Genomic DNA, 52866 nt, shown 5'->3' on the forward strand with positions numbered 1-52866 from the left:
GCCCCGCCGCCTGCACGGGCGGTGCAGAGAGCATCGCCGCCGCTGCCGCAACGCTTGCATATCCCCTGTTCATCTTTTCGCGCTTCAGTAGTTGACGGTTACGGTGACCGTATCGGCATAGCCGCCCGCCGGCACATTCTGGCTTGGCGGGATGCGGCCATAGACGGTGAGCGTGCTGGGCAGCACCGGTGCGGTGGTGGCCGGCGGCGTGTCGGTGCCCGGCGTGTTGCCCCAATTGTTCGTGCGCGTCGTCTCCCGGAAGAGGCCATAGTTGAGGAGGTTGGCGCCGTTGACCATCTTCCGGCTGGTGACGGTGGCGCCGCTCGACGTGCCCGCGTTCAGGCCGACGGTGAAGGACGTGCCGACCGTGCACAGCACCGAAAGCGTGGTCGTGGCATCGAGCGGCGTGGCCGATGTGGGATCGTAGTTTCCGAAGCTGAGGGGGTTCGCCGTCACGGCGCAGGCGGTGAGGACGGTCGCCGTCACCGGGAATGTCGTCGTCGTCTGCGCCGCCTGCGCGGCGTCCGGCAAAGCCATTCCGAATATCAGCAGCCCGGCCAGATGGCCTTTGCCATACCGCTTCATGCGCATCTCCTGTAACGCATCCTGCGCCCTGTTCTGGCTATAGGCGCATCCATGAGCATCGCGGGCGACCGGCTGCAGCATGTCTGTCCCGATGCCGGTCGTCGCGAGGGAGGAAACGGCGGAAGGCGCGAAGTTGTTCCGATTATTCCGAGGCTTAGGTTAAAATGATACCTCGATATAGCGGGCGGCGGCAGGGGATGCGCCTTGCCCCGCGTGCGCCGGTTCCGCGCCATCGCCGGGAGCGGGTGAAGTCGTGGCCTTTCCGGCCATATATATCCGGGGGCGCTGGCCGGATATGCAATCCACCCGCAGGCCCTCCACGGTGCATGGGGCCACGACCACGGCGCCGACGGCCATGCGCTGCTTCGCTTCGGCGGCATGGACGCTTCCGGTTGAGCCAAGTGCAAGCATGGCCAGAGCCGTGGCAGATTTCATCGGGCTATGGATGGGCATGTCGTTCCTTCCTCCCTATAGACGACCGGGCAGATCGTCCATTAAGCCTGTATCGACATTCAGCCCTGACAGCCTGCAAATGACGCCCGTTCGCGCTTCCGGCGCTGCCCATGCCTTAAATACGCGTCGTTCAGGGGAGGCACGTCACTCATTGGAGGATCACGAAAAACCGGCATTTTCGGCTCGTCCTCTTCTGAATGTCGATGCGGGCCGCCGGCGATCTTCGGGGCCGCATGCGCAGCGGCCTTGCAAAGGGAAGGCAGGCGGGGCATTGCACGGCGTCACCGCGCAATGGACGCCATGCTGGTTTACGTCGCGATTGATCTTGAAATGCGACAGGAACGGCATGGATCGCAACGACGCCTCGCCAAAGCGGCCCCACCGCCAGCGGCCGCCCGGCCATGAGCCGCAGGGCAGGCCGGCCGGGATCATCGGACAAGGGCAATCCCCCGCCGCCCGCCGAGGCCGCCCGCCGATAGAAATGGTGGATGTCGCGGACATTCCCGGCGGCGGCCAGCTGCACCTGCTCAAATGCGGCAAGGAATATTCCATCCAGTTCGGTCGCGACGAGTTGATGGGCAGTCAGGACCATGTTTCGGAAATGGCGCTGGCCACGCTGACGAGCGAGCGTCTCGACAGGAAGGACGGTCATGTCCTGGTGGGGGGACTGGGCATGGGCTTCACGCTGGACGCCGTGCTGGGTTCCTGGACCTGCGACGCGCTGGTGACGGTCGCGGAACTGGTGCCGCAGATACTGGTGTGGGCCAAGGGGCCGCTGGCGCATCTGTTCAGGGACAATCTCGCGGACCCGCGCGTCAGCGTTCGGGTCGTCGACGTCTATGACATCATCATGGAGGGGCCGGATCGGTTCGACGCCATCCTGCTGGATGTCGACAACGGTCCGGACGGCTTCATCACGTCGCGCAACGACCGGCTCTATTCGCATGCCGGACTCTCCGCCGCCTATGACGCCTTGCGGCCGGGCGGGCTGTTGTCCGTCTGGTCCTCCTATTCCGACGATTGCTTCGCGGGGCGGCTGGAGGAATCGGGTTTCGACGTCGATGAGATCGTCCTGCCGGCCTATATCGGCAGCACGGAACGCTGGCACAATATCTGGTTTGCCGCCAAGCCGGGCCCGGCCATCCGGAAAGCAGCCGCTTCGCGCTGAAAGCGGCTCAGTCTTCCTATTTTCAGTCGGATTTAATCTACCGTCGTTCACCCAGCATATAATATTGGCGCATGCAGGGACAAATATTCGGCTGTATTCCGCTATCGATGGCGTGATGTCGCCTCTTCCTCTTCCCGGCGCAGAACGGAGATGATCTTGGCATAGGCCCTTGCCTGCTCTTCATGCCTCGTCCGCTCCACCGGGCAGATGGCCAGATCGGCATGATTCAATTCGGCCTTTCTGCGACGGTCGAGATAATCGAACTGGCTCATGACTATTTCCATCGTGCCGGCGGCGTCCATTGTCTGGCCATGTGCGACGCCGATCGCGTGACGCTGCCCTCGATCAGCCTGTCCTTCATCAGGACGCGGAAGGCGTCCGCGTCCCGCGGATCGAGCAGGACGACCCGCGCCCCGCCCGAAACCAGTTCCTCCAGCGCGGATATGCGGAAGGCGTGCTTCGTGCACATCGTCTTGATGCTGTCCGGCGTGGCGCGGACGTTGACGACCCTGCTCATGCCGCGCCGCCCTCCACATTGAAGGGAAAGGGGTTGAAGGGCGCCGAACCGTCCGCCCGCCTGGAACGATAGGGATGGGGGTGATGGCGGATCCGCGCCGCATATCCCTGCGCGAGCCGTTCGTGAACGCGGCCGGCCTCCGGACTGTGCGCCGTCCGGGCGCGCAGCAGTTCTTCCTGTTCGCGCTTGAGCAGATAGTTCAGGTCTTCCATGACGAGGCTCCTCGGCTGGCAAGCGGGAGCACGATGGTCTCTCTGTCACGGCGAATGCTTGCGGCAAATTTCGCGCAATAAAGGAGCTGTAGCACAAGGGTCCGCTCCCGTCTCGCGCGAAAGTCGTGCAAGTTCCAAAAACTTCTGTTCGGGTCATGCAGAGGATGCTACCAGCAGTCATCGGGTTTCCGCTTCGCACGATCCGACAGAGAGACTTGCGTGCTCCCGCGCAGAGGGAGCATGTCGTGCAGGAAGATTGTCTTTCCTTTCAGGTCGCGCCGGTCGTATCGGTCGTCGTGCCGATCCTTCCGGGACGGTGCATCTTCGGACGGAGCGGCTGATGCCGCGAATATGACGGCGCTGCGGCGCTCCCGTTGTTCCAGACTGTTATCCAAGGCCCCATGACGATCCAGCCCCCATCTCCCCCATCGCTCTCCCGAATCCAGCAGAACTGGCTTGCCGCGAACGAGCGGCGGTTGCTTGGCTGGCTGTGCGGCCGGATGCCCGCCTGGGTCACGCCGGACCGGTTGACGGCGACCGGAATGGTCGGCGCGCTGATGATATTCGCCGGCTATGCCGCCAGCAACGTCGCGTCGGCCTGGCTGCTGTTGGCGATTGCGGGCTATGCGGTGCAGTGGTTCGGTGACTCCATGGACGGCAGCCTGGCGCGGTATCGGCGGATCGAGCGACCGTCCTACGGTTATTTCATCGATCATAGCTGCGATGGGCTGGCGACGCTGCTCATCCTTGCCGGGATCGGCCTCAGCCCGTTCGTGACGATGGATGTCGCGCTGATCGCGCTGGCGGGTTATCTGCTGCTGTCGATCCATGCCTTTCTGTCCGCGCGGGTATTGGGGGAATTGAAGCTTTCCTATCTTTCCGCCGGGCCGACCGAACTCAGGCTGCTGCTGATCGGACTGACGGTCATGATGATGGTGCTGGGGTCCGGTCCGGGTCTGTTCGGGCGCTGGTCGGGCTTCGACCTCTTCGTCGGGACGGCCGGTTCGATCCTGATCCTTCTTTTCATCGGCCAGACCCTGGTCACGGGCAGAAGGCTCGCTCTGGCGGAAACGGCGCATCGCCATGCTTCCAAATGAGGCCCGGATCGATGCGGGGGCGCTCATCATCGGGAGACAATCATGACCGTGCGCCTCGCCCATTTCGCCATAGAGGCCGACGGCGAAAGCTATCGGTTGCGCCTGACGCTGGAGGACGGTTCGATCCTGGTGGTCGGGGCGTCCTTCGATCAACTCGACCGATTGGGCGAAGAGATAGACCGACGTCTGGACGCCGACCAGGACCTGTTGCCGCCCGACCTCTGAAGCAGCCGATCATCGGGATCTGCCCTAGGGCAGAAGCGATTTCAGCGCGCTGCGCAAGCGGTCGGGCCTGAACGGCTTCACCAGGCGCGGCACGTCCGCGAAGCGGGCGGGGATGGTCCATCCGTCATAGCCCGTGGCGAAGGCGAAGGGGATGCGCTGTTCCACCAGCGCGTCGGCGACGGGAAACGCCATGTCGCCGCACAGATTGACGTCGAGCACGGCCAGGTCGATCCGCGTTCCGGACCCGATCAGGGACAGCGCGTCCGCGACGCGCGGCACCGGCCCCAGGATCACGGCATTGTCCTGTTCCAGGGCCTCGGCAATATCGGCGGCGATGAGATATTCATCCTCTGCGATCAATATGCGGCAATCCTGCAGCGCAGCTTCGGTCATCTTCCACCGCCTTCACTATCCTCAGAGGGGACGCGCACGTCGATCGTGCAATGAACGCCGTCGGTTTCCGCGGCGTAGCTGGTTTGCGCATTGAGCTGATAGGGCAAGGCGCGTTCGATCAGTTCCCGGCCATAGCCGCCGCCCTTCGGCTCCGCACCGGGGGCGGGCAGTTCGGACACGCCGCGCTCGCGCCAGTCGACGAACAGCCGGCATTCGCCCGGCGCGGGCCTGCGGATGTCCCAGCGGACCTCCAGCCGGCCGGCGGGTTGCGACAGCGCGCCATATTTCACCGCGTTGGTCGCCAGTACGTGCAGGGCGAGCGCGAGCGTCTGAACCGTCGCCGATTTCAGCGATATGCCGGCCGGCCCGGTAAGCGTCACATGCTCGCCCCTGCCGTCTGCATCCAGCGGGACATGGGCGGACAATTCCTCCCGCAGCAGGGCGTCGAACGTGACCCGCAGCCCGCCCTTGCGGCGGGATAGCAGTCCCTGGACGCGGGCCAGAGCATCCAACCGGTCCCTGATGCACTGGGCGAAATGATCGAGCGAATGGCTGCCCTTCAGCGTGCGCGCCGTGACCGACTGGACCACCGCCATCAGGTTGCGCGTGCGGTGCTGAAGTTCCCCCACCAGCACTTCCTGATGCGCCTGCAACTGGACGATGTCGTCGACATCGGTCGACGTTCCCAGCCATTCGAGCAAGCTGCTCTCGCTGGAGCGCACGGGCACGCCGCGGGTACGGAAATGGCGGTAGCGCCGGTCCTGCGCGTTGAATATCCGCCCTTCGATCTCCAGGCTGCCGGTCTGTTGCGCCCGGGTCCATGCCGCCATGGCATGATCCCGGTCGTCGGGATGGAGCATCTCCAGCCAGCCGAGCGACCGGCTGGCCTTTTCGCTCTGGCCGGTGAAGGCGCTCCATTGCGGGCTGGACCAGGTCCACTGGCCGCTGTCCACGGCGCGCCAGACGAGCTGGGGCATGCCCTCGATCAGCGTGCGGAACCGCAACTCGCTGCGTTGAAGCGCCTCCATGGCGGTGCGCTGCTCATGCATGTCGGTGGCGGCGGCGAACCAGGCGAGGATCGTGCCGTTCGCGTCGCGCATCGGTTCGGCGCGGATCAGGAACCAGCGATAATCGCCCTGCGCGTCGCGAATGCGGTGCTGTTCCTGATAGACGGTGCCCGCCGCCATCGCCTGCGCCCAGGCCGCGAGGGAGGAGGCGCGGTCCAGCGGATGCAGCGCATTGGCCCAGCCTTCTTCCTTCAGTTCCTCCTCATCCCAGCCGGTATAGTCGCACCAGCGCTGGTTGAACCAGTTGGCATGGCCGGTGGCGTCGCTGCGCCAGAGGAGGTCGGGCACGAGGTCCGCGATCGTGCGCAGGGAGTTTTCGGTCGCGCGCAACGTGTCGTTGATCTCCTGGATCTGGCGAGTGCGTTCCTCGACGCGGCTGTCCAGTTCGTGATTGGCCTGTTGCAGGCTGCTGTTGGCGACTTCCAGTTCCTCCGTCAGAACCTGCAATTCCTCGAAGGCGACGCGCAGCTCCTCTTCGGCCTGCCCCTGTTCGACGGACGGCAGGGAAGGGGGCGCCGGCGGCGGCGCCGAGCGGGCGGCCTGAAGGTCCTTCGACAATTGGGTCACGCGGCGGCTCAGCCGGTCGCGATCCTCCATCAGGCGCGCATTCTCCTCCAGCGCGGATTCGAGGGACGTGCGCAACTGTTCGACTTCGTCGAGCAGCCTGGCGCTGATCTGCCCCGGAGCTTCAGCCTTCTTGCCCATGATTTTCCCTGTTGCGTCACCCCGATAACGCGCCCGCGGGGGAATTGGGTCTAAAATAAGTTGGTTCCGTCTGAACCTTTTTGTCGGCGCGCTTCGTTGCCCCCCTGGAGAAGCGCAGCATGCCCAGCAGGGACATTATCGTGATCGGGGCATCGGCGGGGGGAGTGGATGCCCTGCGCCGGCTCTGTGCCGCGCTGCCCGCCGATCTTCGCGCCTCGCTGTTCATCGCCCAGCATCTTTCGCCTTCGGCGCGCAGCGTGCTGCCGCAATTGCTCGACAGGGCCGGGCCCTTGCCTGCTCTGTCCCCGGTGGACGGACAGGCGATCGAGCCGGGGCGCATCTATGTGTGCGCGCCCGACATGCATCTGCTGCTGCGTCCCGGCAGGATATTGATGCGGCGCGGTCCCTATGAGAACCGCACGCGGCCGGCGGTGAACGCCCTGTTCCGATCGGCGGCGATCCATTATGGCGGGCGCGTGACCGGCATCGTGCTGACCGGCCTGCTGGACGACGGGACCGATGGGCTGATCGCGGTCAAGGCGGCCGGCGGGCTTTCGGTCGTGCAGGACCCCGCCGACGCGGAATGGCCGTCCATGCCGCGCAATGCGCTGAAGCGCGATCATGTCGACCATGCGCTTGCCCTGGACCATATGCCCGACCTGCTCGCGCGGCTGGTGCGGGAGGAAGCGGGGCCGACCATACCCCTGCCCGAGGAATATCTGATCGAGGACCGCATTGCCGCACAGGAGTTTGCCGTGGCCGAACCGCAGATCGTCACGCCGGGTGAGCCCAGCCACCTGTCCTGCCCCGATTGCGGGGGCGTGCTGAACCATATCGAGACTGAGGATGAAGTCCGCTTCCGCTGCCAGGTCGGCCATGCCTTCACGCCGCTGGGACTGGCGGCGGCGCAGAATGACGAGCTGGAGCGGGCGCTGGCGATTGCGGTGCGGACGCATCGGGATCGCATCCGGCTGTTCGAACAGATGCAGGACAGCGCGGAGAAACGGGGCCTGGCGCATGCGGTCCGGCGCTGGACGGAGGCTTCGCGGGAAAGCGGGCATATGATCGAGGTGCTGGAAGAGGCGATGACGAGCCTGCGCAAGGCGTCGAACGAAGCGGAGGGTTGAGCCCGTCCGGCGGCCGGCCGTAATGGAGCAGCAGCGCGCTCATCTCTGCAAGGGGGCAGACATGGTCCACCGGCGCGCAGGCGATGGCCCGTTGCGGCATGGAAGGAGCGACCGCCTCCGCCGGGTCCTGCACGATCGCGATGCCGCCGCCCTGCTTGATCGCCAGCAGACCCGCCGAACCGTCCTGCAGCTTCCCGGTCAGCACGATGCCGACGACGCGTGGGCCGTAGGCGGCGGCGGAGGATCGGAACAGCGGGTCGATGGCGGGCCTGCTGAAATTCTCCTTGTCGCCATGGGCCAGCCTGACGCGGCCGCCCTCCACCGTCATGTGCAGGTCGGGCGGGGCGACGTAGATATGTCCGGCCAGTATCTCCTCGCCATCGGCGGGCTGGCCGGCGGGCAGCTTGCCAGCGCGGTTCAATATGTCCGCGAGCCGGCTGACGCCGGTGCCGACATGCAGTACGATGAGCATGGCCGCGTCCATCCCGGCGGGAAGCTGCGCCACCAGCCGGACGAGCGCATCGACGCCGCCAGTGGAGGCGCCGACGACGATGATGTCATGGCCGGCCATATGCCGCCTTTCTATTCGAGCGCGGCGGACAGTTCGCGCTCGCTCCTGTCATATACCATGGCGACGAGGATGGGCGGCGTTTCTTCGGAAAAATATTGCAGGCGCAGGTCGACGGGCAGACTGCCGCCTTCCCCGAACCGCATCGCCGTCTGGAGCGGCAGCTCCGGCAGTTCGCCGCCCAGCAGCGGGGCGAGGATGGCGTGCAGGTCGTCGGCGGATATGTCCGGCAGCAGGTCGGGCAGGGCCATGCGCGAAAGCTGGTGGGCGTTGAAGCCCAGCTTCTTCTGCGCGCTGTCGTTCACCAGCAGGAAGCGCAGATTATCGGGGTCCAGAAAGTAGATCTGATTGGCCGCGCCGCCCAGCACGCGGCCAAGATACCGGGTGTAATCCTCGCTGTTGCGTTCGTCGGTAATGTCCTGGAAGACGAGCACCAGCCCGTGATTCGCGCCGGTTTCGTCCATCAGGCCGGTAATGCGTATCCGGCAGATGATGCGGCGTCCGCGTCGGTCCAGCCCCTCGAGCTGGCGCTCGGTCTGCTCCTCCGACCCCGACTGGACCGCGATCATGCTGTCGCGCAACTGTTGGACGGGCAGGCCGATGTCCAGCCTGTCGAAACTGGTGCCGAGCACCTCCTCCGCGCGCAGGCCCCAGCTGTTTTCGCTCCAGCGGTTCCAGCTCTGGATGAAATGGCGCGGGTCGAGCACGACGATGCCCGCATTCATCGAGCGCAGCACCGATTCCAGATGGAGGCGGTACCCCGCGGCCTGTTCGGCCTGTATGCGCAGTTCCTCGTTGACCGACTCCATCTCCTCATTGGAGGAGCGGGCTTCCTCGTTCAGCGTTTCCAGTTCCTCATTGGTGGACTGGAGTTCCTCATTGGTGGTCTCCAGCTCCTCATTGGTGGACTGAAGCTCCTCATTGGTGGTTTCCAGTTCTTCATTGGCGGACTGGAGTTCCTCGATCGACTGTTCGAGATTTTCCTGCGCCGCCTCCAGTTCCCGCCGCAAGCCGTGAATGCCGGTATGGTCGTGGAAAGCGAGCAGGATGGCATGCACGCTGCCGTCCGCGCGCTGGAGCGGGCGGACGTCGATGGTGAGCCGCATCACCTCCGTCTGGTTGAGCCGATATTCCTGGTCCTCCAGCCGCAGGCCCCTGCGGCCGCGGAACGCCTCGTCAATCGGGCCGCGCAATTCTATGGGACGGTAGGAAATGGGCAGGTCCTGGAACGGCCGGCCAAGATCGGCCTCGCCCACGCCCAGCAGGTTGCGGGCCGGAAGATTGGCGAGCGCCACCGCGCCGCTGTCGTCGATCACCAGCAGGGCGGTGCCGACCTCGTCGATCACGGCTTCCAGCAGGTGGACGTCGGGCAGGGGCATGTCGAGCCGGGTCGGGCGGTTGGCGGTGAAGCTGCCGTTCAGGGGGCGGCGCCATTCCTGGGGCACCTTGGCGAAAATGCGGTGCTTCATGTCGACGGGCCGGAACAGCGAGGATCGCGCAAGCTGCGTTTCCGCCTTGCCCAGGAACAGGAAACCGTCGGGGTTCAGCGCATAATGCAGGCGCGGCAGCACGATCGACTGGGTTTCGGCCTCCAGATAGATCAGCAGGTTGCGGCAGGTGAGCAGGTCGATGCGCGAGATGGGCGCGTCATGCACGACATTGTGGCGGCCGAAGATCACGCATTTGCGCAATTCACGCTCGAACACATAATGATTGCTGGTACGCTCGAAATATTTTTCGAGCAGATGGCCGGGCACGCTTTCGACCTCCCGGGGCGAATAGGTGGCGACCCGCGCCACCTTCAGCGCTTCCTCGTCCAGATCTGTCGCATATATCTTCACGCGCCGGCAGAAGTCGCCCATGCCCATCGCCTCGGCCAGCAGCATGGCGATGGAATAGGGTTCCTCGCCGCTGGCGCAGCCCACGCTCCAGACCCGGATCGCGCGGTCGTCCTCCGCATTTTTGAGGATTTCCGGGATCACCTCGTCGCGGATCACGTTCCACGCATCCTCGTCGCGGAAGAAGGAGGTGACGTTGATCAGCACGGTGTTGAGCAATTCCTCATATTCGCTGGGCTGCGCCTCCAGGCAGGTACGGTAGGCTGCGAAATCCTCCGCGCCGACCGCCTCCATCCGCAGGGCGATGCGCCGCCGCAGGCTGGTGCGCTTGTAGCCGCGGAAGTCCAGTCCCCGACTCTCCTGAATGTGGCGCAGCAGGGCTTCGAACTCGGGATCGGGGACGGCTCTTTCGACCATTGAACTCTTTCGGCTCCGCAACAGGATTGCCCTTGCTATGCCCGAATGGCGCCGCCGTCCATGCCGCTTGCCTGCGAAGCCGAAATATCAAGGGGTTGCCGGGCCGCAACAGGGTCAATCGTCCGTTTCCGCGACGCCGTTGCGATTGTCGTCTTCCCCCACCTTGCGGCCGCCCAGATGGCCGGTGCCGTGATAGCCGATCTCCGTCTGCCCGCCATGGCCCATGCGGCTGCCGAAGTCGTTCTTCGACTTCCTGCGCCCGTGCGGATAGGGGGCGCCGGCGCTTTCCCCGCCGGGACTCGTCGCGGACATGTCGAGATCGCTGACCCCGTCCGGATGGGAGCGCCTGCCGCCTTCCTGCCGCGGCTGCATGCGCCTGTCTTCGCTATCGCCATCGTCGTGGGCGGACGCCATGTCCGCGCCGCCCGCCTCGACGAAGGCGGTGCCGGATATGTCCTCCACCTCCGCTTTCACGCCCCCGATCCGGCGCCGCCTTGGACCTTTTCCAGCCGGTTCGTCGGCGGCGCGTTCGCCGCGCCAGCCCTGTTCGGGCGGCGCTGCGTCGTCCCTGATGGGCGATCCTTGCCCTTGCAGAAATGCATTGCGGTCGTTCATCGCGCGTCTTCCTGAAAATATCCGCTTTCAAAAGCAACGCATCGGGTGGAGGGGCGATCCGCGCAGGACGATAAACTGGATCAGCTTCGGACGGTCTTTTCCATGGCGCGGCGTTCGCCACCGGAAGCGCAGCCGGAACCCGGTTGCCGGTCCTTCATCGGAAATCCTGCCGGGTGGGGACGGAAGTTTCCAGGCTTCTGCTTCCGCTACTTTCATGATACGGGCCGCCATGATTGTCGATCCGGAATGGTTCTGGATCGCAGTCGAAGTTTTCCGGCGGAAATATCGTAGATCGGTTCGCTGTAAACTGCATTAGCGTTCCATCGCGGATCGCGGAACGCTTGCTCCCGGTGAGGCTTAACTGTCCTTGTTCGATGTGGGAGCAATCATGAGCAGGGTAAATAGAAGCGCCAGGGCAACGGCAAGATTGCTCGTCGGTGCGGCCATAGAGGCGGCGGGGATCGCGGCCCTGTGCATCCTGCTCCATGTCTGGCTGACCGGCGCGCCGCTTCGGCGGGAGGCGGTCATGGCGGCGGTGCTGGGCGCCGGGGCCATGGTTCTGATCGCCGGGGGTGTGCTGGCCTGCGTCCGCCATATCCTGCACGGCGAATTCAAACCCGGCGGAGCCAGCGCCCGCACCCATCATCCCGACATATTTTCATCCGGCAGCGGAGTCTGAGGAGACCATTCCATGTTCATGCATAATAAGCGGCTTCAATATACGGTCAGGGTTTCGGAAACCAATCCGGCGCTCGCTTCGCTTCTTCTGGAACAATTTGGCGGACCGGACGGAGAACTGGCGGCGGCCATGCGCTATTTCACCCAAGGTCTTGCCGAGGACGATCCCGGCCGGAAGGACATGCTGCTGGACATTGCGACCGAGGAACTCAGTCACCTGGAAGTGATCGGATCGATCGTCGCCATGCTGAACAAGGGCGCGAAGTCGGCCTTGACCGAAGCGTCGATGGAGGAGGCGGAACTCTACATGTCGCTGAATGCGGGCGGCAACAGCCATACCCAGTCGATCCTCTATGGCGGCGGGCCTTCGCTCACCAACAGTTCGGGCGTTCCATGGACGGCCGCCTATGTCGACAGCCGCGGCGACCCGACCTGCGACCTGCGGTCCAACATCGCGGCGGAAAGCAGGGCCAAGATCATCTACGAACGGCTGATCAACATCACCGACGATCCGGGCGTCAAGGATGCGCTGGGTTTCCTGATGACGCGGGAGGTTTCGCACCAGAAGAGCTTCGAGAAGGCGCTCTATTCGATCAAGGACAATTTCCCCGCCGGCAAGCTGCCCGGCCTTGCTCCCTATGCCAACCTCTATGTCAACGCCTCCCAGGGGGAGGGCGATGCGGTCGGCCCCTGGAATACGGGCGAGCAATGGGAACGGCTGGACGATGTCGAGGGCAAGCTGCCGGTCGATGGCGGCGACGGCCAGGCCTCGGTCACGCTCCGCGAGCAGGAGATGCAGGATTTCGCGGCCATGACCGGCCGGCTGCAGTCCGATCCCAACGCCAATCCGGTGACAGGCGCGGACCTGGGCGGCGGGCCAGGCGCGGGCAAGTTGAGCGACGAGGATCTGGGCGGGGCGAGCGACATGGCCGACGCCCGGTCGCAGGCCGCCGCCAAGAGCCCCCTCCAGTCCGACGGGGAGTGAGATGGACCAGGACACCGTCCGGCACATGTTCATCGTCGGTCTGCGCGACGCCCATGCCGTCGAGCATCAGGCGCTGGGCATCATGGACCGGCAGATCGAGCATCTCGCCCAATATACCGAGGTCGAGGCGCGGCTTCGCAGCCACAGGGGCGAAACCGAACGCCAGATAGAACGGCTGGAGGGCATATTGGACGCGCTGGGCGACAGTCCGTCGGCCATCAAGGACGCGGCGCTGAAGTTCGGGGGCAGCGTTGCTGCGCTGTCCCACGCGCTGGCGCCGGACGAGGTCATCAAGAACAGCCTCGCCAACTATGCGTTCGAAAATTATGAGGCGGCGGCCTACAAGGCCCTGATCGCCATGGCCAGGGCGGGCGGGTTCGAAGCGGCCATTCCCGTGCTGGAGGAAAGCCTGCGCGAAGAACTGGCGATGGCCACGTTCCTGGACGAGATGCTGCCCAGGGTGATCGACAGGTTCCTCGCGCTGCGCAGCCGGGGAGAGCAGGCCAGCCATTGAGCATCGACCTGTCGCCGGTTCTGGCCGGCACGATTGCAAGCCTGCTGGCAGGCGCGGCGACCGGCTTGGGCGGATTGCCCATATTGGGCATCGGCCGGTCGGCGGCGCGCTGTCAGGGCGTGATGCTGGGATTTGCGGCGGGCGTGATGCTCGCCGCTTCCTTCTTCTCTCTGATCGTGCCCGCCATCGGCATATTGGACCGGCAGGGCATCGGCTCCTGGCCGGCGGCGGCCATGATTGCCGCGGCGGTTCTGGTCGGCGGGGCGCTGCTGCTGGCCCTCGGCCGCTTTTCCGTCGAGCGTTTCACCAGTGAGGAGGGGCTGGACCGGACGGGCCATCGCATCTGGCTGCTGGTCGCGGCGATCACGCTGCATAACGCGCCGGAGGGGCTGGCGGTCGGCGTCAGCTTCGCGCGGGATGCGGGGGGAGAGGGCTACGCCACGGCCCTGGGCATCGGAATCCAGAACATACCCGAAGGTTTCGCCGTGGGCAGCGCGTTGGCGTTGCGCTATCCGCCGTTCCTGGCCTTTGCCGGGGCGCTGGCCTCGGGGCTGGTGGAACCGGTATTCGGCGCGCTGGGCGCGACGCTGGTGCATCGCTTCGCCATGCTGTTGCCGATCGCCCTGTGCCTTGCGGCTGGGGCGATGATCAGCGTCGTGATGAGCCAGATCGCCCCTGAACTTGGCGAGGACGGGCATGCCGCCCAGGGAAGCCTGCTGATCGGGCTTGCGGTGATGACCTGCCTCGACGTCGCGCTCGGTTGAGGGCGCTCAGCGGCCCGGCGACCGCAGCGTGAGCGCTGCGGGATAGAGAAGCGCCATGCCGCAAACGGCCAGCAGGACGATGAGCATCAGCATGGCCATGAACGCCCCGACCCGGCGACGACGCAGCGCGACGAGGATGCCGGTCAATCCCGCCAGCGCGACCGCCGCGACGATGGCTATGGTGATCATGCCGCCTGCCTGCCCGACTTGATCATGCCGGGAATCGGGTGTTTCGCGACCAGCCTGCGCCGTCGTTCATCCTTGTTGATCATGCTGCGCCTTGTCATGCTGCTTTGTCGCAAATCTTCCGATGAAGGAAGAAGTCCCCAACACAGATGAATCCGTGAATCCGGAGGCGATTTCTTCCCCATTCATGGATCGCGCTAACCGCGCAGTTCGCCTTCTTCCGAGAGGGCGGCGATGACGCGGGCGGCCTTGGCCACGCCCTCCGCCCTGCACTGTTCGCGCGCTTCCGACGCGATGCTCTGCGCGTCCTGGGTGGTGATCAGGCCCTTTTCCACCAACCTGCCGACCAGCGCGGCCACCCATTGGACGCCGGCGGTGGCGATGTCTCCGTCGGTCAGGGCTTCATCCTCGATCGTCATGGTGTCTCTCTCCTCTTCAGCTCATGTGCGTCGTCGTCAGAACCGACGGATAGACCAGGATGACGGAGGCGGCCGCCAATATGAGGATCGCCGCCGCGAGGGCGCCGCCCCGGCTCAACCGGCCCCTGTGCAGACCGTAGAGCACGACGCCCAGAAGCCCGGCCGCCACGAGGACGATGATCGCCGTCAAACCTGTCACCGACATGGGCCGTATCCGATCGCGATGTGTCGCGCCCCATCCTCAGGATGGCGGCGCACGGGATGGGGGAAAGCCTTTATACGCGGCCCGTGGGCAGGGGGTTCCCGGGCCGGCGGACGGCCGCGCCGCAAAAGGGGAAAAGCGCGCCCGCGCTAACATAGGGTTATCGCACGGACGCTGCCCTTCGGCCTGCCGGGCGTTGTCGCCGCAGCAGCCCCGCAGAAGGAGAACCTCATGCTTTGTCCCAGCATGCCCCGCCCCATATCGACCGCCCTGATCCTGATGGCGTCCTCCGCCTTGCTTTGCGCCTGCAGCCCCGCCGCGCAGAATGAGAATGGCAGGGTGCCCGGCGGAACGAACCAGCAGGAGGCGATCAATGCCGCTGGCGACATGGGTGGCGCGAACGCCATGCCGGGCATCGGCGCTCCGGGCGCGGCCGGCAATGGAACGCAGCCATGACCGGCGGCCGTTCGTTCCGGCCGGGACTGCCCGCCTGCCTCGCCATGCTGGCCCTTTCCGCCTGCAACCAGACCGATGGCGCGTCCGAACGGGGACCGGCCAATGGCAGCGCCACGGTGGCCAAGCATTATGAAGGGCCGAAGCCCGAGGGCGTCTCCCGCCCTGACGAGGCGGTGACCACCACCTTCTACATTCCGCAGGCCGCGATCGGCGACATGTATGAGATAGAGGCGGGCAAGATCGCCATGGTGCGTGCCCGCGCGCCCGAGGTGAAGGCCTTTGCGCGGAAGATGGTCTCCGACCACCAGAAGAGCAGCGAGCGGCTCAGGCGCTTCGTTGCGGACAATCCGGTCAACATCGCCATCCCGCAGAATATCGATGCGCGCCGCCGGGCGATGCTGGGCGCCCTCAACGGTTCGGGCGACCGGGAATTCGACAGCGTCTATGTCGGCCAGCAGGCGGCGGCGCATCTGGAGGCCTTCAACCTGCAGAGCAGCTATGCCCGGCGGGGCGATTATCCCGCGCTGAAGAAGATGGCCGGGGAGATGGTCCCGGTGATCGCGGCGCATCGCAGGGAGGCGGAGGCGCTGGACGCCAGCTTCGGTCCGGCCGCCAGGCCGGTTCCGGCCGGGCAATGACCTGCGGAAATGCCCGGATGGCACAGCCGGAATGCCCAGGGCCGTCGCCTGTTTCTACCGGCGCGAACTGGATGCCGACCGGCGCCGCTGTACGCCCGACGCCGGAAACGCAAAAGCATCATTTGCAGGCCGCCAGACCTGAATGCCGATCGCCCTAGCGGTCGTCCTTTACGCTGGCCGCTTTCCCGTCTTCCTTCTTCTTGCCGGGACTGGCGCTGCCGCTGCCGCGTGCGTTATTGCCGCCGCCGCGGCCCGTGCCGGTGCTTCCATGAGCGCCATCGCCGCCCTTCTTCGTGACCGCGCCCGGATTTCCGCCTGCACCTTTTTGCGCCATTCCTGCCTCCTGATAGGATCGAAGGATCAACGGAGCGGCGCTTGCGGCGTTCCGGACGCCGGCCCCTTTCATGCGCTGGCGCTAACCCAGATGAACGACTTCGGGAAAGGACCGTCTGGGGTCTTTTCGCGCCCGCCTAGCCGGCCGTCCGCCGGAGGGGCATGGTCATGCAATGGATGCCGCCTCCACAGGCGGCGAATTGCGACACGTCCAGCGCGATGCCTTGAAATCCCGCCGCGCTGATCCGGGCGGCGACGTCGTCATGCCCTGCGCCCATCAGGATCGTCCGGCCGTCGATGGAGAGGATATTGCAGCCCAGGCCACGCGCCTCCTTGTAGGAAACGGGCAGCAGCGTGATGCCGCGCGCCTCCACGGCTGCGAGGAAGCCATCGTCGAGAACGTCGACGCAGGCCAGTGCATGATGGGCGTCGAGCATGCAGAATTGCGTGTCGAGATGGAGGAAATGCGGATCGAAGGGGTAGCGGAGAATGTCCCAGCCATTGGCGGCAAAGGGCTCCGCAAAGGCATGGGCGCCCGCCTCGTCCGTCCGCTCGCCGGATATGCCCAGGATCAGCAGCCCGCGCCGCGCCAGGCAGATGTCGCCGCCCTCTATCCTGCCCTCGCGGATGCGCCGGACGGGGCGGGCACCGAGGCGAGACAAGGCCTGCGCCACATGGTCCGCTTCCCGCGCGCGATGCGGCATGGCGGGATTCAACGCGACAAGGCCCCAAGGCGTCGCCACGCCCGTATCGCGGGTGAAGCAGAGGTCCGGCAGATCGGCATGCGCCGCCAAAAGATGGCACCGCACCTGATGATCGGCCAATGCCCCGCGCAGGGCGCGATGTTGCCGTTCGGCCTTGTCGACCGAAACCGCCAGTCCCTTGCGCAGGCTTTCGCGCGTTACCGAACAGCAGGGAACCGGCTCCAGATGGGAAGGCGCGCAAAGCAGCACGTCGGTCAGCCTGTCGCTTTCCCCTTCCACGAAAAAATCGCGGATGATGGTGGCGCCCGCTCCGCCGTCTTCGCCGTGCCAGTCCAGTTTCATGCCTGCGCTCCGTGCCGCCTTGCTTCCTTCGCGTTCAACGCATCCGCCTTGCGACTGTATCCCGGCAATCTTCCCGCGACGGTCGAAGCATTGCGCCGCTCCTCGCCCGGAAAATCGACGGCCCGCCGGCACTATCATAAGTTAATGTCGGCGGTTCGGTTCGCACCTATCCTTTCCGATGGGGGCCATATTGTCGCAGGCGCAAAATAATGGATCGAATTTTCACCAACATCGCCACCAGCAGTGCACGCCTCATGGGACAGCCCCAGGCCTTCATCATATCCACCTTGCTGATCCTCCTCTGGGCTGTGTCGGGGCCATTTCTCCATTTCTCCGATACCTGGCAGTTGATCGTGAACACCGCCACGACGGTGCTGACCTTCCTCGCCGTCTTCCTGATCCAGAACAGCCAGAACCGCGACGGCGCGGCCATGCAGGCGAAACTGGACGAGATCATCCGGGCCCTGGACAAGGCGCGCGTGGAATTTGTCGGCATCGAACATCTGACGGATGCGCAGATCGCCGCCATCCGCGACGCGCTGGAACGCGACATCAAGGACAAGTCGGGCCGCGAAGGGTCGGCCGCCCCCACGGTCGAACGCTTGCTCAAGCGGTATTGAGCGCCGCTATTGGCTGAGACGGCTCAGCCTGAACCGGATCTCTATCGTCAGGCCGGCATCCTTCCACAACCGGACGAGGGTGCCGCCCGTTCCCCTGAGCGACGCCTGCTCCAGCGCCGTTCCGAAGCCTTCGCGATCCGGCACCCGGTCCAGGGCGGGGCCGCCGCATTCCACCCACTGGATGAGCGCATCGTCATCCTGGATGCTGACGGTGACGTCCAACCGGCCGTCCGGCGTCGAGAGCGCGCCATATTTGGCGGCATTGGTCGCCAGTTCGTGCAACAGCAGCGCAACCGACGTCAACGCGCCGCCGCCGATGGTCAGGTCCGTGCCCTTCACGAATATGCGCTTGCGCTCATCCGCCAGTTCATGGGGCGCGACGATGGCCTCCAGCAGCGAGAACAGGGTCGTGGCGGTTCCCGCCGTCCCCTCATTGTCCACATCGGGCAAGGTAAGCTGGTGCGCGGCGGCGAGCGCCATCAGCCGCGCCGTCAGATCGCGCGTCAGTTCCCCGACATCCTTCGCTCCGCGCGCACTCAGCGCCACCAGCCCGGTGGCCAGCGCGAAGAGGTTCTTGACGCGGTGGCGCATCTCCTTGAGCAGCAGGGTCTGTTGCGCGGCTGCGCGTTTCTGCGCCGTGATGTCGCGCGCGATCTTGGATGCCCCCAATATCTGCTCCGCCGCATTGCGGACGGGGGAAACCGTCAGCGATATTGCGATGAGCGTGCCGTCCTTGCGCCGGCGAACCGTCTCGAAATGATCGATCCGCTCTCCCGCCCTCAGGCGCGCGAGGATATGATCTTCCTCATGCAGGCGGTCTTCGGGAATGACGATCGTCACCGGCCTGCCGATCGCTTCCTCGGCGGAATAGCCGAACAGGCGGCTGGCGCCCCCGTTCCATGTCGTGATGATGCCGTCCAGCGTCTTGCTCAGAATGGCGTCGTCGGAATTTTCAACGATGGCGGCCAGCCAGGCGCCGGCATCGATCTCTGATTTTCCGTCCGAACCGCCTGCCGCCCTGGCTGTAGCTGGTATATCCGACAATCCTGCTTCCTTGCGTGCCCCCATTCGGGGGCGATGGCGTTGACTGGCCGCTTATAATGGCGCGAGGCCTCCATGCACTAAAGCAGGTTAAGCCCTGCTGCCCTGGAGGGCCTGTGATGCGGGTGAGGCGGGTGGCCTTCAGCCTGTGAAATGGCCGTGCGGCTTTGCGTGGCCATGGGTTCGGAGGTAGCGATCGTCCAGTTCCGCGATCAGCGCATCCGCCTTCTCCCCGCCTTGCAGTTTCAGCAGCGCGTCGATCTTGGCCTCCATCCGATCATCATTCTCCTTCGACGCGGGGGAGCCGACATATAGGAAATAGGCAAGGCCGACGACCTGCCAGATCAGTTGCAGGAATTCCGATTGCCAGTTCTCGAAAGTGTCGCGGCCCATTTCCACGGCATATTGTGTGAATTCGGCGGCCTGCCCATGTTGTCGCGCGTCGTCCACATAGGCGAGCCATCCGAACGCCCAGTGACCGACGATGGAAACCAGGAAGAATATCGCCGTGATCCATCCATAGGCATATCGTTTCATGAAGGCCGCTTCCCTGCATCATCTTCCACGTGGAAGATGAAACGCCCGGCAAGGGATTGGGATCACTAACATAAGTTGGCCTTTGCGCCTTTTGTCTCATGCGGTCGGGCCGGAAGGAATCCAGGGGGCGGGAGAGATGCTAACCCAGGTCATCGCCATGCGCGTTTCGGGGCGGCATTCCGGAACAGCCCGCCACGCCGAAGCGATATGGTCGTCTTCCCGAGCCGGAGAGCGCCGTCATGCCCCACCCCGCCGATCCGCCCGCCGCGCCGCCGGTCACGTCCACCCCCCGCTTCACCGGGCGATCCGCCCTGATCACCGGGGCGGGACGCGGCATCGGGCGGGCCTTCGCCGTGGCGCTGGCGCGGGAAGGGTGCAGGCTGGTGATCTGCGACATTTGCGAGGGCTTGCCCGAAGGCACGCCCTATCCCCGGACATCCCGCGCCGACCTGACGGAGACCCAGCGCATCTGCGAAACGCTGGGTGCGGAGGTGGTCTGGAAGGTCGGCGATGCAGGCGATCCGGCCTTGGCGCGCGAACTGGTGGCGCTGGCCGAGCGGCATTTCGGCGGGCTGGATTTCCTGATCGCCAATGCCGCCCTGACGATCGAGGGCGAGATCGTCGACCTTTCCCCCGAGATATTCGAGACGGTGGTCCGCAACAATCTGTTAGGGGTGTTCAACATCCTCTCGCCCGCGCTGCGCAGCATGCGCCACGCCGGGCGCGGGCGCGTGATCGTCGTCGCTTCGGGCGATGCGCGCCATGCCGAACCCAACGCCGCGCCCTATGTGGCGTCCAAATGGGGGCTGATCGGCCTTGCCAAGGTCGCCGCGCTGGAGGTGGCGAAGGCCGGCATCACCGTGAACGCGATCCTGCCGGGGCCTGTCGACACGCCGATGATGTCCAGCGAGCAACGCTTCCGTCAGGTGGTCCCCGACAAGGAAAATCCGACGCGCGACGATTATCTGGAGGCGCGCAGCGACGCGACGCCGATGGGCTATGCCTGGGTCAAGCCGGAGGACATTGCGGCCGGCGCGCTTTTCCTGCTGAGCGACGAGGCGCGCTTCGTCAGCGGCGGAACATTGAGCATCGACGCGGCCGACAGCGCCAACTGGACCTGATGCGCAGCGGCGAGCCCATCGTAGGATGGCCCGGCCCTGACGGCGTGCCGCCGCAGGTGGAGGCGGCGGCGGAAAGGCCCGCTTCGCCCTGGCGGCCGATTGGGATGATCCTGTGCGCGGTGTTCCTGTTTTCCATTTCGGACGTCTTTGCCAAGGGGCTGGGCAAGACGCTTCCCGGATTTCAGGTCGCCTGGCTGCGCTATCTGCTTTTCTTCATGCTTGCCGCCATGCTGGCCATGCGGGCGGGCAGCGTGCCGTGGCGCAGCCGCCAACCGGGGTTGCAATCGCTGCGCGCCTTGTGCCTGTTGCTTTCCGCCAGCCTCTTCCTGCTGGGCCTGGGGCGGTTGCCGGTCGCGGAGGCGACGGCCATATCCTTCGCAACGCCCGCCTTCGTGACGATGCTGTCCGTCCCCCTGCTGGGCGAGGTCGTGCGGCGAAGGCGCTGGACCGCCATGTTGCTGGGTCTGGCCGGCGTGCTGATCGTCGTCCGGCCGGGGGCGGGCGCCTTCGCGCCCTCCGCCCTCCTGCCATTGGGTTCCGCGCTATGCGGCGCGCTGGGCATCATCGTGACACGCCGGATCGGGGACCGTGATCCGCTGTCGATCACATTGTTCTGGTCGTCGGGTCTGGGACTGCTGGTCCTGACTTCGGGCAGCCCCTTGTGGTTCACGGCCATGGACCGGCGGGAGGTGGCGGCCGCGGCGCTGATGGGCCTGCTCTATGCCGCCGCGCAATTGCTGCTGATCCTGGCCTACCGGCGGTGCGAGGCGTCGTTCCTGGCGCCCTTCTCCTATGCGCAGGTGCTGTTCGCCACGCTGGTCGGCTATCTGGCCTTCGGCACCCTGCCGGACGGCGTTTCGCTGCTGGGCATTGCCCTGGTGACGGCGGGCGGAGCCTATACGCTGCGGCGGGAAGGATTTCTCGGCCGGTTGCGGCTGCGCGGCGGGTGCCTGCTGCGGCGGCCGGGCTATGCCGGCAGGATCTGAGCGCGATCCTTGCCCTGTTCCGCGATCAGCCGCATCGGCCTTCCTCGCACCCAGAGGCGATCGACGGCGATGGAGGACCAGCCCGATGGCAGCGTCACGGGGCGGTGGGGCCATGCCTCCGGACTGTCGCCGCTGATGCGGAGGCCGGGCAGTCCCAACAGCATCGTCATCAGCATGCCGCCGATATTGGCGAGGAAGGGGCCGGCGGGCACGGCCGAGTCCGGATGGTCGACGCGATATTCCAGGCATTGGTGGAACCGTCCCGCATCATAGGCGGCATAGCCCTCCTCGAACAGGTCGAGCGCCAGCTTCCGGTCGCCCGCCATGGCCGCCCAGGCGGGATAGAAGGCGGCCAGCATGGGCGATCCCACATAATCGCGCCAGCGGGACAGGAAGAAGTCCAGCGTCGCCTGCCGCTCCCTTTCCCCTGCGGGATAGTCCATCGGGAACAGGCCCGCCAGCGGACTGGGCGTGGCGCCCTTGTCCTCGTCGATCCGGAAGTCTTCATGCGCGGGGATGACCCCGTCGCTCCGGCGCGGCAGATAGAGCGCGTCCAACATGTCCTGCCAGGCCGCCGGGATGTCGGCGCCGATGCCGGCGCCGATCCGGATCGCGCGCTTCAGCAGGTCGGCGGCCGTCATCAGGGTGAAGCTGTCATTGTCCGGCGGATCCGGCACTTCGGCGGGGCCGGTGGCGCAGGGCAGCTCTGCGCCGCGCTGGGTGCGTCGCAGCCTCCCGGTCAGCCAGTCGGCAACGCCGGCGATGATCGGCCAACCCCGGTCCCGCAGGTAGCGCAGATCGCCCGTGCAATCGGCGTCCAAGGAAAAGGCGCGGGCGACGTGGAGGGACAGGTGGGCGGCGAAGGCTGCTGCCGGGCCATCGTCGGGAGCGGCCTCCTCCCCGCTCAGGGGCGCGGCCTGCCACGGGAAGCGCATGCCCGGCTTCCCATCCAGCCGGGCATGGCGCCGGGCAGCCTCGACATGGCGCGCCCGGAAGTCGATCAGGCTGTGGGCGGCGCCGGGTTGCAGGAGCAGAAGGGAAGGCACGCAAAAGGCGTCGATGTCCCACATCACATGGCCGTAATAATAATGATAGCCCGGCCAATGGGCGAGGCCGAACATGGATGTCGCGGCGGGTGAAGAGCGGTGGGCCGAGGCGTTGAGATAGTAGAAGCCGGCGTCGATCAGTTGCTGATGCCGGGGTTCCGCGCCTTGCGCAACGATGCGGCCCTTCCAGATTTCCGCCCAGCTGTCCCGGTTGAGGGCGCGCAGACGCGCCAGCCCGCGCCGCGCGCCCAGGCTGGCGCGTCTGACCGCCTCCTCCCTTGGCCGGTGATGCACGATGGAGGGGATGAGGGCGGTTATCTGATGCAGCTCCACCGGCTGGCCGGCCCTCAGGTCGACGCGATATTCGGCGACCAGAGGGCCGGAGCCGAATTTCGGCGCGATCATGCTGTCGTCCGTCAGCGAGCAGCGGCTGTGGAAGGCAATGCCGCAATGGCTGAGATCGCCCTCGGGCACCCAGAGCAGCGACCCTTCGCCCCCGCCGGCGGATGGTCCGCTGGTTCGCCTTTCGGCCATGCGTCCCTGCGCCGGGCGGGAATCGACCAGCGTGCGCAGCCGGATCGAGCAGGCCTGCCTGGCGGTGATGCGGCTTTCCTGCAGGACCAGCGAGCAGTCGCTGCGGCTGGCGAAAGTCGTGACCTCCACGGTCAGCGCCACGTCCCCGATGCGGAACAGAAACTGGCTGAACAGTTCCCCTGTGCCGAAGTCATAGCTCTGCAGAAGGTCTTCGGCGGCCCAGGGCTGGTCCGACAGCCATGCCTCCCCAATCGCGATGTCGGCGGCGAGCGGATAGGGGATGGGCACCGCCGCTTCGATCCCCTTGTCCGGATCGGGGCCGACGACGCCGTTCAGGATCGCGGAACCCGCCAGCAGCGGGATTTCCCGCACCCGAAGGCCGATCATGCCGTTGCCGACATAGGCCGGCAGGTCGCTGCCGCGGGCGCCGCGACAGGGCGGCGGATTGAGGGGGGCGGAGGTCATCTCCCCGCCCCGGTCATCGCACCTGTCGCGTGGGCACCGGCGGCGCATGGTGAAACGCCATGTCGTTCGGCTCTATGGTGGTGGGGGACCCTTGTTTGTCGGCAGGCGGATCGGGGGGTGTGCGCGGCTTGCCGGGAGACAGCGGCAACATCTTCCCGGTCTTTCGGTCCAGCGCGCGCGCCACGATGATGTCCGCCACCGTGGCGCCCATGACGAAGGCCATCGGCCCCCAGAGCGGGCGGCGCCGGCTGGCCAGGGCGAGCGCCGCAAGATCGAGGGCATCGCCCGCCACGCGGTTCCAGACCCGCGTGGAATGCGCCGGCGCCGCAAGGATGCCTGCGCCGGCGAGCAGCTCGCGCGCTCCGAACAGCCTTATCGTCGCACGGGCGGCGGCGTGGTCCTGCCCCAGCCGCCTCGCAATCGCGCGTGGTCGTGCGACTTCCGCCAGTCCCAGACCGATGGAGAAAAGGCCCAGTCCAAGGCTCCAGCTCTTCGGTGTCATGTGCAGACAGCCTCCTCGGCGGAAGAACGGCGGCTCTCGCGGGCAGGTTCCCCGATGCCGGGGCAAGCCATATAATGCATGTTAGGGCGGTCGCCTTATATTCCGGTGCAATCCTGTTCCCATCCGGAAGAGAAATATATCGGCATCGAAGATCAGGCCTTGACCTTGGCGGAGGATGCGACAGTCGGCATCCGCATCATCCAAGTGGAACACAGTCGCCACATGATTCGTTCTCGTGGCCTCAAGAAACGAATACAGGAGAGTATATGCGTGAGATCAGCTTTTCCATGCGTGCTTTCGCTGCTGCATCGGCCCTGTTCCTGGCAAGCACGCCCGCGATGGCGGGCGATGAAGAACGCGCGCTTGCGGCGATTGCGCAGGCCCAGGGGAAAATCGATGCGGCGGGCAAGTTGAAGGCCGGCGACTTCGATCCGGCGGTGCTGGCCAAGGCCCAGGCGTCCCTGCGTCTGGCGCAGGAGCATCTCAAGAGCGGCAAGGAACAGGCCGCCATCCGGACGGCGGTGGAAGCGCAGCAATTCGCGGACACCGCAATCGGTGAAAGCCGCCTGCGCGCCGATGCCGACGCCCAGGTGCAGGCATCGACGGCCGTGGCCGCGCAGCAGGATGCCGCGGCCGCCAATGCGCGCGCCGAAGCCGCCGAGCGCGCAGCGGCTTCCGCGGCAGCCGACGCCCGCGCCGCCCGCGCCGCCGCAGCGGTGCCCGCGCCCGCGACCACCACGGTGACCACGGAAACCGTGAAGACCACCCCCACTGCGACGCGCAAGGCCGCTCCGGTCAAGCGCAAGGTGGTGCAGCGCACGACGAGCCCGGCCCGCGCTTCCGTGGTGGAGAAGACGACCACGACCGTCACCCAGCGCTGACGGCCGACGCCGGACCCCGGACATGGCGGCTTCCTGAGCGGAGCCGCCATGTTTCATGCACGGGAATGGATCGCGTCGGAACAATCGCAGGCGGCGCGACTTATCCAGCCTGACTTAGCGACAGCGAGGCCGATCATGTTGTGGACCATCCTTATCATCCTCCTCATCCTCTGGGCATTGGGCGCATTCATCGTGCCGGTGGGCGGGGGACTGATCCACCTGCTGCTGGTATTGGCGTTGGTCGTCCTCGTCTATCAGCTTGTGGCGGGCCGACGGGTTCCCTGATCGTTTCACCAGGATGATTGTCGGCACCCGTCCGGCAGTCATCATGGCCGTTTCCTGCAGAGTTGATCCGGATCAGTAAGATTTTCAGGAACGCTCGCCTGCCCCGGGATTTTTAGCCATGATGAATGAGAGGTTTTATCGTGGCGACACAATGGGAATATCACGGGTCACAATTTCTGCAGCAGCCGTTTCAGGAGGAGCTTACCTACTGGAATCGTGAACGGCTTTCGCCAGCATTTCCTTCGGATATGACGGCGGAGAGATTCGACCGCGATCGGCGGATGCTTCGTCTGGAGCATGGCTTTATCGAGGAGCTGCGCGCGGAGGTTCGCGAGGAAGCGGCGCAGGCGCCGACCGACCCGGACGGGTTCATCGCCTGGTTCGAAGGGCTGAAGGAAAGCGGGCCCGGCCAGAAGGACGCGCTTTTCCCCTGGCTGGCGGAAGAGGCGAGCCGGGACGAGATTCGATGGTTCCTTTCGCAGGAAGCGGCGGGAGAGGCGGGTTTCGACGATCTGGTCGCCCTTACGCAGGTGAAGCTGCCGCCGCGCGCCAAGCTGGAACTGGCGCGCAACTATTGGGACGAGATGGGCCGCGGCAACGCCAAGGGCATGCACGGCCCGATGCTGGGCCAGCTGGTCGACATACTCCACCTCGACATCGGGGTCGAGAGCACGGTCTGGCAGAGCCTGGCCCTCGCCAATGCGATGACGGCGATGGCGACGTCGCGCTGTTATGCCTGGCACAGCGTCGGCGCGCTGGGCGTGATCGAACTGACCGCGCCCGGCCGTTCCGCCCATACCGCCCAGGGCCTGCGCCGCATCGGGCTCAGCGGCAGCGAAAGGCGCTATTTCGATCTGCATGCCGTGCTGGACGTCAAGCATAGCCGCGACTGGAACGACGAAGCCATAGTGCCGCTCGTCGCCGAAGACCCACGGCGGGCGACGGCGATGGCGGAAGGCGCGCTGATCCGCCTTCAATGCGGGGAGCGCTGTTTCGAGCGCTATCGCGCGCATTTCGGATTGGGATGAGGCGCCATGGCGGCAAATCCCAAAATCCTGCTGGTGGAGGACGATCCGGCGATAGCGGGCATCATCGCGGACCTGCTGGAAGACGCGGATTATGAGGTGGACGGTCCATATGCCAGCCTGGCGGACGGCATGGCGGCGGTCGCGGCGGACTTCCCGGCGGGCGCGGTGCTCGACGTGCGGGTGAGGGATGGGGATGTCGGTCTGCTCGCCGACGATCTGGACCGATATGACATCCCTTATCTGTTCTGTACCGGCGCCTTTGCGCATCCTGCCGTCAACGCTCATCCCGGCGCTCCGCTCGTGCCCAAATGGGCCTTGTCCCGCCAGTTGATCGATGCCCTGCGCCGGATCGTGCATTAGAATGAGGATGGCCCGCCATGAGCGCATCGGATGGGAAGGGCGATACGGCGGAAACCCTGTCGCCCATCATTCCCGAAGATATTGAGAACGCCGCCGCCGCGTTGCTGAAGGACTGTTGTTCCGCCGAACTGACGCTGGCGACGGCGGAAAGCTGCACGGGCGGGCTGCTGGCGTCGCTGCTGACCGATGTGGAGGGCGCAAGCCACGCCTTCGAGCGCGGCTTCGTCGTCTATAGCGAGGATGCCAAATGCGAATTGCTGGGCATCCGCAGCGAGCGGATCGCGGCCTGCGGCGCGGTCAGCCGGGAGGTCGCCATGGCGATGGCCGATGGCGCGATCGAACGGTCCCATGCGGACATCGCGCTTGCCATAATCGGCTATGCCGGTGCGGCCCCGCCCGGGGAAGAAGCGGGCCTGGTCCATTTCGCCTGCGCCGGACGAGGCGGGGCGACCGAGCATCGGGAAGAGCATTTCGGGGACATAGGGCGAGGACCCGTGCGGATCAGGTCCATCCGGGTCGCGCTCGAGATGATGAGGCATGCCCTTGAGCGAGGTTGAAAGCTTCGCGTCGATCCATAGCCACGGCCTTGTCCGGGTCGCCGCGGCGACGCCCAAGGGCAGCGTTGGCGATGTCGGAGCCAATGCACAGGCGATCCGGGCGCTTGCGCGGCAGGCGGCGGGCGGCGCGGCCGACCTCCTGCTGTTTCCCGAGCTATGCCTGTCATCCTATGCGATCGACGACCTGCACCTGCAGGAAGCGCTGCTCGACAGGGTGGAACGGGAGGCGGCGGCGCTGATCGAGGCGAGCGCCGGCTGGCCGGTGTTGCTGATCGGTGCGCCGCTTCGGCGCGGCGGGCGGCTCTACAATTGCGCGCTGGTCATTGCGGACGGGCGGCTGCTGGGCGTGGTGCCGAAAAGCTATTTGCCCAATTACCGCGAATATTATGAAAAGCGCTGGTTCGCGTCCGGGGCCGGTCTTTCCGGGCTGGAAGTCGACGTCGGCGGCCATGTCGCGCCGTTCGGCACGGACCTGCTGTTCGCGGCCGACACCTGTCCCGACTTCATCTTCCATGTCGAGATCTGCGAGGATTTCTGGGCGCCGCTGCCGCCCTCCACCATGGGGGCGATGGCGGGCGCGCTGATCCTGTGCAATCTTTCGGCTTCCAACATCACCATCGGCAAGGCGCGCGACCGGCATCTGCTATCCGCCTCCCAGTCGGCGCGCTGTCAGGCGGCCTATGCCTATTCGGCGGCGGGCACGGGCGAGAGCACCACGGACATGGCCTGGGATGGGCAGGCCATGGTGCATGAGCTGGGCGAACTGCTGGCGGAATCGGAGCGGTTCGGGGATGCGGCGGAACTGCTCTACGCCGATGTCGATGTGCAGAGGCTGCGGCTGGAGCGGATGCGCAACGGCACCTTCAACGACAATGCGGCCGCGGCCGGGCATCCGGAAACCCGCTTCCGTACCGTGCGTTTTCCCTTTCTGCGCGGCGGCAAGGATGTCGGCCTGCACCGGTCGCCCCGGCGCTTTCCCTTCGTCCCCGCCGATCCGGGGCAGCTTGCGGCGGATTGCTACGAGGCTTTCAATATCCAGGTCGAGGGGCTGGTCACGCGCTTTCGCGCGACCGCGGGCCGGCATTTCGTCATCGGCGTATCGGGCGGCCTCGATTCCACCCATGCCCTGATCGTTGCCGCCAAGGCCTGCGACCGGCTGGGCCTGCCGCGCTCGGCCATATTGGGCTACACCATGCCGGGCTTCGCCACGGGCGAGTTGACCAAGGGCCATGCCTTGGCGCTGATGAACGCATTGGGGGTGAAGGGGGAGGAGATCGACATCCGCCCCGCCGCCCGCCAGATGCTGGGCGACATGGGGCATCCCTTCGCGCGGGGGGAGCCGGTCTATGACGTGACCTTCGAAAATGTGCAGGCGGGGTTGCGCACCGACTATCTGTTCCGGCTGGCCAACAGGCATGGCGGCTTCGTCGTGGGGACGGGCGACCTCAGCGAACTGGCGCTGGGTTGGTGCACCTATGGCGTGGGCGACCAGATGAGCCATTATGCGGTCAACAGCGCCATTCCCAAGACATTGATCCAGTTCCTGATCCGTTGGTGCATCGCGACCGGCCAGTTCGATGCGGCGACTGCGCGGATATTGGACGCGATATTGCATACCGAAATCTCCCCCGAACTGGTGCCGGCGGGGGAGGACGGCGCCTTGCAGAGCACGGAGGATCGGGTCGGCCCCTATGCGCTCAACGATTTCTTCCTGCATCATATCGTGCGCCTGGGCCTGCCGCCGTCGAAAGTCGCCTTTCTGGCATGGCACGCCTGGCGCGACGCCGGAAGCGGCGCATGGCCGACGGATTATCCGGAGAGCGCCAAACGCGCCTATGATCTGCCGACCATCCGGCACTGGCTGGAAAATTTCCTCTACCGCTTCTTCACGATCAGCCAGTTCAAGCGGTCCGCGCTACCCAATGGCCCGAAAATCTCCTCCGGCGGCGCGCTTTCGCCCAGAGGCGACTGGCGGGCGCCGTCGGACGGGACCGCGACGGTGTGGCTCGACGAATTGGCGCGTGGCCTGGATGGCGACGACAACGGGGGTTGACCTCCGCCGAAGTCATCGCGGGGATCGCGCAGCCTGACGCCGGAACAATGTTTCGAACACGGATTTTATCACCCATGCCGATATTCCACATTCACCTGTTCAACGACGACAATGTGATCGACGAAGCCGGCCAGCAATTTGCTGACGTGGCGGAGGCGCGGGCCGAAGCGATCCGCAGCGGGCGCGAAATCATCGCGGAACATGTCATCCACGGCCGGCCTGTCAATCTCGATCATCATCTGGTCTTGCAGGACGATCAGGGCCGCAAGCTGGAAACGATCTATTTTCGCGATGTCGTGACGTTCGATGGCTGACCTGCGGAGATTCTGCAGGCCGCCCCCCTCGCGCATCATCGCCCTGCGGCGGTTGCGCCCTCTTGTAGGGAGCGTCGGCTGATGCCGCATCCAGCCCTGCAATATTTCCTGAACCGGCTTCTGATCCGCTCCCCGCTGACGGAGGAGGAACGGCAGGCGATCCTGTCCATGCGCTTCCATTTGGCGCAGGTGTCGCCCAATGTCGACATCGTCCCTCCCGGTCATCTGGTGACCTATTCCTGCCTGGTGGCGGAAGGCCTTGCGGGGCGGTTCGGGCAGTTGCCCAACGGCATGCGGCAGATCACGGCGATGTATATTCCCGGCGACATGTGCGACCTGCATTCCGCCATGCTGCCGCGCGTGGAATGGGCGGTTCAGGCCCTTTCCGCGCCGCTCACCTATCTGAAGATCCCGCATGAGGAACTGCTGCGGGTCTCGCGCGCCCATCCGCGCGTGGCGGAGGCCTTCTGGCGCGACTGCGTGGTCGACGCTTCCATCATCGCCCAATGGGTGGTCAGCCTTGGCAGGCGGGATGCGGCGGCGCGCACCGCGCATCTGCTGTGCGAAATGGCGTTGCGGCTGGAATGCGCGGGCCAGGGTTCGCGCACGGCCTTCGAATTCAAGGCGACGCAGGCGCATATTGCCGACGCGCTCGGCATCACGCCGGTGCACATGAACCGCGTCGTTCGCTGGCTGAGGCAGCAGGGTGTCCTGTCCTGGACCGGGCGGACCATCCGCGTGCTGGACTGGGACGGCCTCGTCCGCATCGCGAGCTTCGACAGCGGCTATCTGGAAATGCGTCGGGAATAGGCTCATAGCAGCCAGCTCGCCGCCAGCGACAGGGCGCAGAGGAAGGTGACGCCGGTCGTCGTCCAGCCCAGCAGGTTGGTCCAGCGGCCATTGGTGCGCGCGCCGACCACGGCCGGGCGGTTGGTGAGCAGCATCATGAGCAGCAGCAGCGGCGGCACGGAAAAGCCCTGGACGATGCCCGACCAGACCAGCGCCTTCATCGGGTTGAAGCCCAGGAAGTTCATCGCCACCGCCAGCGCCGTCACCGCCGCGATGATGGCATAGAACAGCCTGTTGTCCTGCGGCGCGTCATGCAGGCTGCCCGCGCGGCCCAGCCCCTGCACCACGTCATAGGCCGCGCCCGTGGTCATCACCGGCACCGCCAGGAAGCCCACCCCGACCACGCCGGCCGCGAACAGGAATTTCGCGGCCTGACCGGCGATGGGTTCCAGCGCGGCGGCGGCGTCGGCGGCGGTCTCGATCTCCGTCCGTCCGGCGGCGTGGAGGGTGATCCCGGTCGCGAGCAGGATGAAATAGAGGATGAGGTTGGAAAAGATCATGCCGGTCAGCACGTCGCGGCTCGTCCGCTTCATCTCCGACGCGGTCGCGCCCTTGCGCTGCCAGAGCCGGCGGCGGCCCAGGGCGATCTGCTCCTCCACCTCCTGATTGGATTGCCAGGTATAGATATAGGCGGAAAGCGAGGTGCCTATGCAGGCGACGATCAGCGACAGCGATTGCGCATCGATCCTGAGCGCGGGGATGAAGGTGGCTCGCAGCACCGCGATGGGATCGGGGCGGGCCATGACCGCCGCCGCCACATAGGCGAAGAGGATGAGCGCCAGCCAGCGGAACACGCGCCGGATGAGCATGTAGGAACCGAAATATTGCAGGGCGAAGATGATCGCAGCCGCGCCCACCACGATCAGCGGCACCGGGATCGGCACCAGCAGGTTGAGCGCCGCGCCGATGCCGCCCAGGTCCGCCGCCGCCTCTATGATGTTGCCGGCGAAGGCGAGCGTCACCAGCGGCAGCAGCAGCCAGCGCGGGAACTGATCGCGGATGCAGGCGAACAGGCCCTTGCCATAGACCTGCCCGATCTTCGCGGACAGATAGACGACGACATACATCATCGGCAGCAGGACCGGCGCGATCCACAGGAAGGCAAGGCCGTAGCGCGCGCCCGCGCTGGCATAGGTGCCGATCGCGGAAGGATCGTCGTCTGCGGCGCCGGTCACGATGCCGGCGGCGAGCATCTTCATGACGCCCCGGCGCGGCCTGTCCACCGGCCTGCGGGTTTTCAGCGGTTCACGGGATTGGGCAGTCAATTTCCACCTCGAACGGGCAAAGCCGTGGTTCAACACGGCAGGCACGGCGGGAGGTGCATGGCCGTTAACCCATGATAGCGGGCCGGTTTCCACGACGCGCCGACGCCGGAATTTCGATCACATAGGTTAGCGGATCGTCCGGGTCGCGCCGGCGGTCCGGAACGCGCTCCACCGGGCGGGAATTGGGGACGGCATGGCGGATCACATGGCAGATTGGGCGGCTGCGATGCGCGCGGGGGACCATGCCGCCGCCTGGGCGATTTCGGAACGGGAACTCCAGCGGCGCGATCCCGCCCGCCGGGACGATCCGACGCTGCCCTATCATCAGCGCTGGGTATGGGACGGGCGGCCTTATGAAGGCAGGCATTGTCTGGTGCGCTGCTATCATGGCCTGGGCGACAGCATCCAGTTCGCGCGCTTCCTGCCGATGCTGGCGGCGCGCACGGCCTCGCTGACGGTGGAGATGCAGCCGCGGCTGATCGACCTCATCGCCGGACCGGGCGGAGGCATCCGCTTCGTCCCCTTTATCGACGCCCATCCGCTGCCGCAATCGGAATGCGATCTGGAGATCACGGAACTGGACTTCGCGCTTCGGCTGACGCCCGCCGATGCGGCCATGCCCTATCTCGCGGCGGAAAGCGGCGTGCTGCCGCATGGTTGCGTCGGGCTTTGCCATGGCGCGGGACCGTGGGACCCCGCGCGGTCCATTCCGCCGCACCTGCTGGCGCCGATCTGCGCCATGGCGCCCTGCATCAGCCTGATGCCGGAGGCGACGATGCTGCCCGTGCTCAATCCGGACGGCTGCCCCTTCGACATGAAGGCGACGGCGGCCCTGGTCGGCGCGACGGATCTGGTCATCACCGTCGACACGATGATCGCCCATCTGGCCGGCGCCATGGGCAAGCCGACCTGGCTGTTGCTGAAGTCCGATCCCGACTGGCGCTGGCCGGTCGGCGCGCGCGGCACGCCCTGGTATCCGTCGATGCGGATCTATGCCCAGCCCAGCGCCGGCGACTGGGAAACGCCATTGGCCGAACTGGCGCGCGACCTTGCCGCCTGTCCGGCGCTCGCAGCGGAAAGGTAGCTGAACATGGGATATATGCCGACCCCTTCCGTACCGGTGTCCTGGGGGGAGCTGCTGGACAAGATGACGATCCTGCAGATCAAGCAGGAGCGGATCGCCACGCCCGCCGCGCGGGACAATGTGGGCAGGGAATATCGGTTGCTGAGCGCCATTGGCGAACAGGCCCTGCGCGACGGGGCCGTGGGCGGTTTGGTCGAAAGCCTGAAGCGGGTGAACGAGGCGCTGTGGGAAATCGAGGACGCGATCCGGGGGGAAGAGGCGGCAGCGCGGTTCGGCGCGTCCTTCATCGACCTTGCCCGGTCGGTCTACAGGATGAACGACCGGCGCGCCGCGATCAAGCGGGAGATCAACCGCCTGCTGGATTCCGAACTGGTGGAGGAAAAAAGCTATGCCGCCTGCGCAGCGGACTGAGATGCGGCGGCTGGGCGTCCTGACATTCCACCGTTGCATCAACTACGGTTCCTATTGGCAGGCGCGCTGTCTGGTCGAAGGGTTGCGGCGCATGGGCGTCGAGGCCGAATTGCTGGACCATGAGTCGCCGCGCGTCACCCGGGCGGAGCTTCGATGCGCGCTCAGTCCCACCCTGCCGCAGCGGACGCCGCGCAGCGATTTTCCGGCCTATGCCCGCAAGACCCGGAAATTTCGCGAGGCGTTCGAGCGGTTGCCCCTGTCGCGCCGCTTTCCCATCGACCGGCCGGAAGAGATGGGCGATTATGACGCCGTCATCGTCGGCAGCGACGAGGTGTGGAACCTGCGCCACCCCTGGTATGGCGGATGTTCGGCCTTTTACGGAAAGGGGGTTCGCGGGACGCTGATCTCCTATGCAGCCAGTTTCGGCAATCAGAACGCGTCGGAGGGACTGTCCGACCATTGGGCAAGCCAGATCGGCAACTTCGCCTCTATTTCCGTGCGCGACCAGAACAGCCGCCGGATGATCAGAACCGCGCTGGGTCATGACCCCGACATCGTGCTGGACCCTTGCCTGCAATTTCCCGGACCGGCGGCGCGCAGGGGCGCGTCGGGCGAAGGCTATGTGGCGCTTTACGGTCATAATTTCCCGGAGTGGTTCTGTCTTTCCGTCCGCAACTGGGCAAGGGCGCGCGGGCTCCCGATCCGCAGCATAGGCTATCGCAACGACTGGGCGGACGAGCAATGGCTGGAGGCCGGACCGCTGGAATTCGCCGAGCTGATGGCGGGCGCCGACGCCGTCGTCACCAATTTCTTCCATGGCTGCGTCTTCGCCCTGCTGAATGGGCGACCTTTCGTCACGGCGCCCTCCGCCTACCGCATGAACAAGGTGCGCGATCTCCTCTGGGAGCTGGGCGCGCAAGGGCATATGATCCAGCCGGAGGATGATGATCGGGTCGTCGCCCGGAGCCTCGACGAACCGCCGGCATCGGCCGTGCAGCAGCGCATCGATCGATTGCGGGCGCAGTCGGGGGATTTCCTGCGGCGGGCGCTGGCGATGCCGTCATGAGCGCGGCGGCGGTCAGCCCCCGCGACATGGTTTCGTCGGGCCTCTGCATCGGCTGCGGCGGCTGCGTCGCGCAGGCCCGGCCCGAGCAGGCCCGGCTGGAGTGGAACAGGGACGGCCAGCGCAACCCGGCCGGCGATCCGGATTGGTACCGGCGGCGGAGCGAGGGCTTTTCGGCATGCTGTCCTTTTTCCCCGCACGCCATGAATGAGGATGAGATCGCCGGACAGCGCTTTCCGGCAGCGGCGGCGCAGGACGATTATATCGGCCGGTTCGACGCCGCCTATGTCGGCCATGCCGCCGAAGCCGGCTATCGCGAAAGGGGCAGTTCGGGCGGCATGGTGAGCTGGGTCGCGGGCGAACTGCTGCGCCGGGGGATGGTGGATGGCGTGGCGCATGTGACGCGGGCCGATCCCGCGACCGAGGGGCGTCTGTTCCGCTATCGCATAGCGCGCGATCTTCCTGCTTTGTGGGCGGGCGCGCAGTCGCGCTATTATCCCGTCGACATGGCCGAGGTGCTGCGCGAGATCCGGGAGGTGCCGGGCCGCTATGCCGTCGTCGGCATTCCCTGCTTCATCAAGGCGGTGCATCTCGCCCGCGCCGCCGATCCGCTGCTGCGGGAACGTATTGTCTTCACGCTGGGCCTGGTGTGCGGGCATATGAAAAGCCGCCATATGGCGGCCAGCTTCGCCCGGCAGATGGGTTTCGATCCCGCCGCTGTCCGGCGGATCGACTATCGCGTCAAGAACCCGGAGCGGCCGGCCAACTGGTACAGGGCGCGGCTGACCGATCGCGCCGGCGAACAGCGGATGCGGGATTGGTGGCATCTGGTGGATGGTGACTGGGGGTCGGGATTCTTCCAGAACAGCGCCTGCGACTTTTGCGACGATGTGGTGGCGGAGACCGCCGACATCGCCTTTGGCGATGCCTGGGTGGAACCCTATTCCTCCGATGGGCGAGGCACCAATGTCGTGGTGGTGCGGTCGCCCGCGCTGCACGCGATGCTGCGCGAAGGCATCGATGCGGGAAGGCTGGCCTTGCAACCCGTCGACGCCGGTTTCGTGCGGGAAACGCAGGCGGCGGGCTTTCGCCAGCGGCGGGAAGGACTGGCCTATCGGCTTTGCTGGCGCAAGGCGGGCGTCCGGCCGCGCAAGCGCGTGCGGCCGGGCAGCGCGGGCCTGCCGTGGCGGCGCAGGATGATCTATCGGCTGCGCCACGCGATCAGCAGGGGCAGCGGCAGGGTGTTCCGGCTGGCCGAGGCTCTGGGCAGGCCCGGCCTGTTCCTGGTCTGGGCGCGGGCCATGCTGAAGCTCTACCATGGCCTCGCTTATTCGCGCGGCTGGCTGGGGAAGCTGTTCGACCGTTTTGCGTGACCCTTGGCCGCAATGATCAGCGGGCGCCTGCTGCGGGCTTACCCCTTGTCGCGTTCCACGAATTTGCTGAACCGGCTTTCCTTCCCGTCCTTCGTCTTGTCCTGATAGAGGAAGGCGAGATTGTTCTCATCGAAGATGCGGAAGAATTCGTCCCACTCGATTTCGTCGAGCGCCTCATCCTTCTCGCGAAAGTCGATGCGCAGCAGGCCGCCGCCCTTGCCATTGTCTTCCGTCGCCTTGACGACTGCGGGGCGGCCGCCGCGATCCTCCACCCATTTGCGGATGGTGTCATGGTCGGTGGTCGTGTCCGATGTGCTCATGATGAAGTCCTTTCCTTATCCTGTCGCCGCGGCGTAGATGCCGTCCATGATGTCGGCCACATGCGCCAGTTCTTCGCATCCCGGATCGAAGCGAGGGGAGCGCGCCAGCTTTTCGGCCCATTCCGCCGCCATTCGGCCGCCCCATGGATCGCCGGGCTCCGACAGCGTTTCCCGCGCCGTGCCGCGGAACAGCTCTGCCCGGAAGTCGTAGAAGGAGCCGCCGATGTTGCGGAATGCGGCTCCCGCCCTGTCGCCGTAGAAATCGGCGGCGATCACCGCATCCTGCCCGGCGTGGAGGTTCCAGGAGCAGGCGATCCGGACCATGCGCCCGTCCGCCAGATGCAGCGTCGCCATGCCCAGATCCTCCACCTGCCGGCCGCGATCCTCCAGCGGGCGTCCTTTCGCGAAGAGGGCGGCCTCGATCCGATCCACCTCGGGGAAGTCGAGCACCCAGAGCGCCAGGTCGATCAGATGCACGCCAAGGTCCATCATGCAGCCGCCGCCCGACAGTGCGGGATCGTGGAACCACGGCTTGTCCGGGCCGTAGGCATTGTGGAAGATGAGGTCGACGGCATGGACATGGCCCAGTTGGCCGGCGCGGACATGCTCCCGCAGGGCGCGCATTCCTGCGGTGCCGCGATAGGACAGGTCGACGCCGAGCAGCCGGTCGGCCGCGCGGGCGGCGTCGATTACGGCCCGGACCTCCGCCCCGGTGCGGCCCAGCGGCTTCTGGCAGAAGACCGGCACGCCCCGCTCCAGCGCGCGGATCGACTGTTCTGCGTGGAGTGCGCTGGGGGTGGCGATGACCATGCCGTCGAGCGGCTGTTCCAGCAGCGCATCGAGCGACTCCAGCCGCACCGCGTCGGGAGCGAGCAGGGCGGCCTCCGCGCCGTTGCCGGGCAGGGCGTCGGCAATGGCGGCCGCCTCGATCCCGCCGGTCGCCAGCATGGCCTCCATCCGGTTGCGGCCGATCCAGCCCACGCCCAGAAAGCCGATGCGCGGGCGGGTGAGGAGGGTGGGTGCAGGGGCGATAGCGGCATTCATGGGACGATGATCGCCTTTACGAAACCGTCCGGCTTGTCGCGCGTGGCGTCCAGCGCCTCGCCCAGCCGGTCGAGAGGATAGCGGTGGGTGATGAGCGGCGCGGGATCGATGCGGCCGGAGGCGACGGCGGCCACCGCTTCCCTCATTCCCTCTGCATAGGCCGCGGGATCGCGCTCATGGGCGTTGATGACGTCGATGCCGCGCCAGTTCCACAGCCACATGTTCACCTGGCGCGGCCCGTCCTGATGATAGCCCGCGACGATCAGCTTGCCGCGCTCGGCGGTGAGTTCGCCCGCCAGGTCGAGCGGCCATTGCTTGCCCACCGCCTCTATCGTCCGTTCGCAGAAGCGTGCTTGGGTGAGCGCGCCGACCCGGTCGATGATCGCCTGATGATCGTCCATCGCGATCGTCTCCGCCGCGCCATGATCGCGGGCGAGGGCGAGCGAGGAGGGGCGCCGCGAAATGGCGATGACGCGGGCTCCCGCCTCCGTCACGAGCCGGGTGAGCAGCGCCCCCAGAAAGCCGATGCCGATGATCGCGATGGTCTGGCCGGGCTGGATGTCGGCGCGGCGGAAGATGTTGAACGCGCACCCCAGGGGCTCGCCGGGGAAGGGCAGCCCGTCCAGTTCGGACGGCAGCCGCACGATGGCGCTTTCGTCCGCGAGGTCATGGTCGGCATAGCTGGCATAGGAAAGCGCCGCCACGCGGTCCCCCACCGTTACGGAGGTCACGTCCTTCCCGATGGCATCGACAATGCCCCAGCCCTCATGGCCGAGCGCGCCCGGCTCCAGCGGGAAGCTTTGCCATTCCGGTCCCGCCCAGGGGGTGAGGTTGGAGGCGCAGACGCCGCATCCCTCCAGCCTGATGCGGACCTGACCGGGGCCGGGCCGCGGCATCGGAACCCGGTCGATCCGCACCGCGCCGGGGCCGGTGACAACCGCCGCGCGCATGGTCGCCGCCTTTTCGGCCGGTTCGCGCTCCGCCATCAGCAATGCGCTCATTCCGCCGCCAGCGCGATCGCGCCCTCCCCACGGATAAAGGCCTCCAGCGCTTCATGCGCCCGGTCATCCGTCATCTGCATCGGCGGATGCTTGCAGAAATAGGCGGCCGCCGGATGGATGGGGCCGCCCAGACCGCGATCCAGCGCGATCTTGGCGCAACGGATCATGTCGATGGCGACGCCCGCCGAATTGGGGCTGTCCTCCACCGACAGGCGCAGTTCCAGGTTCATCGGCACGCCGCCGAAGAGTTGGCCTTCCATGCGCAGGAAACAGACCTTGTTGTCATTCTGCCAGGCGACATAATCGGATGGGCCGATATGGATATTCTCATCCTCCAGCCGGGTTTCCGCGACCGACTGCACGGCTTCGGTCTTCGAAATCTTCTTCGACTTCAGCCGCGAACGGTTCGACATATTGAGGAAATCGGTATTGCCGCCGGTGTTGAGCTGGTAGGTGCGGTCCAGCTTCACGCCCCGCTTGGCGAACAGGTCGGTGAGAACCCGATGGACGATGGTCGCGCCCAGTTGCGCCTTGATGTCGTCCCCGATGATCGGCACGCCAGCCCGCTCGAACCGGTCCGCCCATGCGGGGTCGCTGGCGATGAAGACCGGAATGTTGTTGACGAAGGCGACGCCCGCCTCCAGCGCGCATTGCGCGTAGAATTCTGTCGCCTGCTGCGATCCCACCGGCAGATAGTTGAGCAGCACGTCCACCTTCGCCTCGCGCAGCCGTTCGACCACCTGCGCGCGGTCAGGTTCGGCGGCGTCGGCAGGCAGGAAGGTGCGATCGTCGGGATGGTCCGCCATATGATCGGCGCAGCCGTCGAGCAGGCGGCCCATCTCCACCTTCACTCCGCTGGGGCGGACGTCGCCGCAGAAGGTCTGGGTGCAATTGGGCCGGGCGAAGATCGCTTCGGCAATGTCGCGGCCGACCTTCCGCCGGTCGATGTCCCAGGCGGCCGCCAGTCGGATGTCGCAGGGGCGATAGCCGCCCAGTTCCCAATGCATCAGGCCGCTATGGTCGTTGCTCTCGGCGCGATAGTGGGACAGGCCCTGCACCAGCGAACTGGCGCAATTGCCGACGCCGACGATGCCGATGTTGATAGGTTGCATGATGCGTCTCCGTCAGGCGGTGCGGGCGACCGGCAGGGCGGCCGATGCCGGCGCGTAGCGGTCGATCATCCAGGCGCAGAAATCCGCGAAGGCCTGCGGATCGTGGACCGCGCTGCTATGATGGGGGGCGATGCCCAGATGTTCGGGCGTGAAGCAGAAGGTGACGGTGACGTCGAAATCGCTGAGCGCCTCCATCTGCCGGTCGAACCAGTCGACCGCATTGGGGCGGAAGCTGTCGGCCCAGCTCAGGCCGGTGCGCAACTGCCGGACGCCCAGCCGCTTCATCCAGTCGACGGCATCGTTCAGGCGCGGGTCCTCGAAATGGAACCATTGCATCAGCCCCATCTCGCCAGCGACCCTGGCATAGTCGTCCAGTGCGGGCTTGGGCGTGCCGTCGGCGCGGATCAGCCCCATGTAGAAATGGCGGTAATAGCTCGATCCTTCCGCTTCCCGATGGCGCGTGGTCGCGCCCCATTCCTGCGGCAGGTCGTAAAGGCTGTACCAATAGATGCGCGGCACCCGCCCGATCAGCAGTTCGGCGGTGCGGTTGAGGCCGAAGACCTGCACTTCCTCCGCGCCGAAGGAGCCGACGCCGACTTCCGTCACCCAGACCGGCTTGTCGGGCGCCACCGCCTCGATCTCCGCGATCCGGGCGGGCCAGTCATTGAGCGGCCAGAGGTTCCAGTCGAGCGGGAAGCCGTGCACCGCCACGACATCCACCGCGTCCAGCGCGCCATGGTCGCGCATCCGGTTCACCCAATGCGGATCGATGGGCGACATGCCGCCCAGCACGCGGGTCACGGCGGGATTGGCGTCGGCGATGGCGGCGCCCGCGCGGATCACCATGTCGGCATAGAGCGACCAGTCGGGGTCGACCTCCGGGTCCCAATGCGACTTGTTATTGGGTTCGTTCCAGATCATCGCGGCTTCGATCATGCGTCGGTTCCCTCCTCTGGCCCTTGGGCTGGATAGACGGCCGGCCTGCCCATCAGCTCCCCGAAGGGGATCGGGGCGGCGCGGCAAAGATAGACTTCCTCCTCCGGCTCGGCCTCTATGGTGAAGCCGGCGGCGCGCAGCAGCGCCTGCGCGCCGGCCTTGTTCGGGGCCCACCAGTTGGTCCAGTCATGCGCGAATTTCCGTTCGATGAAGTGCAGGCGCGGATAGGCCGGATTGTCGAAGAAGCCGGGCGGGCGGCTGGTGCCGGGGACGTGGAAGGGATGATCCTCCGGCACCAGCAGCACGTCGGACGAACCCTGCTGCATCGTCTGGAACAGCATCATGTCGCCCGCCACATGCTCGCGGATCAGGTCGAGCGCGAGCAGGGGGTGCCGCAGATGGTAGAGCACGCCCATGAAGATCACGAGGTCGAAGCGGCGACCGAGTTTTCCGACGTCATAGACGGACAGGTTGCGGAACTCGATGCCGTCATGGCCCAGCGCTTCGGCGGCGAAACGGGCCTGGGCCAGATACCGGTCGTCGGAATCGATGCCCAGGACTTCGGCTGCGCCCCGGCGTTTCATCTCGAGCGAATAGAAACCGGCGTTGCAGCCGATGTCGAGTACGGATTTTCCGGAAAGGTCTTCGGGAACGGCATCCGCAAAGCGCGCGAATTTGAAAGCCGGATAATCGCCAAGGAAATGATCCGGCGCGGTTTCCATGCCGCCGATGCGAAGATTGTGGAACCATGGGCCCAATTCTTCGATCTGGCGGCGCAATGCGTCGGTCTTGCGGTCTGCGGCGAGATTCACTGTCTTCATGCGGGTACCTCGTTCAATCGGGTCACGCTACCGCCGCCTGGTCCCAGCAGGATCGTGCTGATCGAACCGGGATCGACTTCGAACCTCAGCAGATTGTCGAGGCTGAGGCCGAGATAATGCGCGATCGTCCCGCGGATGATGTCGCAATGGGTGACGCAGAGGATGGTCGCGCCCGTTTTTTCCCGCGCGACTGTTTCCAGATGCCGGACGGTTCGGGCGACCGCGCCGCCCATCGTCTCTCCGCCCGGCGTCGCGCTGGTGGAGCGGTTGCGGTTCCAATCGCGCCAGCGCGGATCTTCCTCCAGTTCCGGAAAGGACTGTCCGTTCCAGGAACCGAAATCGACCTCGTCCAGATCGGGGACGATGGCGACCTCCAGCCCCAGGGACCGGGCAATGATGGAGGCGGTTTCCACCGTGCGCTGGCGCGGGCTGGCATGGACGGCGTCTATGTCGTGCAGGCCGCGCCATGCCGCGACGCCGGCTGCCTGCATGCGGCCCCGCGCAGTGAGGGGCGACGCGCCCGCCCGTCCGCTCAGCAGGCGGCCATATTCGCCATGCATCCCATGACGGATCAGGTGAAAGCAGGTGCGGGGCGGTTCGCGGGAGGAGGACAGCATCAACATAGATGCTGCTTAACAGGACTAAGAGAAGGAAAGTTCCATAGCCGTAATTCTCAAACATGTAAATGGAAACATCATGAATAACCTGTATTTTTGTCGTATAACATGAGTTATTTTCATGAGTTTATATTGAGTAGAGATTCAACGGTTTTCTGAAATATTTCCGGAACCTGACGGTAGAAGAAGATGTTCATGATCCCGTTGCCACGGTTGCGGGGAATATCACATCCTCGCGACCAATCCTTGGCAAATCATCATCAATGAAGGGGAGCGGCCGTGGAAAAGATTCTTGTCACGGGTGGCGCCGGTTTTATTGGCCGGACGGTTTGCCGGGAGTTGCTGGAGCGCGGCCATGCCGTTCGCGTGCTGGACAGCATGATCGAGCAGGTTCATGGAGACATCGAGCGGCCGGCCGATCTCGATCCGGAGGTTGAGCTGATCCGCGCCGATGTGCGCAACGGCCATGCGGTGGATCGCGCCTTGCAAGGCGTCGACGCCGTCATCCACCTCGCCGCGGAAGTCGGCGTGGGCCAGTCCATGTATGAAGTGGAGCGCTATACCTCCGTCAACGACGTCGGCACCGCCGTCCTCTTCGAACGACTGATCGACCGTCCGGTGCGGCGTGTGGTGACGGCCTCCTCGATGAGCATCTATGGCGAGGGGCTGTACCGCGACGAGGACGGCCGGATCGTCGAGGACGCGGAGCGCGGGTCGATCCGCGACAATCAGAAGGTCTGGGACCCGGTCGACCGACAGGGCCGCCCGCTCACCCCCATCGCCACGCCGGAATGGAAGCAGCCCAATCTCGCCTCCATCTACGCGCTCAACAAATATGTGCAGGAACGCACGACCCATATCATGACCGCGCCCTATGGCATGGAGGGCGTCTGTCTGCGCCTGTTCAACGTCTATGGGCCGGGGCAGGCGCTGTCCAATCCCTATACCGGCGTGCTGGCGATCTTCGCGTCGCGCCTGCTGAACGGGCAGAAGCCGATGATCTTCGAGGATGGCGGGCAGCGGCGCGACTTCGTGCATGTCGGCGACGTGGCGCGCGCCTTTGCCGATGCGCTGGAACTGCCGCAGGCGGCGGGCGGCACCTTCAACATCGGCTCCGGGCAGGACCGCTCCGTCACGGAGGTGGCGCAATCGCTTGCGCTGGCGATGGGCCGGAACGAGGGGGAACCGGAAATCGTCGGCAAGGCGCGCACCGGCGACATCCGCCATTGCTTCTGCGACACCGGCAAGGCGGAAGAGGTGCTGGGCTTCAGGGCGCGGCAGGACTTCCAGCAGGGCCTCGCCGTGCTGGCCGAATGGGTGGCGCGGCAGACCGCCGACGACCGCGTCAATCAGGCGCGGGCGGAGCTGGAAGCGCGGGGGCTGGTCGCGTGAAGCGCGCCGACGGAAGGCCCGTGCTGGTCACGGGCGGCGCCGGTTTCATCGGCTGCAACATCGCCGACCGGCTGGCGGGGGAGGGCGAGCAGGTCGTCGTCTATGACTCGCTGGCCCGGCCCGGCGTCGAGCGCAACCTTGCCTGGCTGGAGCAGCGCCACGGCGCCGCGATCACGCCGGTCATCGCCGATGTGCGGGACGATGCGGCGGTGGACCGGGCGGTCGCCGGCGCAAAGGCGGTCTTCCACATGGCCGCGCAGGTCGCCGTCACCACCAGCTTCACCGATCCGCGCGCCGATTTCGAGGTGAACGCGCTCGGCACGCTCAACGTGCTGGAGGCTGCGCGCCGCCGCGCCACGCCGCCGCCGGTGATCTTCGCCTCCACCAACAAGGTCTATGGCGGGCTGGAGGACCTGGACTTCCCGTTGATCGACGGCGCCTATCAGCCGGCCTCGGAGCATCTGCGCGCCAACGGCATCGACGAAAGCCGCCCGCTCGATTTCCATACGCCCTATGGCTGCTCCAAGGGGGCGGCGGACCAATATGTGCTGGACTATGCCCGCAGCTTCGATCTGCCCGCCGCAGTGCTGCGCATGAGCTGCATCTACGGCCAGAGGCAGATGGGGACGGAGGATCAGGGCTGGGTCGCGCATTTCCTGATCAGCGCCCTGGAAGGGCAGCCGATCACCCTTTATGGCGACGGCCATCAGGTGCGCGACATATTGGACGTGCAGGATGCGGTGGACGCTTATCTGGCGGTCTGGCGGCAGATCGGACGGGTGGGCGGCCGCGCCTTCAACCTGGGCGGCGGGCCGGACAATGCCGTCAGCCTGCGGCAGATCCTGGCCTTCATCGGCGTCCATCTGGGCAAGTCCATCGTGCCCGACTTCGCGCCCTGGCGGGCGGGCGACCAGCGCTATTTCGTCGCGGACACCGGCGCGGCGCGCACGGCGCTGAACCTGAAGGCGCGCAAGCCCTGGCGGCAGGGCGTCGCCGACCTGGCCCGCTGGCTGGCGGAGGAACGGGCGGAGCGCGCCGGGCCCAGGCTGATGACCGCGAGCGCGCTGTGAGGGGCGGCGAGCATCTGCTGCTGTCCGCCGACGCGGTGGGCGGCGTCTGGCAATATTCGACCGACCTCATCCGCGCGCTCCAGCCCCATGGCTATGAGGTGACGCTGGCCGTCATGGGGCCTGCGCTGAGCGAGGCGCAGCGGGCGGAGGCGGCGGCCATAGCCAATTGCCATCTGGTGGAAACCGGCCTCGAACTCGAATGGCTGGCGGCGGAAGCGGCGCCCATCGTGCAGGCCGAGGCGCGGCTGGCGGAAATGGCGGGCGACCTTCGCGCCGACGCAGTGCAACTGCATACGCCGGCGCTGGCCAGTGCCGGCCGTTATCCCTGCCCGGTGATCGCGCTGCTGCACAGTTGCGTCGCGACCTGGTGGGAAGCGGTGCGCGGCGGTCCCATGCCGGAGGATTTCAACTGGCGCACCGCGCTGGTCGCGGCCGGCCTTCGGCAGGCGAGCCGCATCGTCGCGCCCAGCATGGCCTTTGCGCGGGCGGCGCGCCGCCACTATGGCGTGCTCCCCATGGCGGTCCATAATGGCCGGTCCTTCCCGGTGAAGCCGCAGGCGATGCAGGACCATGTGTTCACCGCCGGCCGCCTCTGGGACGAGGGCAAGAATGTCCGGGTGCTGGATGAGGCGGCCGCCCGCATCGCTGTGCCGTTCAGGGCCGCCGGGCCGCTTGAGGGGCCGCAGGGCGGGGCGATCGGTCTGCATTCGCTGGTGCCGCTCGGCCCGCTCGACAGCATGGCGCTGGCCCGGCATCTGGCCAGCCGGCCGGTCTTCGTCTCGGCGGCGCTTTACGAACCCTTCGGCCTGGCGGTGCTGGAGGCGGCGCTGGCGGGTTGCGCGCTGGTGCTGTCCGACATTCCGACTTTCCGGGAGCTATGGGATGGCGCCGCCATCTTCGTCGATCCTCGCGACGCGCGGGGCTTCACCTTGGCGATAGAGGCATTGCTGGGCGACGGCGCCGCTCGCGGGGAAATGGGCCAGCGCGCCCAAGCACGGGCGGGCGCCTATACCCCCGCCGCCACGGCCGCGCACATGGCCGCCCATTATCGCGCCGTCCAGCGGAAGGTCGCCGCATGAAGATCCTCTATTTCACCCATTCGCTGCTGTCCTGTTGGAACCATGGCAATGCCCATTTCCTGCGCGGCGTGCTGCGCGAACTCGCGGCCATGGGCCACGACGTGCTGGCGCTGGAGCCCGAGGGCAATTGGAGCCTCGCCAACCTCCTGGCCGACCATGGGGAGGAGGGGCTCGCCGCCTATCGTCAGGCCTATCCCGAACTCCGTGCCCAGGGTTATGGCATGAAGGACGATCTGGTGGCCCTGCTCGACGGCGCGGACCTCGTCATCGTCCATGAATGGAACGAGCCTTCGCTGGTCGGGGCGCTCGGCCTGATCCGGGCGGGGCGGAGCGATTTCACCCTGCTGTTCCACGACACCCATCATCGCGCCGTGTCCGATCCCGACGCGATCCGGGCGTTCGACCTGTCGGGCTATGACGGCGTGTTGGCGTTCGGCGAGGCCCTGTCGGAGGTCTATCGAAGCTGGGGCTGGGGCGAGCGCGTCTGGACCTGGCATGAAGCCGCCGACACAAGGCATTTCCGTCCCCTGCCCGGTGAGAAAAGCGGCCTCGTCTGGATCGGCAACTGGGGCGATGGGGAGCGTACCGCCGAGCTGGAGGATTACCTCTTCTGCCCCGCGCGGCAGGCGAAGCTTCCGCTCGACATCTATGGCGTGCGCTATCCTCAGGAGGCGCTGGCGACGCTGGAACGCTATGGCGTCGCCTATCATGGCTGGGCGCCCAATGCCGCCGCGCCGGCTATCTTCGCCCGCCACCTTGCCACCGTCCATGTGCCGCGCCGCTATTATACGCAGCTTCTGCCCGGCATTCCGACGATCCGAGTGTTCGAGGCGCTGGCCTGCGGCATTCCGTTGCTGTCCGCCCCTTGGGACGACAGCGAAGGGTTGTTCCGGCCCGGCGAGGATTTCCTCTTCGCCCGGACCGGCGACGAAATGAAGGGCCATATGCGCGCCATCAGCGAGGATGCGGACCTTCGCGCCAGCCTCGTCCGCAACGGATTGGAGACGATCCGCAGCCGCCATAGCTGCGCCCATCGCGCGCAGCAGCTGATGGACATCACGGCGTCGCTCGACGCGCAGCCGATCAGGAGCGTTGCATGAAGATCGCCTTTTACGGCTCCAGCCTGCTTTCCTCCTACTGGAACGGCGCGGCCACCTATTATCGCGGGATATTGGAGCAGCTTGCGCGGCATGGCCATCGCATCGCATTCTATGAACCGGATGCCTTCGACCGGCAGCAGCACCGTGACATCGACCCGCCCGACTGGGCGCGCGTGGTGGTCTATCCGGCCACGCCGGACGCGCTGAAGGGCGTGATGGACGAGGCCGCCGATGCCGATGTCGTCGTGAAGGCCAGCGGCGTCGGCGTGTTCGACGACGAGCTGCTGGACGGCGTCATGCGCCGCGCCGGGCCCCATGCGCTGCGCATCTTCTGGGATGTGGACGCCGCCGCGACGCTGGACGAGATGCGCGCCGATCCGGATCATGCCGTGCGCCGCGCCTTGCCCGGACTCGACATGGTGCTGACCTATGGCGGCGGCGATCCGGTGGTGAACGCCTATCGCGGCTTCGGCGCGGTGGAGTGCGTTCCCGTCTACAATGCGCTCGATCCGCAGAGCCACCATCCCGTGCCGCCCGATCCGCGCTTCACCGCCGATCTCGCCTTCCTTGGCAACCGCCTGCCCGACCGGGAGGCGCGGGTGGAGGAATTCTTCCTGAAACCCGCCGCCCTGTCGCCCGGCCGCCAGTTCCTGATCGGCGGCAATGGCTGGGACAGCAAGGCGATGCCCGGCAATGTCCGCCATCGCGGTCATGTCTACACCGCCGAGCACAACGCCTTCAATTGCAGCCCGCTGGCCGTGCTGAACGTCGCCCGCGACAGCATGGCGCATATCGGCTTTTCCCCCGCGACCCGCGTGTTCGAAGCGGCGGGGGCAGGGGCCTGCCTGATCACCGATGCGTGGGAGGGGATAGAGATGTTCCTGACCCCGGACGAGGAGGTGCTGGTCGCCCGCGACGGGCAGGATGTGGCGGATCATCTGGCGGCGCTGACGCCGGATCGGGCGCGGGCGATCGGACAGGCGGCGCTTGCCCGTGTCCGGGCCGAACACAGCTATGAACTACGCGGGCGCCAGGTCGACGAAATCCTGCGCGACCGGTCGGGGCGGCGCGCCGCCAGGCACCATCAGATGGAGGGAGCATGAAACTCGTCGTCCTCGGACTCAGCCTGTCTTCATCCTGGGGCAATGGTCATGCCACGACCTTCCGCGCCCTGCTCTCCGCCTTCGCCGGGCGCGGGCATGAGATACTCTTCCTGGAGCGGGACGTGCCCTGGTATGCCAGCCAGCGCGACCTCATCGATCCCGCTTTCTGCCGGCTGGAATTCTACGACAGCGTGGAAGCGCTGGAAGATTGGCGGCAGGAGATCGAGACGGCGGACGCGGTCATGGTCGGCTCCTATGTGCCCGACGGCATCGCGGTCGGCCATTATGTGCAGCGCACGGCGCGCGGGGTCACCGCCTTCTACGACATCGATACGCCCGTCACGCTGGCGGCGCTGCGCGAAGGGCGGTGCGACTATCTGTCGGCGGAGCTGATCGCGGGCTATGACTGCTATTGCTCCTTCACCGGCGGCCCGACGCTCGACCTGCTGGAGCGGCATTATCGTTCCCCCATGGCGCGGGCGCTCTATTGCTCGGTGGATGCGTCGGCCTATCGGCCGATGGACGTGCCGAAGAAATGGGATCTCTCCTATCTCGGCACCTACAGCCCGGATCGCCAGCCCACCTTGGAGAAGCTGCTGATCGAACCGGCGCGGCTGCTGCCCGACAGGCGTTTCGTCGTCGCCGGGCCGCAATATCCGGACGACATGGATTGGCCCGCCAATGTCGAGCGGATCGAGCATCTCGCCCCGCGCGACCACGCCGCTTTCTATTCCGCCTCGCGCTACACGCTGAACGTCACGCGCGCCGACATGATCGAGGCGGGCTGGTCCCCTTCCGTCCGGCTGTTCGAGGCGGCGGCCTGCGGCACGCCCATCATCTCCGATGTCTGGCCGGGGCTCAATGAACTGCTGGAGCCCAATCGCGAAATCATCTTCGCCTGGAATCCGGAGCAGGTGATCGTCGCCCTCCATGAGGATCGCGCCGATGTGGGCGAGGCCGCACGCCGCCGCATCCTGGACCGGCATATATCGGGCCGCCGCGCCGCCGAGCTGGAAAACTGGCTGCAAGAGGCCGCCCGGATGCGCACGCGGGACATGGCGGCGGCCGAATGAAGAACGACAGGACAGAAAAGGACGGAGGGTCGATGAACGGAAAGCGTGAAACAGCCCTGGTGGCCGGAGGAGCCGGCTTCATCGGGTCGCATCTGTGCCGGGCGCTGCTGGATCGGGGGCATGAGGTGATCTGCCTCGACAACCTCCAGACCTCGCGGGAGGTCAACCTGCGGATGCTGGAGGGGCATCGCGCCTTCACCTTCGTGCGCGGCGACATCGTCGATCCCCTGCCCGATGCGGTCACGCGCCGGCGCGACATCAGCCGCATCTACAATCTCGCCTGCGCGGCTTCGCCGCCGCAATATCAGGCCGATCCCGAACATACGATGCTGACCAGCGTGGTCGGAACCGATCGCCTGCTGCGGCTGGCGGAGCAGGTCGGCGCGCGCTTCCTGCTCACCTCCACCAGCGAGGTCTATGGCGATCCGGAGGCGCATCCCCAGCGCGAGGATTATCGCGGCTGGGTGAACTGCACCGGCCCCCGCGCCTGCTATGACGAGGGGAAGCGCGCGGCGGAGGCCATGGCCTTCGACTTCGCCCGGCTGGGCCGCGCCGATGTGCGGGTGGCGCGGATCTTCAACACCTATGGCCCGAATATGCATCCCGACGATGGCCGGGTGATCTCCAACCTCGTCTGCCAGGCTTTGTCGGGCGATGCCATCACCATCTATGGCGACGGATCGCAGACGCGCAGCTTCTGCTTCGTGTCGGACATGGTGGACGGGCTGATCCGGTTGATGGAGGCGCCCTTGTCCGACATGGCGCCGGTCAACCTAGGGAATCCTGAGGAATATACCATCCTGCAACTGCTGGATCAGGTCGTGGCCGCCACCGGCACGCAGTCCCAGGTCGTGTTCCAGCCGCTGCCGGTCGACGATCCGCGCCGGCGCAGGCCGGACATCCGCAGGGCGCGCCAGTTGCTCGGCTGGGAACCGCACGTTCCCTTGAGCGAGGGGCTGGCGATCACCTGCGCCTTTTTCGAGAAGGAGCTTTACGATCGCATGCCGGGCTTTGCCTGCAGTCCTGCGTTGAGCGGCGCCTCCTTCGTGGGGGGCGCGGGCATCGCGGCCGAATGAGTGCGGGCGTCAGGCGCTGCCCTGGCGGCGCCTGGCGAGCGAGGCGACGATCTCCCTGGGGGCGACCGGCTTTTGCAGCCGCAATGTATCGCCGAGATCGGGCGGTATGATCTCCTCGTCATAGCCGGTCAGGAACAGGAACGGCACGCCCCGTTCCTTCAGCAACCGGGCAAGGTCGAAGGAGGGACCGTTTCCCAGGTTGATGTCCAGCACGGCGGCGGTGGGGCGTTCCTGGCGGATCGCCGCCATCGCCTTCTCCTCGGTCGGGAAAGGCCCCATGATCCCGGCTCCCGCGCCTCGCAGCGCTTCCGCCGTATCGAAGGCGAGATAATAGTCGTCCTCGACGATCAACACCGTCTGTGCCGCAAGGTCGGTCTGGCCCATCATGCCGGGACTCAGCCTCCGTTCGCTTCGGCCGGGCTGGCCATGTGCGATCCGTCGGCGCCCGTTTCGGCAGTGCTGAAGAAGCCGCCCGCCAGAAGGATGGCGAAGGCGATCACGACCAGTATCAGGCTGATGCCCAGAACATAGCGGGTGACGTGGGTGGAAGCGCCGCTTCGCGCCTCCTGCCGTGAGACATGGGTGACGATGCGGCCGTCTTCCTCTTCCTTGTGCATCGAAAACTCTCCTTTCGTTGAGGAGAGAACAGGCGCGCGAACGGGCTGGTTCCCGGAAAGGCGCGGCCCTGGTCGATCTTTTATCCGGGTGCAACAAGGGTCTGGCCGCCACGCCCGCCGTCAGCGGCTGTGGTGGAGGAACTCCGCTATGGCGCTGACATTATGGCCGACCTGCTCGACCGCCTGCTCCAGCCGGGCACGCGATGTGCTGAAACGCTGCTGCCAGTAGCGCGCATCGCTTTCCCGATCCAGCGAGACATGCTTCAGGTCCGGGGGAGCGGCAGGGGCGGCGAGGCTATGGACGTCCGTCATCGGCCTGCGTTCAGAAGGTCGAGATGATGTTTCACCACAGGCACGATCTTCGTCGCCGCGTCCTTGAGCGACCGGTCGGAACCGTGGGCGGCATAATCCTGATGCAGTTGCAGCGCCTGGCTGTGAGCCGCCTTCTGCTGCTGCCAGTAGAGGGTGTCGCGGGCAGCGCCCCTCGCCTGCTTCAGCGCCCTGACCTTAGCCTGCTGATCGGGCGTCAGACTGGGCGGCGGCGCCTTGACGCCCGATGCCGCAGCCGCGCTTTTCAGCATGGCGGTGCTCTTGCCGTGATCCCCCACCATCATGGTGGCGAAGCTCTTGACCCTGGCATCCCTGGTCGTTTCCAGCACGATCTTGCTGGATGTCTGTTCGTACAGGTCGCCCGCGCCCGCTTTCCCCAGATAGGCGGTGGGGGATTCCGCCGCGGCGGCGGGCATCGCCACGGCGATCAGCGGCATCAGCAAGAGCATTTTGGACATGGTCGTTCCTCCTGCAAAGCCAGCGGTTTTCGGGGTTAGGAGGTTCCACGGCCCCACGCCCGCGCGATAACCTGCATTAGGCTGTGTGGGGATTCAGCCCATGGCGGGCTGTAAATGGCGGCTTTCTGCGCTTCCAGTGCTCACGTACTTTGAGTACGCTGCGCGCTGGTTCTCGAAAGCCACCATTTTCGCTCCACCCTGAACTGAATCCCCGCACACCCTAGACAAACGGCAATTTTCCGGAGGCCGCCGGAGGGCGTGCCGCGTTCATCGGCTCTTTTTCTCGCTCCATCCCAATTATTTGCTGCGAGGAAACATAGGTGAATCCAGCATGAACCAGAAACGCTATGGTTGGGGGCAGGTTCAATCGATATTGGTCCAGGGGGGCTTAACAGGGAGTAGTCCATGTTAAGCCAGGTTGCCGAAGGCGAAAACCAGGTTCATTTCCGAATGCATCAGTTTCTGGCCCGGGAAAATGAAAAACCCGACGCCATGCTTTATGTTCAGGAAGGGTGGGCGTGCCGATACCGGCTGCTGTCGGATGGCCGCCGCCAGATTACGGCGCTCTATCTGCCGGGCGATTATTGCGATCCGCAATGGGCGCTGGGCGGCGTGGCGTCCCAGCCCGTGGTGGCGATCACCAACGTCAGGGCGCTCCGGCTGCCCTGTCGCATACCCTCGCACGCCGGTTTCGACGGGCATAACGGCTTCTGGCAGGCGCTGTCCGGCATGATCGAGCGGCAGGCCAACTGGCTTGTCACCCTGGGCCGCAAGACGGCGCTCGAACGGGTGGCGCATCTGCTGCTGGAATTGTTCGAACGCATGCGGCAGGCGGGTCTCGCCTATGGCCAGCAATGCGCCATGCCGCTGACGCAGATGGAGATCGCGGACATGACCGGGCTGACCCCGGTCCATGTGAATCGCACGCTGCAATCCATGCGGGCGCGCGGTCTGGTCGAACTGCAATCCAAATGGCTGCGCATACCGGAGCTTCAGGCCCTGCGCGAAGTGGCCGCCCTCACCGGCCAGGACATGGCGGCCTGATCGGGCGGGCGCGAACTTCTTGATGTCGCGCAACTTCTGCAACCGTCCAGCCCCGGAAAATGAGGCCCAACGGCAAAAATTGCACCTGCATTAGCATATGTTAGCGAGCGTCGGTAGGCGGCTGGAGCAAGGTGAATCCTTCTTCGTTCGAACGCCGGCCCCGGCCGGTCGACCGAAGGAGAATGAGCAGCGCCACCAAGACGACGAGTCATGACACGATCCGGGATGAATTCCTCCACCCTTATAATGAGTCCCATGCCGCACTGCTCCGTCGTTCTTCCCGCCGGGGGGAGAGCGCCGCGTCGCGACGGCCCGGTCCTGCATGCGGCAGGCCGGCATTCCGCCATGGACAGCCGGACGGCCAGCGGCGAGCATCGCGGCCGCGGCGGAGACGAAGACGGCATCCCATCCCGCTCATGAAAATGCCATCACCGATCCTGTTGCCGCTGCTGGCGCGCCTTGGCGGCCGCACGGCTCTCTCGAAGGAAGACGGCGCCGCTCTGCTATCCCTGCCGCACAGCCTGCGTCATTGCGAACCGGGGGACTATATCATCCGGGAGGGCGACCGCCCGCAATCCTGCCTGATCCTGCTGTCGGGCTTTGCCCATCGCCACCGCATATCGTCCAATGGCGGCCGCCATATCGTGGGAATACATGGCCGGGGCGACATATTGACGCTGCCGCCGGTGCAGCTCTTTCCATCGGAGGATTTCGTCCAGGCGCTGACCGATCTGCGCGTCGCCGCCATCCCGCTGGAGGACGTGCTGGCGCTGATGCGCGAGCGGGCGAACATCGCCGATGCGCTGTGGGCGGAGATGACGGCCGAAACATCGGTCTTCCGCGCCTGGATCAGCAATATGGGCCGGCGGGACGCCAGGGGAAGGATAGCCTATCTGCTTTGCGAGCTGGTGATGCGCAGCTATCCGGAAGGGGGATCGGACGGGTGCCGGCTGATCCTGCCCCTGTCCCAGGTGGAGCTGGCCGACGCCACCGGCATGACCACCGTGCATGTCAACCGGACGCTGAAGGCGCTGGAAAAGGCGGGGGTGATCGAACGCGACCGGCGGCGGATCACCATCCCCAACTGGCG

General features: G+C 66.1%; 64 protein-coding genes and 1 pseudogene (1 of these 65 only partly in view). 34 read left to right on the top strand and 31 right to left on the bottom strand.

Annotated elements, in window-relative coordinates:
• Positions 1 to 84: 84 nt before the first annotated feature.
• Together K7W03_RS07420 and K7W03_RS07425 are read right to left on the bottom strand one after the other, a co-directional pair.
• Complete coding sequence (locus K7W03_RS07420) at positions 85 to 585, bottom strand: spore coat U domain-containing protein (protein WP_082166166.1); 501 nt, start codon at positions 583 to 585, stop codon at positions 85 to 87.
• A 159-nt stretch (positions 586 to 744) separates the two neighbouring features.
• The gene (locus K7W03_RS07425) at positions 745 to 1038 is read right to left on the bottom strand and encodes a hypothetical protein (RefSeq protein ID WP_222885897.1); all 294 of its coding nucleotides are present in this window, start codon (positions 1036 to 1038) and stop codon (positions 745 to 747) included.
• Positions 1039 to 1519: 481 nt separating this feature from the next.
• Here K7W03_RS07425 and K7W03_RS07430 point away from each other — a divergent pair, with 481 nt between their 5' ends.
• On the top strand, positions 1520 to 2206 hold the full coding sequence (locus K7W03_RS07430; protein WP_373278215.1) for a spermidine synthase: 687 nt from the start codon (positions 1520 to 1522) through the stop codon (positions 2204 to 2206).
• Positions 2207 to 2307: 101 nt separating this feature from the next.
• Here K7W03_RS07430 and K7W03_RS07435 read toward each other — a convergent pair whose 3' ends face one another.
• Genes K7W03_RS07435 through K7W03_RS07445 form a run of 3 tightly spaced genes read right to left on the bottom strand, consistent with a single transcriptional unit; the run spans position 2308 to position 2935 of the window.
• Complete coding sequence (locus K7W03_RS07435) at positions 2308 to 2478, bottom strand: hypothetical protein (RefSeq protein WP_162195972.1); 171 nt, start codon at positions 2476 to 2478, stop codon at positions 2308 to 2310.
• Between the two features lie 2 nt (positions 2479 to 2480).
• On the bottom strand, positions 2481 to 2723 hold the full coding sequence (locus K7W03_RS07440; RefSeq protein WP_025547548.1) for a hypothetical protein: 243 nt from the start codon (positions 2721 to 2723) through the stop codon (positions 2481 to 2483).
• Complete coding sequence (locus K7W03_RS07445) at positions 2720 to 2935, bottom strand: hypothetical protein (protein ID WP_044662696.1); 216 nt, start codon at positions 2933 to 2935, stop codon at positions 2720 to 2722. Before K7W03_RS07445 ends, K7W03_RS07440 begins: the two co-directional genes overlap by 4 nt.
• A 401-nt stretch (positions 2936 to 3336) precedes the next feature.
• Between K7W03_RS07445 and K7W03_RS07450 the strand changes: the two genes are divergently transcribed.
• Both K7W03_RS07450 and K7W03_RS07455 read left to right on the top strand, forming a co-directional pair.
• Entirely contained in the window at positions 3337 to 4032 is a 696-nt protein-coding gene (locus K7W03_RS07450; RefSeq protein ID WP_044662695.1) for a CDP-alcohol phosphatidyltransferase family protein, read from the top strand.
• A 42-nt stretch (positions 4033 to 4074) separates the two neighbouring features.
• Complete coding sequence (locus K7W03_RS07455) at positions 4075 to 4257, top strand: hypothetical protein (protein WP_025547543.1); 183 nt, start codon at positions 4075 to 4077, stop codon at positions 4255 to 4257.
• A gap of 24 nt (positions 4258 to 4281) precedes the next feature.
• Here K7W03_RS07455 and K7W03_RS07460 read toward each other — a convergent pair whose 3' ends face one another.
• Positions 4282 to 4650 carry a response regulator gene (locus K7W03_RS07460; RefSeq protein ID WP_044662694.1) on the bottom strand — a complete coding sequence of 123 codons (369 nt, stop codon included), beginning with the start codon at positions 4648 to 4650 and terminating at the stop codon, positions 4282 to 4284.
• Entirely contained in the window at positions 4647 to 6422 is a 1776-nt protein-coding gene (locus tag K7W03_RS07465) for a sensor histidine kinase (protein ID WP_222885898.1), read from the bottom strand. The genes K7W03_RS07460 and K7W03_RS07465 overlap by 4 nt, the downstream gene beginning before the upstream one ends.
• Positions 6423 to 6541: 119 nt before the next feature.
• Between K7W03_RS07465 and K7W03_RS07470 the strand changes: the two genes are divergently transcribed.
• On the top strand, positions 6542 to 7549 hold the full coding sequence (locus K7W03_RS07470; protein ID WP_222885899.1) for a chemotaxis protein CheB: 1008 nt from the start codon (positions 6542 to 6544) through the stop codon (positions 7547 to 7549).
• 43 nt (positions 7550 to 7592) lie between these two features.
• Here the strand turns inward: K7W03_RS07470 and K7W03_RS28310 are convergent.
• From K7W03_RS28310 to K7W03_RS07480, 3 genes and pseudogenes are all read right to left on the bottom strand, one after another.
• A pseudogene (locus tag K7W03_RS28310) lies at positions 7593 to 8120 on the bottom strand (chemotaxis protein CheB); the annotation flags it as partial.
• Positions 8121 to 8131: 11 nt separating this feature from the next.
• Positions 8132 to 10372, bottom strand: a complete 2241-nt coding sequence (locus K7W03_RS07475; RefSeq protein ID WP_222885900.1) for a CheR family methyltransferase — start codon at positions 10370 to 10372, stop codon at positions 8132 to 8134.
• A 114-nt stretch (positions 10373 to 10486) separates the two neighbouring features.
• Positions 10487 to 10987 (bottom strand): hypothetical protein, encoded by a 501-nt coding sequence (locus K7W03_RS07480; RefSeq protein WP_222885901.1) that lies wholly within the window; start codon positions 10985 to 10987, stop codon positions 10487 to 10489.
• 388 nt (positions 10988 to 11375) lie between these two features.
• On the opposite strand from K7W03_RS07480, the gene K7W03_RS07485 reads away from it, so the two are divergent.
• Genes K7W03_RS07485 through K7W03_RS07500 form a run of 4 tightly spaced genes read left to right on the top strand, consistent with a single transcriptional unit; the run spans position 11376 to position 13928 of the window.
• Positions 11376 to 11666, top strand: coding sequence for a hypothetical protein (locus tag K7W03_RS07485; protein ID WP_044662692.1), 291 nt, complete (start codon positions 11376 to 11378; stop codon positions 11664 to 11666).
• 12 nt (positions 11667 to 11678) lie between these two features.
• The gene (locus K7W03_RS07490; protein WP_044662691.1) at positions 11679 to 12650 is read left to right on the top strand and encodes a manganese catalase family protein; all 972 of its coding nucleotides are present in this window, start codon (positions 11679 to 11681) and stop codon (positions 12648 to 12650) included.
• 1 nt (position 12651) lies between these two features.
• Positions 12652 to 13164, top strand: coding sequence for a ferritin-like domain-containing protein (locus tag K7W03_RS07495; RefSeq protein WP_222885902.1), 513 nt, complete (start codon positions 12652 to 12654; stop codon positions 13162 to 13164).
• Positions 13161 to 13928, top strand: a complete 768-nt coding sequence (locus K7W03_RS07500; RefSeq protein WP_222885903.1) for a ZIP family metal transporter — start codon at positions 13161 to 13163, stop codon at positions 13926 to 13928. The genes K7W03_RS07495 and K7W03_RS07500 overlap by 4 nt, the downstream gene beginning before the upstream one ends.
• Positions 13929 to 13934: 6 nt before the next feature.
• On the opposite strand, the gene K7W03_RS07505 is transcribed toward K7W03_RS07500, so the two are convergent.
• The 3 genes from K7W03_RS07505 to K7W03_RS07515 form a co-directional block, all read right to left on the bottom strand.
• A complete protein-coding gene (locus tag K7W03_RS07505) occupies positions 13935 to 14117 on the bottom strand; it encodes a hypothetical protein (protein ID WP_222885904.1) in 183 nt (60 codons plus the stop codon).
• Between the two features lie 194 nt (positions 14118 to 14311).
• Complete coding sequence (locus K7W03_RS07510) at positions 14312 to 14533, bottom strand: hypothetical protein (RefSeq protein ID WP_025550130.1); 222 nt, start codon at positions 14531 to 14533, stop codon at positions 14312 to 14314.
• A gap of 16 nt (positions 14534 to 14549) precedes the next feature.
• Positions 14550 to 14738, bottom strand: a complete 189-nt coding sequence (locus K7W03_RS07515) for a hypothetical protein (RefSeq protein ID WP_222885905.1) — start codon at positions 14736 to 14738, stop codon at positions 14550 to 14552.
• Positions 14739 to 14966: 228 nt separating this feature from the next.
• Here K7W03_RS07515 and K7W03_RS07520 point away from each other — a divergent pair, with 228 nt between their 5' ends.
• Both K7W03_RS07520 and K7W03_RS07525 read left to right on the top strand, forming a co-directional pair.
• Positions 14967 to 15191 carry a hypothetical protein gene (locus K7W03_RS07520; RefSeq protein ID WP_025550128.1) on the top strand — a complete coding sequence of 75 codons (225 nt, stop codon included), beginning with the start codon at positions 14967 to 14969 and terminating at the stop codon, positions 15189 to 15191.
• Positions 15188 to 15829, top strand: coding sequence for a DUF4142 domain-containing protein (locus K7W03_RS07525; protein WP_222885906.1), 642 nt, complete (start codon positions 15188 to 15190; stop codon positions 15827 to 15829). Before K7W03_RS07520 ends, K7W03_RS07525 begins: the two co-directional genes overlap by 4 nt.
• Before the next feature lie 154 nt (positions 15830 to 15983).
• On the opposite strand, the gene K7W03_RS07530 is transcribed toward K7W03_RS07525, so the two are convergent.
• Both K7W03_RS07530 and K7W03_RS07535 read right to left on the bottom strand, forming a co-directional pair.
• On the bottom strand, positions 15984 to 16163 hold the full coding sequence (locus K7W03_RS07530; protein WP_222885907.1) for a hypothetical protein: 180 nt from the start codon (positions 16161 to 16163) through the stop codon (positions 15984 to 15986).
• 136 nt (positions 16164 to 16299) lie between these two features.
• Positions 16300 to 17208: a dimethylarginine dimethylaminohydrolase family protein gene (locus K7W03_RS07535; RefSeq protein ID WP_222885908.1), complete on the bottom strand. Its 909-nt coding sequence runs from the start codon at positions 17206 to 17208 to the stop codon at positions 16300 to 16302.
• 209 nt (positions 17209 to 17417) lie between these two features.
• Here K7W03_RS07535 and K7W03_RS07540 point away from each other — a divergent pair, with 209 nt between their 5' ends.
• Complete coding sequence (locus K7W03_RS07540; RefSeq protein ID WP_103000423.1) at positions 17418 to 17828, top strand: low affinity iron permease family protein; 411 nt, start codon at positions 17418 to 17420, stop codon at positions 17826 to 17828.
• A 6-nt stretch (positions 17829 to 17834) separates the two neighbouring features.
• On the opposite strand, the gene K7W03_RS07545 is transcribed toward K7W03_RS07540, so the two are convergent.
• Both K7W03_RS07545 and K7W03_RS07550 read right to left on the bottom strand, forming a co-directional pair.
• Entirely contained in the window at positions 17835 to 18872 is a 1038-nt protein-coding gene (locus K7W03_RS07545; protein ID WP_222885909.1) for a PAS domain S-box protein, read from the bottom strand.
• Between the two features lie 138 nt (positions 18873 to 19010).
• A complete protein-coding gene (locus K7W03_RS07550) occupies positions 19011 to 19406 on the bottom strand; it encodes a DUF6766 family protein (RefSeq protein ID WP_044662681.1) in 396 nt (131 codons plus the stop codon).
• 239 nt (positions 19407 to 19645) lie between these two features.
• Here K7W03_RS07550 and K7W03_RS07555 point away from each other — a divergent pair, with 239 nt between their 5' ends.
• The gene (locus K7W03_RS07555) at positions 19646 to 20527 is read left to right on the top strand and encodes an SDR family oxidoreductase (RefSeq protein WP_222885910.1); all 882 of its coding nucleotides are present in this window, start codon (positions 19646 to 19648) and stop codon (positions 20525 to 20527) included.
• Complete coding sequence (locus K7W03_RS07560) at positions 20527 to 21513, top strand: DMT family transporter (RefSeq protein WP_222885911.1); 987 nt, start codon at positions 20527 to 20529, stop codon at positions 21511 to 21513. Before K7W03_RS07555 ends, K7W03_RS07560 begins: the two co-directional genes overlap by 1 nt.
• Here K7W03_RS07560 and K7W03_RS07565 read toward each other — a convergent pair.
• Positions 21495 to 23558, bottom strand: coding sequence for a hypothetical protein (locus tag K7W03_RS07565; RefSeq protein WP_222885912.1), 2064 nt, complete (start codon positions 23556 to 23558; stop codon positions 21495 to 21497). The genes K7W03_RS07560 and K7W03_RS07565 overlap by 19 nt on opposite strands.
• Positions 23559 to 23571: 13 nt before the next feature.
• Positions 23572 to 24060, bottom strand: a complete 489-nt coding sequence (locus K7W03_RS07570; RefSeq protein WP_222885913.1) for a hypothetical protein — start codon at positions 24058 to 24060, stop codon at positions 23572 to 23574.
• Between the two features lie 266 nt (positions 24061 to 24326).
• On the opposite strand from K7W03_RS07570, the gene K7W03_RS07575 reads away from it, so the two are divergent.
• From K7W03_RS07575 to K7W03_RS07610, 8 genes are all read left to right on the top strand, one after another.
• Positions 24327 to 24941 carry a hypothetical protein gene (locus K7W03_RS07575; protein WP_222885914.1) on the top strand — a complete coding sequence of 205 codons (615 nt, stop codon included), beginning with the start codon at positions 24327 to 24329 and terminating at the stop codon, positions 24939 to 24941.
• 135 nt (positions 24942 to 25076) lie between these two features.
• A complete protein-coding gene (locus K7W03_RS07580; RefSeq protein WP_130029753.1) occupies positions 25077 to 25226 on the top strand; it encodes a lmo0937 family membrane protein in 150 nt (49 codons plus the stop codon).
• Between the two features lie 125 nt (positions 25227 to 25351).
• On the top strand, positions 25352 to 26254 hold the full coding sequence (locus K7W03_RS07585; RefSeq protein ID WP_222885915.1) for an iron-containing redox enzyme family protein: 903 nt from the start codon (positions 25352 to 25354) through the stop codon (positions 26252 to 26254).
• 6 nt (positions 26255 to 26260) lie between these two features.
• Positions 26261 to 26614, top strand: a complete 354-nt coding sequence (locus K7W03_RS07590) for a response regulator (RefSeq protein ID WP_025550112.1) — start codon at positions 26261 to 26263, stop codon at positions 26612 to 26614.
• Positions 26615 to 26631: 17 nt separating this feature from the next.
• Positions 26632 to 27171 carry a CinA family protein gene (locus tag K7W03_RS07595; RefSeq protein ID WP_222885916.1) on the top strand — a complete coding sequence of 180 codons (540 nt, stop codon included), beginning with the start codon at positions 26632 to 26634 and terminating at the stop codon, positions 27169 to 27171.
• On the top strand, positions 27158 to 29224 hold the full coding sequence (locus tag K7W03_RS07600; RefSeq protein WP_413469317.1) for an NAD(+) synthase: 2067 nt from the start codon (positions 27158 to 27160) through the stop codon (positions 29222 to 29224). Before K7W03_RS07595 ends, K7W03_RS07600 begins: the two co-directional genes overlap by 14 nt.
• A gap of 74 nt (positions 29225 to 29298) precedes the next feature.
• Positions 29299 to 29538 carry a DUF6894 family protein gene (locus tag K7W03_RS07605; RefSeq protein ID WP_048576830.1) on the top strand — a complete coding sequence of 80 codons (240 nt, stop codon included), beginning with the start codon at positions 29299 to 29301 and terminating at the stop codon, positions 29536 to 29538.
• A gap of 81 nt (positions 29539 to 29619) precedes the next feature.
• Positions 29620 to 30348 (top strand): Crp/Fnr family transcriptional regulator, encoded by a 729-nt coding sequence (locus tag K7W03_RS07610; protein WP_048576829.1) that lies wholly within the window; start codon positions 29620 to 29622, stop codon positions 30346 to 30348.
• A 2-nt stretch (positions 30349 to 30350) separates the two neighbouring features.
• On the opposite strand, the gene K7W03_RS07615 is transcribed toward K7W03_RS07610, so the two are convergent.
• Positions 30351 to 31586 (bottom strand): NRAMP family divalent metal transporter, encoded by a 1236-nt coding sequence (locus K7W03_RS07615; protein WP_037483277.1) that lies wholly within the window; start codon positions 31584 to 31586, stop codon positions 30351 to 30353.
• A gap of 271 nt (positions 31587 to 31857) precedes the next feature.
• Between K7W03_RS07615 and K7W03_RS07620 the strand changes: the two genes are divergently transcribed.
• The 4 genes from K7W03_RS07620 to K7W03_RS07635 are packed head-to-tail and all read left to right on the top strand — an operon-like array spanning position 31858 to position 35583.
• On the top strand, positions 31858 to 32736 hold the full coding sequence (locus K7W03_RS07620) for a glycosyltransferase family 9 protein (RefSeq protein ID WP_226869856.1): 879 nt from the start codon (positions 31858 to 31860) through the stop codon (positions 32734 to 32736).
• A 15-nt stretch (positions 32737 to 32751) separates the two neighbouring features.
• A complete protein-coding gene (locus tag K7W03_RS07625; protein ID WP_025550107.1) occupies positions 32752 to 33147 on the top strand; it encodes a DUF6165 family protein in 396 nt (131 codons plus the stop codon).
• The gene (locus K7W03_RS07630; RefSeq protein ID WP_222885918.1) at positions 33125 to 34213 is read left to right on the top strand and encodes a polysaccharide pyruvyl transferase family protein; all 1089 of its coding nucleotides are present in this window, start codon (positions 33125 to 33127) and stop codon (positions 34211 to 34213) included. Before K7W03_RS07625 ends, K7W03_RS07630 begins: the two co-directional genes overlap by 23 nt.
• On the top strand, positions 34210 to 35583 hold the full coding sequence (locus K7W03_RS07635; protein WP_222885919.1) for a Coenzyme F420 hydrogenase/dehydrogenase, beta subunit C-terminal domain: 1374 nt from the start codon (positions 34210 to 34212) through the stop codon (positions 35581 to 35583). Before K7W03_RS07630 ends, K7W03_RS07635 begins: the two co-directional genes overlap by 4 nt.
• 38 nt (positions 35584 to 35621) lie before the next feature.
• On the opposite strand, the gene K7W03_RS07640 is transcribed toward K7W03_RS07635, so the two are convergent.
• From K7W03_RS07640 to K7W03_RS07670, 7 genes are read right to left on the bottom strand one after another with little or no spacing between them, the layout of a single operon-like run.
• Positions 35622 to 35903, bottom strand: a complete 282-nt coding sequence (locus K7W03_RS07640; protein WP_025550104.1) for a hypothetical protein — start codon at positions 35901 to 35903, stop codon at positions 35622 to 35624.
• Between the two features lie 15 nt (positions 35904 to 35918).
• Positions 35919 to 36947, bottom strand: a complete 1029-nt coding sequence (locus K7W03_RS07645) for a Gfo/Idh/MocA family protein (protein ID WP_222885920.1) — start codon at positions 36945 to 36947, stop codon at positions 35919 to 35921.
• Complete coding sequence (locus K7W03_RS07650) at positions 36944 to 37948, bottom strand: MDR/zinc-dependent alcohol dehydrogenase-like family protein (RefSeq protein ID WP_222885921.1); 1005 nt, start codon at positions 37946 to 37948, stop codon at positions 36944 to 36946. The genes K7W03_RS07645 and K7W03_RS07650 overlap by 4 nt, the downstream gene beginning before the upstream one ends.
• Entirely contained in the window at positions 37945 to 39060 is a 1116-nt protein-coding gene (locus K7W03_RS07655) for an inositol-3-phosphate synthase (protein WP_061938361.1), read from the bottom strand. Before K7W03_RS07655 ends, K7W03_RS07650 begins: the two co-directional genes overlap by 4 nt.
• 12 nt (positions 39061 to 39072) lie before the next feature.
• Entirely contained in the window at positions 39073 to 39996 is a 924-nt protein-coding gene (locus tag K7W03_RS07660; RefSeq protein ID WP_061938364.1) for a glycosyl hydrolase, read from the bottom strand.
• Positions 39993 to 40817: a TIGR04290 family methyltransferase gene (locus K7W03_RS07665; RefSeq protein WP_025551715.1), complete on the bottom strand. Its 825-nt coding sequence runs from the start codon at positions 40815 to 40817 to the stop codon at positions 39993 to 39995. The genes K7W03_RS07660 and K7W03_RS07665 overlap by 4 nt, the downstream gene beginning before the upstream one ends.
• Positions 40814 to 41440 carry a histidine phosphatase family protein gene (locus K7W03_RS07670; protein ID WP_222885922.1) on the bottom strand — a complete coding sequence of 209 codons (627 nt, stop codon included), beginning with the start codon at positions 41438 to 41440 and terminating at the stop codon, positions 40814 to 40816. Before K7W03_RS07670 ends, K7W03_RS07665 begins: the two co-directional genes overlap by 4 nt.
• A gap of 273 nt (positions 41441 to 41713) precedes the next feature.
• Between K7W03_RS07670 and K7W03_RS07675 the strand changes: the two genes are divergently transcribed.
• The 7 genes from K7W03_RS07675 to K7W03_RS07705 are packed head-to-tail and all read left to right on the top strand — an operon-like array spanning position 41714 to position 49327.
• Positions 41714 to 42826: an NAD-dependent epimerase/dehydratase family protein gene (locus tag K7W03_RS07675; protein ID WP_222885923.1), complete on the top strand. Its 1113-nt coding sequence runs from the start codon at positions 41714 to 41716 to the stop codon at positions 42824 to 42826.
• Positions 42823 to 43896 (top strand): SDR family NAD(P)-dependent oxidoreductase, encoded by a 1074-nt coding sequence (locus K7W03_RS07680; protein WP_222885924.1) that lies wholly within the window; start codon positions 42823 to 42825, stop codon positions 43894 to 43896. Before K7W03_RS07675 ends, K7W03_RS07680 begins: the two co-directional genes overlap by 4 nt.
• Complete coding sequence (locus tag K7W03_RS07685) at positions 43893 to 44975, top strand: glycosyltransferase family 4 protein (protein ID WP_222885925.1); 1083 nt, start codon at positions 43893 to 43895, stop codon at positions 44973 to 44975. Before K7W03_RS07680 ends, K7W03_RS07685 begins: the two co-directional genes overlap by 4 nt.
• The gene (locus tag K7W03_RS07690; RefSeq protein WP_222885926.1) at positions 44972 to 46075 is read left to right on the top strand and encodes a glycosyltransferase; all 1104 of its coding nucleotides are present in this window, start codon (positions 44972 to 44974) and stop codon (positions 46073 to 46075) included. The genes K7W03_RS07685 and K7W03_RS07690 overlap by 4 nt, the downstream gene beginning before the upstream one ends.
• Positions 46072 to 47178, top strand: a complete 1107-nt coding sequence (locus tag K7W03_RS07695; RefSeq protein WP_222885927.1) for a glycosyltransferase — start codon at positions 46072 to 46074, stop codon at positions 47176 to 47178. Before K7W03_RS07690 ends, K7W03_RS07695 begins: the two co-directional genes overlap by 4 nt.
• Positions 47175 to 48251: a glycosyltransferase gene (locus K7W03_RS07700; RefSeq protein ID WP_222885928.1), complete on the top strand. Its 1077-nt coding sequence runs from the start codon at positions 47175 to 47177 to the stop codon at positions 48249 to 48251. The genes K7W03_RS07695 and K7W03_RS07700 overlap by 4 nt, the downstream gene beginning before the upstream one ends.
• Positions 48252 to 48283: 32 nt before the next feature.
• On the top strand, positions 48284 to 49327 hold the full coding sequence (locus K7W03_RS07705; protein WP_226869859.1) for an NAD-dependent epimerase/dehydratase family protein: 1044 nt from the start codon (positions 48284 to 48286) through the stop codon (positions 49325 to 49327).
• A gap of 9 nt (positions 49328 to 49336) precedes the next feature.
• Here the strand turns inward: K7W03_RS07705 and K7W03_RS07710 are convergent, their stop codons facing one another.
• From K7W03_RS07710 to K7W03_RS07725, 4 genes are all read right to left on the bottom strand, one after another.
• Positions 49337 to 49714 (bottom strand): response regulator, encoded by a 378-nt coding sequence (locus tag K7W03_RS07710; protein ID WP_226869863.1) that lies wholly within the window; start codon positions 49712 to 49714, stop codon positions 49337 to 49339.
• Positions 49715 to 49722: 8 nt separating this feature from the next.
• The gene (locus K7W03_RS07715) at positions 49723 to 49944 is read right to left on the bottom strand and encodes a hypothetical protein (RefSeq protein WP_048578113.1); all 222 of its coding nucleotides are present in this window, start codon (positions 49942 to 49944) and stop codon (positions 49723 to 49725) included.
• 120 nt (positions 49945 to 50064) lie between these two features.
• Complete coding sequence (locus K7W03_RS07720) at positions 50065 to 50256, bottom strand: DUF3606 domain-containing protein (RefSeq protein ID WP_222885929.1); 192 nt, start codon at positions 50254 to 50256, stop codon at positions 50065 to 50067.
• On the bottom strand, positions 50253 to 50732 hold the full coding sequence (locus tag K7W03_RS07725; protein WP_226869866.1) for a DUF4142 domain-containing protein: 480 nt from the start codon (positions 50730 to 50732) through the stop codon (positions 50253 to 50255). The genes K7W03_RS07720 and K7W03_RS07725 overlap by 4 nt, the downstream gene beginning before the upstream one ends.
• A gap of 450 nt (positions 50733 to 51182) precedes the next feature.
• On the opposite strand from K7W03_RS07725, the gene K7W03_RS07730 reads away from it, so the two are divergent.
• Both K7W03_RS07730 and K7W03_RS07735 read left to right on the top strand, forming a co-directional pair.
• Positions 51183 to 51776 carry a Crp/Fnr family transcriptional regulator gene (locus K7W03_RS07730; RefSeq protein WP_226869884.1) on the top strand — a complete coding sequence of 198 codons (594 nt, stop codon included), beginning with the start codon at positions 51183 to 51185 and terminating at the stop codon, positions 51774 to 51776.
• A gap of 416 nt (positions 51777 to 52192) precedes the next feature.
• Positions 52193 to 52866: the 5' portion of a Crp/Fnr family transcriptional regulator gene (locus K7W03_RS07735; protein ID WP_025547769.1), read on the top strand. The gene runs 88 nt beyond the window's last position; only the first 674 of its 762 coding nucleotides appear in the window; the start codon lies at positions 52193 to 52195; the stop codon falls past the right edge of the window.

Origin of the sequence: Sphingobium sp. PNB, assembly GCF_019873065.1 — a bacterium.
In the GTDB taxonomy this organism is placed as follows: domain Bacteria; phylum Pseudomonadota; class Alphaproteobacteria; order Sphingomonadales; family Sphingomonadaceae; genus Sphingobium; species Sphingobium fuliginis.

Bases quoted from the DNA above. Each gene is read 5' to 3' on its own strand.
- K7W03_RS07460 (WP_044662694.1), bottom strand. From the start codon at position 4,650: ATGACCGAAGCTGCGCTGCAGGATTGCCGCATATTGATCGCAGAGGAT.
- K7W03_RS07650 (WP_222885921.1), bottom strand. From the start codon at position 37,948: ATGAGCGCATTGCTGATGGCGGAGCGCGAACCGGCCGAAAAGGCGGCG.
- K7W03_RS07440 (WP_025547548.1), bottom strand. From the start codon at position 2,723: ATGAGCAGGGTCGTCAACGTCCGCGCCACGCCGGACAGCATCAAGACG.
- K7W03_RS07520 (WP_025550128.1), top strand. From the start codon at position 14,967: ATGCTTTGTCCCAGCATGCCCCGCCCCATATCGACCGCCCTGATCCTG.
- K7W03_RS07570 (WP_222885913.1), bottom strand. From the start codon at position 24,060: ATGACACCGAAGAGCTGGAGCCTTGGACTGGGCCTTTTCTCCATCGGT.
- K7W03_RS07430 (WP_373278215.1), top strand. From the start codon at position 1,520: ATGGTGGATGTCGCGGACATTCCCGGCGGCGGCCAGCTGCACCTGCTC.
- K7W03_RS07705 (WP_226869859.1), top strand. From the start codon at position 48,284: ATGAACGGAAAGCGTGAAACAGCCCTGGTGGCCGGAGGAGCCGGCTTC.
- K7W03_RS07720 (WP_222885929.1), bottom strand. From the start codon at position 50,256: ATGACGGACGTCCATAGCCTCGCCGCCCCTGCCGCTCCCCCGGACCTG.
- K7W03_RS07470 (WP_222885899.1), top strand. From the start codon at position 6,542: ATGCCCAGCAGGGACATTATCGTGATCGGGGCATCGGCGGGGGGAGTG.
- K7W03_RS07620 (WP_226869856.1), top strand. From the start codon at position 31,858: ATGGCAGATTGGGCGGCTGCGATGCGCGCGGGGGACCATGCCGCCGCC.
- K7W03_RS07535 (WP_222885908.1), bottom strand. From the start codon at position 17,208: ATGAAACTGGACTGGCACGGCGAAGACGGCGGAGCGGGCGCCACCATC.
- K7W03_RS07730 (WP_226869884.1), top strand. From the start codon at position 51,183: ATGCATCAGTTTCTGGCCCGGGAAAATGAAAAACCCGACGCCATGCTT.
- K7W03_RS07425 (WP_222885897.1), bottom strand. From the start codon at position 1,038: ATGCCCATCCATAGCCCGATGAAATCTGCCACGGCTCTGGCCATGCTT.
- K7W03_RS07480 (WP_222885901.1), bottom strand. From the start codon at position 10,987: ATGAACGACCGCAATGCATTTCTGCAAGGGCAAGGATCGCCCATCAGG.
- K7W03_RS07615 (WP_037483277.1), bottom strand. From the start codon at position 31,586: ATGAAGATGCTCGCCGCCGGCATCGTGACCGGCGCCGCAGACGACGAT.
- K7W03_RS07610 (WP_048576829.1), top strand. From the start codon at position 29,620: ATGCCGCATCCAGCCCTGCAATATTTCCTGAACCGGCTTCTGATCCGC.
- K7W03_RS07725 (WP_226869866.1), bottom strand. From the start codon at position 50,732: ATGTCCAAAATGCTCTTGCTGATGCCGCTGATCGCCGTGGCGATGCCC.
- K7W03_RS07555 (WP_222885910.1), top strand. From the start codon at position 19,646: ATGCCCCACCCCGCCGATCCGCCCGCCGCGCCGCCGGTCACGTCCACC.
- K7W03_RS07595 (WP_222885916.1), top strand. From the start codon at position 26,632: ATGAGCGCATCGGATGGGAAGGGCGATACGGCGGAAACCCTGTCGCCC.
- K7W03_RS07505 (WP_222885904.1), bottom strand. From the start codon at position 14,117: ATGATCACCATAGCCATCGTCGCGGCGGTCGCGCTGGCGGGATTGACC.
- K7W03_RS07580 (WP_130029753.1), top strand. From the start codon at position 25,077: ATGTTGTGGACCATCCTTATCATCCTCCTCATCCTCTGGGCATTGGGC.
- K7W03_RS07560 (WP_222885911.1), top strand. From the start codon at position 20,527: ATGCGCAGCGGCGAGCCCATCGTAGGATGGCCCGGCCCTGACGGCGTG.
- K7W03_RS07565 (WP_222885912.1), bottom strand. From the start codon at position 23,558: ATGACCTCCGCCCCCCTCAATCCGCCGCCCTGTCGCGGCGCCCGCGGC.
- K7W03_RS07715 (WP_048578113.1), bottom strand. From the start codon at position 49,944: ATGCACAAGGAAGAGGAAGACGGCCGCATCGTCACCCATGTCTCACGG.
- K7W03_RS07710 (WP_226869863.1), bottom strand. From the start codon at position 49,714: ATGATGGGCCAGACCGACCTTGCGGCACAGACGGTGTTGATCGTCGAG.
- K7W03_RS07485 (WP_044662692.1), top strand. From the start codon at position 11,376: ATGAGCAGGGTAAATAGAAGCGCCAGGGCAACGGCAAGATTGCTCGTC.
- K7W03_RS07435 (WP_162195972.1), bottom strand. From the start codon at position 2,478: ATGAGCCAGTTCGATTATCTCGACCGTCGCAGAAAGGCCGAATTGAAT.
- K7W03_RS07540 (WP_103000423.1), top strand. From the start codon at position 17,418: ATGGATCGAATTTTCACCAACATCGCCACCAGCAGTGCACGCCTCATG.
- K7W03_RS07660 (WP_061938364.1), bottom strand. From the start codon at position 39,996: ATGATCGAAGCCGCGATGATCTGGAACGAACCCAATAACAAGTCGCAT.
- K7W03_RS07530 (WP_222885907.1), bottom strand. From the start codon at position 16,163: ATGGCGCAAAAAGGTGCAGGCGGAAATCCGGGCGCGGTCACGAAGAAG.
- K7W03_RS07465 (WP_222885898.1), bottom strand. From the start codon at position 6,422: ATGGGCAAGAAGGCTGAAGCTCCGGGGCAGATCAGCGCCAGGCTGCTC.
- K7W03_RS07625 (WP_025550107.1), top strand. From the start codon at position 32,752: ATGCCGACCCCTTCCGTACCGGTGTCCTGGGGGGAGCTGCTGGACAAG.
- K7W03_RS07450 (WP_044662695.1), top strand. From the start codon at position 3,337: ATGACGATCCAGCCCCCATCTCCCCCATCGCTCTCCCGAATCCAGCAG.
- K7W03_RS07665 (WP_025551715.1), bottom strand. From the start codon at position 40,817: ATGAAGACAGTGAATCTCGCCGCAGACCGCAAGACCGACGCATTGCGC.
- K7W03_RS07700 (WP_222885928.1), top strand. From the start codon at position 47,175: ATGAAACTCGTCGTCCTCGGACTCAGCCTGTCTTCATCCTGGGGCAAT.
- K7W03_RS07455 (WP_025547543.1), top strand. From the start codon at position 4,075: ATGACCGTGCGCCTCGCCCATTTCGCCATAGAGGCCGACGGCGAAAGC.
- K7W03_RS07510 (WP_025550130.1), bottom strand. From the start codon at position 14,533: ATGACGATCGAGGATGAAGCCCTGACCGACGGAGACATCGCCACCGCC.
- K7W03_RS07645 (WP_222885920.1), bottom strand. From the start codon at position 36,947: ATGAATGCCGCTATCGCCCCTGCACCCACCCTCCTCACCCGCCCGCGC.
- K7W03_RS07575 (WP_222885914.1), top strand. From the start codon at position 24,327: ATGCGTGAGATCAGCTTTTCCATGCGTGCTTTCGCTGCTGCATCGGCC.
- K7W03_RS07585 (WP_222885915.1), top strand. From the start codon at position 25,352: ATGAGAGGTTTTATCGTGGCGACACAATGGGAATATCACGGGTCACAA.
- K7W03_RS07640 (WP_025550104.1), bottom strand. From the start codon at position 35,903: ATGAGCACATCGGACACGACCACCGACCATGACACCATCCGCAAATGG.
- K7W03_RS07605 (WP_048576830.1), top strand. From the start codon at position 29,299: ATGCCGATATTCCACATTCACCTGTTCAACGACGACAATGTGATCGAC.
- K7W03_RS07655 (WP_061938361.1), bottom strand. From the start codon at position 39,060: ATGCAACCTATCAACATCGGCATCGTCGGCGTCGGCAATTGCGCCAGT.
- K7W03_RS07670 (WP_222885922.1), bottom strand. From the start codon at position 41,440: ATGTTGATGCTGTCCTCCTCCCGCGAACCGCCCCGCACCTGCTTTCAC.
- K7W03_RS07475 (WP_222885900.1), bottom strand. From the start codon at position 10,372: ATGGTCGAAAGAGCCGTCCCCGATCCCGAGTTCGAAGCCCTGCTGCGC.
- K7W03_RS07495 (WP_222885902.1), top strand. From the start codon at position 12,652: ATGGACCAGGACACCGTCCGGCACATGTTCATCGTCGGTCTGCGCGAC.
- K7W03_RS07420 (WP_082166166.1), bottom strand. From the start codon at position 585: ATGAAGCGGTATGGCAAAGGCCATCTGGCCGGGCTGCTGATATTCGGA.
- K7W03_RS07490 (WP_044662691.1), top strand. From the start codon at position 11,679: ATGTTCATGCATAATAAGCGGCTTCAATATACGGTCAGGGTTTCGGAA.
- K7W03_RS07695 (WP_222885927.1), top strand. From the start codon at position 46,072: ATGAAGATCGCCTTTTACGGCTCCAGCCTGCTTTCCTCCTACTGGAAC.
- K7W03_RS07515 (WP_222885905.1), bottom strand. From the start codon at position 14,738: ATGTCGGTGACAGGTTTGACGGCGATCATCGTCCTCGTGGCGGCCGGG.
- K7W03_RS07690 (WP_222885926.1), top strand. From the start codon at position 44,972: ATGAAGATCCTCTATTTCACCCATTCGCTGCTGTCCTGTTGGAACCAT.
- K7W03_RS07635 (WP_222885919.1), top strand. From the start codon at position 34,210: ATGAGCGCGGCGGCGGTCAGCCCCCGCGACATGGTTTCGTCGGGCCTC.
- K7W03_RS07445 (WP_044662696.1), bottom strand. From the start codon at position 2,935: ATGGAAGACCTGAACTATCTGCTCAAGCGCGAACAGGAAGAACTGCTG.
- K7W03_RS07525 (WP_222885906.1), top strand. From the start codon at position 15,188: ATGACCGGCGGCCGTTCGTTCCGGCCGGGACTGCCCGCCTGCCTCGCC.
- K7W03_RS07630 (WP_222885918.1), top strand. From the start codon at position 33,125: ATGCCGCCTGCGCAGCGGACTGAGATGCGGCGGCTGGGCGTCCTGACA.
- K7W03_RS07550 (WP_044662681.1), bottom strand. From the start codon at position 19,406: ATGAAACGATATGCCTATGGATGGATCACGGCGATATTCTTCCTGGTT.
- K7W03_RS07590 (WP_025550112.1), top strand. From the start codon at position 26,261: ATGGCGGCAAATCCCAAAATCCTGCTGGTGGAGGACGATCCGGCGATA.